Consider the following 57,671-nt stretch of genomic DNA (forward strand, 5'->3'; position numbering starts at 1 on the left):
CGGCTTCGGCGGTAACCGTGGACCAAGCCAAGGCGGCGGCGCACCGGCAGGAACGAGCAGAGCGTCTGGTCCTACACAAGGTTCGACGAACTGGGCTTCCAGAAAGAACAAGCCGGGCGGCAACAACAGCAACAGCAACAGACGTTTCGACGACGGCAAGCAGGGCGGCAATTTCAGATCGAATAACAACCGCGGCGGCAAGGGCGGCAGAAACAACCGTGGCGCATCCCAACAAGTGTATCGTGAGAAGATCGACAACACGCCGAAGAAAATTATCGTGCGCGGATCGATGACGGTAGGCGAATTGGCTAAGCTTCTGCATAAAGACGCTTCCGAAGTAATTAAGAAGCTGATTTTCATGGGTGTAATGGCGACGATTAACCAAGAGGTTGATATTGAAACGATCCAATTGATCGCAGCTGAGTTCAACGTTGAGGAAGTCGAAGTGAAGATCCGCGTCGAAGAAGACCAATTCGAAACAGTGGAAGAGGTTGACGAAGAGGCAGATCTGGAGGCGCGTCCTCCGGTTGTTACGATCATGGGTCACGTTGACCACGGTAAGACGACGCTTCTCGATGCGATTCGCCACACGAACGTAACGGGCGGCGAAGCAGGCGGCATCACGCAGCATATCGGTGCTTACCAAGTCGAAATTAACCATAAAAAAATAACGTTCCTCGATACGCCGGGCCACGAAGCGTTCACGCTCATGCGCGCGCGCGGCGCTCAAGTAACGGACATTACAATTATCGTCGTTGCAGCTGATGACGGCGTCATGCCGCAGACGGTTGAAGCAGTTAACCATGCTAAGGCAGCTGGCGTACCAATCATCGTTGCAGTGAACAAAATCGATAAACCGGAAGCCAATCCGGATAAAATCAAGCAAGAGCTCACCGAGTACGGTCTCGTACCGGAAGAGTGGGGCGGCGACACGATCTTCGTCAACGTATCGGCGAAGCAGCGTATCAACCTGGAAGGGTTGCTCGAGATGATCCTGCTCGTAGCGGAAGTGAACGACTACAAAGCGAACCCGAACAAACGGGCACGCGGTACCGTCATCGAAGCCGAGCTCGACAAAGGCAAAGGGCCAGTTGCACGCGTACTCGTACAGCATGGCACGCTGAAGGTCGGCGACGCATTCATCGCAGGCAACAGCTTCGGCCGCGTTCGTGCGATGGTGAACGACAAGGGCCGCCGTCTGAAAGAAGCTGGTCCTTCCACGCCGGTCGAAATTACCGGTCTGACTGAAGTTCCGCTTGCAGGCGATCCGTTCCTCGCTTATGAGGATGAGCGCAAAGCACGTCAAATCGCAGAAACGCGTGCGACGAAAGCCCGTCAATCGGAGCTCACGTCGAACACCCGCGTAACGCTGGACGATTTGTACCAACATATTAAAGACGGCGAGATCAAAGATCTTAACGTTATCATCAAAGGCGACGTTCAAGGTTCGGTTGAGGCGCTCAAAGGCTCGCTCGGCAAGATCGACATCGAAGGCGTTCGCGTCAAGATCATTCACAGCGGCGCTGGTGCGGTAACGGAATCCGATATCAACCTTGCATCCGCTTCGAATGCGATCGTCATCGCCTTCAACGTTCGTCCTGAACCACAGGCAAGTGCAGCAGCCGAACAAGAGAAAGTCGACGTCCGTGTACACAACATCATCTACAACGTCATCGATGAGATCGAACACGCGATGAAAGGCATGCTGGATCCTGTATTCAAGGAAGTTGTCATTGGTCACGCAGAAGTGCGCATGCTAATTAAAGTAACGAAAGTCGGCACGATTGCCGGCAGCATGGTTATTGATGGCAAAATGCAGCGTAACGCTGAAGCGCGCCTTGTACGCGGCGGCAACGTTATTTTCACGGGCAAAATCGAATCGCTCAAGCGGTACAAGGACGATGCCAAGGAAGTTGCGCAAGGTTACGAGTGCGGTATTTCCCTCGACAAGTACAATGATATTCTAGAAGGGGATATCATCGAAGCCTTCGTGATGGAAAAGGTAGACAGGTAGAGAGGTGATTGCGTAATGGCAAAAGTCCGTGTGGGACGGGTCAGCGAGCAAATTAAGAAAGAGCTGAGCCAAATAATCCAAACCGAGTTGAAAGATCCTCGCATTGGATTTATTACGGTCACCGGCGTTGAAGTAACGAACGATTTGTCGCAAGCGAAAGTATTCTTGAGCGTTCTCGGCAGCGAGGAGCAGAAGGAAGAAACGCTGAAGGCAATCGCAAGAGGAACCGGGTTTATCCGATCCGAGCTGGGCAAGAGAATGCGTCTGCGGCATACGCCGGAACTCATATTCAAGTTCGATGCCAGCATCGAGTACGGCAGCCGTATCGAAGCATTACTGGAACAAATCAACCGAGGAGAGCGTCAGCTATGATCGGTTATACCGTGTTCAAGCCTGTTAAGGAATTGCTTGAGCAAGCCATACGCTTTATCCACGAGGGAGACGACTATTTAGTCGTCTCTCACGTGCAACCGGACGGTGATGCGATTAGTTCCACCGTCGTCATTGGATGGCTGCTTGAGAAGCTTGGCAAGAAATATACGCTTATTAACGAAGGAGCATCTCCTTCGCGGCTTCATTATCTGCATCTTTCCGATACGATTCAAAATTATAGCGAATCGAAGCCGAACCGCTCTTATAAACGTATTATCGCCGTCGATTGCGCCGATTTTCGGCGCATGGGCGATGTTGAGTCGTGCTTCGAGGACGGTTATGAGTTGTTGAACATCGATCATCATCCGACGAACGATTTGTACGGATCGGTTAACCTCGTTTTTTCCTATGCTGCGGCAACGGTTGAAATTTTGTACGAGCTGATTGAACAAGCGGGCATAGCGCTAGACGAGCCGGCGGCAACCGCCATTTATACCGGTTTGTTGACCGATACTGGCGGGTTCCGTTATTCCAATACGACACCGCGTGTCATGGAGATTGCTTCTGAACTGCTAAAACTTGGCGTTAACGGCCACTGGGTCGCGGACTATCTGCTTGAGCGAATGACAATGCCTCAGTTGAAGCTGCTGCAGCTTGGACTCAGCAGACTCACATTCTCGGAAGATGCGAAGATCGGATGGCTTTATATCGAAGCGAACGATTTGTCTGCAACAGGCGCTGCACCTGAAGATTTGGAAGGGCTCGTCAATTATGCGCGCAACGTGGATGGCGTTGAGGTCGGAATATTGTTCAAAGAGATGAAGAACGGGCATGTGAAGGTGAGTCTCCGTTCGGCCGGCAGCGCCGACGTTGCCGTAATTGCGCAATCGTTCGGAGGCGGCGGTCACGTTCGTGCCGCCGGCTGCCGTTTGGAAGAGCCGCTGCAGCAGTCGATGGAGAAAGTCGTGGAAGCGGTAAGAAAGGCGTTGAACGAATAATGGAAGGCATATTGGCGGTATGGAAGCCGGCCGGATGGACAAGCCACGATGTGGTGGCCAAAGTGCGGGGAATAACGAGGGAGCGGCGTATCGGCCATGCCGGCACGCTTGATCCGCAAGTTACCGGCGTACTGCCGCTTTGTATAGGTCGCGCAACGCGGGTCGTCGAATATTTGCAGGAACGTCCGAAAGCTTACGAAGCGGTGCTGCAGCTTGGCGTCGCGACCGATACCGAAGATATGACAGGTACGGTGATCGAAGAAGCCGATTCCGTCACGGTGACGAAGGAGCAGGTTGAAGCGGTTCTTGCATCGTTCATTGGAGAGATCGAGCAGGTTCCTCCGATGTTCTCGGCTGTTAAGGTCGACGGCAAGAGGTTGTATGAGCTTGCCCGCGAAGGCGTCACCGTCGAGCGGAAGTCGCGCAAAGTAACGGTCTATAGCATTGGATTCCTCGGTTTCGAACAAGACGACCGGCGGCCAACGATTCGTTTCGACGTTCAATGCTCGAAAGGAACCTATATACGGACATTGTGCGTCGATATTGGCAAGAAGCTTGGCGTTCCGGCTGCGATGGCGGAGCTCACGCGAACGGTATCCGGCGGGTTTACACGGGAACATTGCTTGACGATCGATCAGATTGCCAGGCTGCAGCAGGAGGGCGAGTTGCAATCCCGGCTGTTGCCTGCAGATCAGGCGCTCACACATATGCCGGAAGTAACGGCATTTGACAGAGCTGCTGAGATGGCGCTGCAAGGTCGTAAAATTGCGCCTGAGAAGCTGTCAGAGATAAACTCGTTGTTACCACGCGAGCCTGTTCGGTTGTATGATAGTAACAGACGTTTTCTCGGCGTATTCGAATGGAACGAAGAGCAGCGGCTGTTGTCGCCAGTCAAAGTGTTTAATTAGCATGTTTGCATGCAGCTTTGACGCCGTGCACGCCGGCCAATGAGAGACGGAATTAAAGAATAGATTGCGGGTGTTTGAGCTATGAAACTGATTTCCATCAGTTATCCGCTGTCGGATTCGTCGTTTGCGGAGACGGGCGAGGAGCTGTCGATTGCGATCGGCCATTTCGATGGTGTTCATATTGGGCATCAGAACGTCATTCGGCGCGCGGTGGATGCGGCGAGACAGCAGCAGCGCAAATCGGCTGTTATGACTTTTCATCCTCATCCGAAAGCTGTACTCGGACAAGGCGATCAGTATGTCAACTGCTTGACGCCGCTGGACGACAAGCTGGCGCAGTTCGCAGCACTTGGAGTCGACTATGCCATTGTTATGCGGTTCGACCACAGCTTTGCGGACGTATCGCCTGACCGGTTCGTGAAGGATGTGCTGGTTCCGCTTCAAGCCCGGCATGCCGTAGTTGGATTCGATTTTCGGTTCGGCCATCGCGGAGCAGGCGATGCGGCTTCGCTTCGGGAGCTCGGCTTGGAATCAGGTATGACAACGGAAGTCGTAGAGCCTCTGCTATATAAAGAAGTAAAGGTTAGCAGTACATACGTCCGCGAGACGCTCGCCGAAGGCGATATGGCGCTTGCGTGCGAGCTGCTTGGCCGTTCTTATGAGGTGGAAGGGACCGTTGTCCATGGTCATGCCAGAGGACGCACGATCGGATTTCCGACCGCGAATGTCGGGTTGACCGAGCCGTTCGTATCGCCAAGACTTGGCGTGTACGCGGTGCAGGCTTGTCTTGACGGACAATGGTATCCCGCTGTATTAAATCACGGGATTAAGCCGACATTTAAAGATGGGGAGACGGCGCCAGTGCTGGAAGCCCATTTGATCGGCTTTTCCGGTGATCTGTATGGCAAACCGATTCGGATTCGATTCATCACATTTCTGCGGCCGGAACGGAAGTTCGGCGGAATCGATGAGCTCATCGCGCAGATCGGCCGGGACCGTGATGAAGCGGCTGAGCTGCTAGCGGAGCTTGCGACCGGAGCCGCGTCACCAGCACGTCCAATCCAGTAGAACGCTGCCATATATCCTGGCGTTGTGCGGTTTACATTGGCCATGCATCTGTGCTATACTGAATGACGTTGCTGCCGATATGGACCTTGTCCTGGCAGTACAGGAACCTCAGCTTGGTTGTTCGCTCTCACCGGCGGCGACGAGGCTGACGGCGATTATTTGATTAGGAGGTGAACATAGGATGGCAATCACGCAAGAGCGTAAGAATGAGATCATCGAAACGCACAAGAAACATGCGAGCGATACGGGCTCACCAGAAGTTCAAGTCGCTATCCTTACGGAAAACATCGTTAACTTGACGAACCACCTGCGGACGCACAAGAAAGACCACCACTCCCGCCGCGGTTTGCTCAAGATGGTCGGTCAGCGCCGTAAGCTGCTGGCATACCTGAAGAACAACGACGTTAAACGTTACAGCGCATTGATCGAAAAACTCGGCCTTCGCCGATAAGCTTGGGGAAAAGCAACCTAGCCTTCTATCCGTCCGTCTTACGGGCGGAGAGCGGCGGGTTGCTTTTTGTAATGATATAGAGTTCAGAATGTTTTGCCATGTAAGTTATATTCAAACAATTTGACAGGAGGGATACGATGTTGAAGCAAGTAGAAATGACGCTCGGCGGCAGACCGCTCATTCTTGAAACTGGCCGTTTGGCCAAGCAGGCGAATGCAGCTGTCACCGTTCGATACGGCGAGACCGTCGTACTCTGTACGGTGACCGCTTCCTCGGAACCTAAAGATCTTGATTTCTTCCCGCTTACGGTTAACTATGAAGAGAAATTGTATGCTGTCGGTAAAATTCCTGGCGGCTTTATTAAACGTGAAGGCCGTCCGAGTGAGAAGGCGATTTTGTCGAGCCGTCTGACGGACCGTCCAATTCGCCCATTGTTCCCGGAAGGCTTCCGGAACGATGTGCAAATCGTAAACCTTGTTATGAGCGTCGACCAAGACTGCTCGCCTGAAATCGCGGCGATGATCGGTACTTCGGCAGCGCTGTCGATTTCCGATGTACCATTTAATGGTCCAATCGGCGGTGTAGTTGTCGGCCGTATCGACGGACAATTCATCATTAACCCAACGGTTGAGCAAGAAGCGGCAAGCGACATCTTCGTCGTTGTAGCAGGTACTAGCGATGCGATCATGATGGTGGAAGCGGAAGCGAACGAAGTGCCGGAGAGCGTCATGCTCGAAGCGATTATGTTCGGCCATGATGAGATCCGCAACATCGTCAAGACGATCGAAGAGCTGCAATCGATCGCTGGCAAAGAGAAAATGGCTGTGAAGCTGCATGCAGTTGACGGCGCTGTCAATGAAGCGGTACGCGCGTATGCGGCAGACCGGTTGAATGAATCGATCCGCATTCCGGAGAAGCACGCCCGTCAAGATGCGATTGATGCGATCAATGCAGAGACGGTTGCTCACTTCGGTGAAGTGTACGCAGAAACGCCGGATCTGATGGACGACGTGAAAGAAGTACTGTACGACATCGTGAAGGAAGAGGTTCGCCGCCTGATTACGCACGACAAAGTTCGTCCTGACGGCCGGGCGCTCAGCGAAATCCGTCCGATCGAGTGCGATACGGCGCTGCTTCCGCGCACGCACGGTTCGGGCTTGTTCACGCGCGGCCAGACGCAAGCGCTGAGCATTTGTACACTTGGTGCACTTGGTGACGTTCAAATTCTCGACGGCATCTCGCCGGAAGAATCGAAACGTTTCATGCATCATTATAATTTCCCGCCGTTCTCCGTCGGCGAAGCACGTCCGCTTCGCGCACCGGGCCGTCGCGAAATCGGTCACGGCGCACTTGGCGAACGCGCACTTTCGAAAGTGATCCCGCCGGAATCGGAATTCCCGTATACGATTCGTCTTGTATCCGAGGTTCTCGAATCGAACGGCTCAACGTCACAAGCGAGTATTTGCGCAAGCACGCTCGCAATGATGGATGCCGGCGTACCAATCAAAGCTCCTGTTGCTGGTATTGCGATGGGTCTGATCAAGGACGGCGACCATTTCTCGATTCTGTCCGACATTCAAGGGATGGAAGACCATCTCGGCGATATGGACTTCAAAGTGGCAGGTACGGCTGCAGGCGTTACGGCGATCCAGATGGATATCAAGATCGACGGCATCGACCGCGCAATTCTGAACCAAGCGCTTGATCAAGCACGCGAAGGCCGCATGTTCATTCTGGGCAAAATGACGGAAGTCATGAGCGAGCCGCGCAAAAACTTGTCCAAGTACGCTCCGAAGATTATGACGCTGCGCATCAATCCGGACAAAATCCGCGACGTTATCGGTGCTGGCGGTAAAATCATCAACAAAATTATCGAGGAGACAGGTGTCAAAATCGACATCGAGCAGGATGGTATGGTATACATCGCTTCTTCGAACGAAGAGATGAACCAGAAAGCGCGCTCGATCATCGAAGGCATCGTCAAGGAAGTTGTCGTCGGCGAGATTTATCTCGGAACGGTTAAGCGGATCGAGAAGTTTGGCGCATTCGTCGAAATTCTCCCGAACAAAGACGGCCTCGTGCACATCTCGCAAGTATCGACCGAGCGGATCGCGAAGATTGAAGACGTGCTGAAGATCGGCGATCAAATAACGGTTAAGGTGACAGAGATCGACCAACAAGGCCGTATCAATCTGTCGCGCAAAGCTGTATTGACGCAAGAATCGGAAGTTTCCTCACAATAATTGGTCTGCGTGGGATTAGCGGCATAGCCAAGCTCACGCAGTGCCTGTTTCAAAATTGCTGCAATACGCGCCTATTAAGAGCCAGATGCTATCTGTCTCTTTTTATGTTGTCCGGACAACCGAATAATCTCGTCCGATTTCTCATACATTGTAGAAGGGAAAGGTGGGAGGACGGGATGAAATACGGTAAAGCCGCTGCCATGGCAGGGTGTATGCTGGCGGTAATTGCGCTGGCGCAGTGGAACGGGCCTTTCGGGCAATATATTGCCGCATTGAAGACAGGGGATGGACCGGCAGCAACGACAAGCGCTCTTGTTGGAGCGGCGGACGAGCATTTGATGAACAATATACGATCCGAAGCCGAGAAGCGGCGCATTCCGCCAATCGATGCGAAGGTAGACCGGGTATGGAAAGCAGTGCCGGGCTATAATGGATTGGAGGTCGATATCGACCGTACATATGAGGCGAATGCATCTAAACCGGCGGGAGAGCCTCTTCAACTTATTTATAAAGAAACGGCGCCTGCGGTCGGATTAAACGATCTTGGAGCGCAGCCGACCTATCGGGGTAATCCGAACAAGCGGATGGTCTCATTGATGATTAACGTTGCATGGGGCAACGAGTATATAGAACCGATTCTGAAGACGCTTGAGCGGGAAAAGGTGAAAGCGACCTTTTTCCTCGATGGCAGCTGGTTGAAGAAGAACGGAGAGCTTGCGAGGCAAATCCAAGCAGCCGGACATGAAATGTCGAACCATGCTTACAGCCATCCGGCTATGAGCCAACTTAGCCGCGATGCGCAGTACAGGGAAATTGCGAAGACGGAAGCACTGCTGGAATCAACGCTAGGCGTGAAGAACAACCGGTGGTTCGCGCCGCCTTCAGGCGATTTCAATCAACAGACGGTACAAATCGCGTACGGACTCGGGCTTCGCACCGTGATGTGGACGATCGATACGATCGATTGGCGTAAGCCCCTTCCGTCTACAATCGTATCGCGGGTGCGCAATAAGCTGGAGCCGGGAGCACTCATTCTGATGCACCCTACCGCTTCAACGCGCGACGCGTTGGCGGACATGATCGGCGTGATTAAGTCGAAGGGCTATCAGATTGGGACGGTTAGCGAGACGCTTTCTTCAACTAGAACCGATGCGGAAGCAGGCAGATAGGCCGGCTTCCCTTTATTTGTTACCTTGAATTTGTTATAGTGTTTACTAATCATGAACGAAACGGCGAGACAGCTGGTCCGACAGGTGATACACGTCTATGCTCCGTCCAGAAGAAGGAGGATTCCGAGTGAAAAAATATACACTTAGCAACGGCCTGCGCGTTGTGGTCGAAACGATTCCGACATGCAGATCAGTATCATTCGGCATTTGGGTCAAAACAGGCTCGCGTCACGAAACGGTGCAGGACAACGGCATTTCCCATTTTATAGAACATATGCTGTTTAAAGGGACAGAGCGCCATACAGCGAAAGATATCGCGGATTTGTTCGACGGTATCGGCGGCAATGTTAATGCGTTCACATCGAAAGAATATACATGCTATTTCGCGAAAGTACTGGATAACCATCTGCCGATTGCAGTTGATGCGCTGGCGGATATGTTCTTCAACTCCAAGCTGGATGAGGAAGAGCTGGCGAAAGAAAAGAACGTTATATTAGAAGAAATTGCGATGTACGAGGACACGCCGGACGATAAAGTCCATGACGATGCATCGCGTTCCGCATATGGCGACCATCCGCTCGCTTACTCCATTCTCGGTCTTCAGGACCGGTTGACGGCAATGACAAGCGACGACCTGCGTGAATATATGGGTAAGCAATACCGTATCGATAATGTGGTCATTAGCGTGGCTGGCAACGTGGAAGAGCAAAGTTTGATTGAGCTGCTGGAACAGCATTTTGGTGCCTTCCAGAATAAAGGTGTCGTGGAGACGCTTGATACTCCAACATTTAGCGGGGGGTACCTGTTCCATAAGAAGCAAACTGAACAGAACCATATCTGCTTAACGTTCCCGGGTTGCTCGATTGCTGATCCGAACTTATATGCGATGGTGCTGCTTAACAATGCGCTCGGCGGCGGGATGAGCTCACGCCTGTTCCAAGAGATTCGCGAGAAGCGCGGCCTTGCCTACTCGGTCTATTCCTATCATACGTCGTTTGCGGATTCGGGCTTGTTCACGGTGTATGCCGGTACGGCGCCTAAGCAGACGAAGGATGTGCTGGACATTACGATGGATATTCTGGGCGAGCTTTCGGTTTCGGGCTTGACGGAAGCGGAACTGCACCGCGGCAAGGAGCAATTGAAAGGAAGCCTAATCCTGAGTCTTGAAAGCACGAGCAGCCGAATGAACCGTAACGGTAAAAACGAGCTGATGCTCGGCAGACATTACACGCTGGATGAAATGCTTGAACGAATCGACGACGTCACGATGGCTGATATCGCCGATATGACCAAACGGATGCTTAGCGTTCCATTCTCGGCAGCCGTTGTAGGCACGAACGATAAAGCCTCGGCGAAGCTCAGGAGGGACCAGTTTGTTTCAGGTACTGTTTAAAAGGCTGCCGGGAAATAAAGACGTAAAGCTTCCGGAGCGGATGTCGGAATGGGCTGCGGGCTTCGACTTCACGCAGCCGTCTCGGAACCGGTTACTCTCGCCCCAGGCGAACGTAAGCTCATCCCGACAGGCTTCTCAATGGCGATGCCTGAGCAATTAGAAGCACAAATCCGCCCGCGGAGCGGGCTTGCTTTTAAGCACGGCGTCACGTGTCTCAATTCACCGGGCACGATTGACGCGGATTACCGCGGAGAAGTAAAAGTGCTGCTCATTAATCTCGGGCAGGAGCCGTTCGTTATTACGCGCGGCGAAAGAATTGCCCAGATGGTGTTTCAGACGGTTCCGACCGTCACGATCGCCGTCGCAGACGAACTCCCTGATACCGTGCGCGGCGCAGGGGGCTTCGGCCACACTGGCGTATAAAGTTATACTGCAAAGCACGTTCCTTTAACCGGAACGTGCTTTTTTGTTGTAGTGACATTAGTTACACAAGTAATAGTGCTGTTGCATCACTTTTAGTGTCACACCAAGGGGATCGAGCGGGAAGTTGAAGCTGTTGCATCACTATTTGTGTCACACCAAGGGGATCGAGCGGGAAGTTGAAGCTGTTGCATCATTTTTAGTGTCACACCAGGGGGATTGAGTGGGAAGTTGAAGGTGTTGCATCACTATTTGTGTCACACCAGGGAGAGTGAGCGGGAAGTTGGAGCTATTGCATCACTATTTGTGTCACACCAGTGGGTTGAGGGATTAGATTTGGGCTGTACAGCAGAATGGTCAAAGCCTTTAATAATTGGCGGAGCCTTCAAGTGGGTGACTGAGGGCGGAAGCCCTCAAAAGGAATTAAGTTACATTAGAAGGCTAGCGTAAGTGTATATACGAATTGGTTGCGGACGGGCGAGCGGGACAAGGGAAATCTGAAGGAGAGGTTGCTGCGGAGCAGCAGGACGGGGGAACGGAGGAAAGTTGAAAGGGGGGCGTCCTCCGGGTGTCCAGAGGGCTGGAGCCCTTTGGGGCCCTCCCTTGCAGGGAGGGTTTGGGTGGGTAGAAAGAGATCTACGGGCCGCAGCCCTTGAAAGCTTAGTTTGGGAGTCTGAGGGCGGAGCCCTCATTATCATCCGGGAGTCTGAGGGCTGCGCCCTCAAATTGACCACCTCATATCATTCACCCCCTAATGGGCGATCGCATAAGATGCTCTATATCTTATGAGCGCAGAAAGGAGTGAGGCCTTCATGCTCACCGGCGTTCAAGTGCTGCTGATCGGCGGCGACGCCCGGCAGCTGGAAGTGATCCGGAAGCTGACGGAGCTTGACGCCATGGTCACGGTGGTCGGCTTCGAAGGTTTGCATACGTCTCTGGATGGGGCCGTCCATGCGGAGCTGCGCGACGAACTGTTCGATACAGCGGACGCGCTGCTGTTGCCTGCTGTCGGGACAGATGACAATGGGCTGATTACGGCTGTTTTCAGCGACAAAGAGCTGAGGCTGACCGATGCACAGATCGCTCGCTTGCCGAAACATGCGGCTGTGTATGCGGGAATGGCGAAGCCTTATTTGGTCCAGCTTTGTTCGAAGCACAATATTGCACTGTTCGAGTTGTTCGAACGCGATGATGTCGCGATCTATAACTCGATTCCGACGGCTGAAGGCGCCATTATGATGGCGATTCAGAACACGGACATTACAATTCACGGTTCGACCTGCATGGTGCTCGGAATCGGCAGAACTGGCATGACATTGGCCCGGACGCTTCAAGGATTAGGGGCAAAAGTGAAGGTCGGCGTAAGGCGGGAAGAGCACTTCGCACGCGCTTGGGAAATGGGTTTTATCCCGTTCTACACCGACCGTTTAATGCATGAAGTTGGCAACATTGACTTGCTTTTTAATACAATTCCGACTATGATAGTCACAGCGCAAATTATTGCGAATTTGCCCTCCAGGGCGGTCATTATCGACCTTGCTTCGAAGCCCGGCGGAACCGATTTTCGGTTTGCCGAGAAGCGTGGCATGAAGGCGATGTTGGCTCCCGGTCTCCCGGGCATCGTCGCGCCGAAGACGGCTGGACGAATCATAGCGGATTGCTTATGTCAGCTCATTATGGACAATGCGAAGCTATGGGGGGAGAGGCCATGAACTGGTCGGGGAAAACGGTCGGATATGCTTTGACGGGGTCTCATTGCACATTTGCCGAAGTAATGCCGCATATTCAACGTTTTGTCGATCTTGGAGCAAATGTCGTTCCAATTGCATCGCATACGTTAATGACGACAGATACGAGGTTCGGCACATCGGAGCATTGGCAGTCGGAACTGAAACGGATTACGGGAAACGAAATTATTTCGACGATTGTTCAAGCTGAGCCGCTCGGGCCGTCGAAATTAATCGACGTGCTCTTGATCGCCCCATGCACAGGCAACACAACAAGCAGATTGGCGAATGCACTTACGGACAGTGCGGTGCTTATGGCGGCGAAAGCGCAGTTGCGCAACGGCCGGCCAGTCGTTCTTGCCATCTCGACGAATGACGGTCTAGGCTTGAATGCAGCCAACATTGCGAAACTGCTCGTAGCGAAGAACATCTATTTCGTCCCATTTGGTCAAGACAATCCCGAGCAGAAACCGAACTCCCTTGTCGCGCGTATGGACCTTGTCGTTGAAGCCTGCGATGCAGCGCTTCAGGGCAAGCAGCTCCAGCCGATGCTGATTGAGCGTTTTCAATATGGAGTATAAGGGTAGATAACTACCAATTCACATGTAATAATCATGATTGCTAACGTTCCGGTACAACACAAACGTTAAATTTGCCGGGCTAACCGGCTGTATCCGCTTGCAAAGGTAGAGGCAGGCTGCCGGAAGCGCCGGAGCTTGCCCGCAATCGAGCAATTATTGCGGCTCTTTATAATGGAATTACCGTTTACGGTCATCTGCTGGATGGTCAGCAAGCAACGTTTACTTCTTCAGCAGATAATAGCAACAAAGGCTCCCGTCGCCAAGTCGTCCATATTCTTTTACATCCAATGGGGGACAGACATCATGCGGATACTAGTACAGAAATTCGGGGGCACCTCGCTTGCTACGGAGCAGGCGAGGGATTTTGTCATTCGTCATATTATGCGAGAACGCGAATCAGGCTATTCAATCGTCGTAGTCGTCTCTGCTATGGGACGAAGCGGCGATCCGTATGCGACGGACACGCTTCTTCGATTAATTGGCGATAACGGAGATGCGTTGCCGGCCAGAGAGAAGGATATGCTGCTTGGTTGCGGCGAATTGATTTCGGTAGCCGTATTATGCAGCAAGCTGCGTTCATTAGGGATTCCGGCTAAGGGATTCACCGGTGGAACGGCAGGTGTTATGACCGACTCTTCATTTGGTCAAGCAAGAATATTAGACATTAGAACCGGCTCGCTGCTAGATACCCTCAGCCGTGGAGAAGTGGCTATCGTTGCCGGATTCCAAGGACATACGGAGAACGGCGAGATGACGACGCTTGGCAGAGGCGGAAGCGATACGTCTGCTACAGCTCTTGGTGCAGCACTGCATGCGGAGCGGGTCGACATATATACCGATGTGAACGGCATCCTGACAGCCGATCCCCGCATCGTAGCGGAAGCGAAGCCTTTGTCCGTTGTCGGTTATGCCGAAATATGCAATATGGCACGGCAAGGGGCGAAAGTGATTCATCCAAGAGCGGTCGAGATTGCCCAGCAAGCCCGAATTCCATTGCGTGTCCGTTCTACATTCTCCGATGATGAAGGAACGCTTGTAACAGATGAGCGTGTGAATGCGGGAGGCACGGTTCGAGATAAACACGTAACCGGGATCGCACATGTTGCCGGAGTTACCCAAATATCGGTATATGCCCGCGAAGGGCAGGCTGATGTACAACTGCAAGTGTTTCAATCGATGGCACGCCACGGCATAAGCGTCGACTTTATCAATGTAACTCCAGGCGGGGCGGTTTATACCGTATTCGATCACGATGCGCCCAAGGCGGTACAAGTACTCGAAAGTCTTGGATACGTTCCGAATGCGATCAGCGGATGCGCCAAAGTATCGGTGATCGGCGGCGGGATGAACGGCGTACCCGGCGTGATGGCAAGAATCGTAGAGGCGCTTGCCGAGTCGGGCATTCCGATTCTGCAGTCGGCGGATTCGAATACGACGATCTGGGTTCTCGTAAGACAAGAGGATATGGCTTCGGCGCTGCGCGCTCTGCACACGAAGTTTGAATTACATTTATAGCGACAATGGCGGGACTGGCAGTCTTAGCTGCAAGTCCCGATGCATACATTTATTCATTCAACCTTATATCGAATAAAATTGCGGTTTCAACGAAGCAGGAGGAATCGTCATGGATTTTGGCAGATTAATTACAGCGATGGTAACCCCATTCGATGCAGATGGCACAATTGATTGGGAAACGACAGGCCGACTCGTCGATTATTTGATTGAGGTACAGCTATCTGACAGTCTCGTTGTGTCAGGAACAACGGGAGAATCGCCTACTTTAACGGAGGCGGAGAAAGAACAATTGTTCCGATTCGTCGTGGAACGCGCAGGCGGTAGAGCGCGCGTCATCGCAGGAACAGGCAGCAATGATACGGCGCATACGATTCATATGACGAAACTGGCAGAATCTTGCGGTGCAGACGGCATTCTTCTTGTAACGCCGTACTACAATAAACCAAGCCAAGAAGGTTTGTACCAGCATTTCAAAGCAATCGCCCAGTCGACAAAGCTTCCGGTTATGTTGTATAACGTGCCTTCCCGCACTGGCATTAGCATGACCGCAGCAACTACGCTGCGTCTCGCGGAACTTTCGAATATCGTGGCGACGAAGGATTGCGCTCCGCTTGATCAATTGGCAGAGATTGCATCACAAGCTCCTGCGCATTTCCGTGTATACAGCGGCGATGACAGCGTGGCTTTGCCGGCAATTGCGGTTGGTGCATACGGCATTGTCAGCGTGTCAAGCCATGTCGTCGGAAGTAAAATGAAATCAATGATCGACGCTTTCTTGAACGGCGATGTTCGTACGGCAGCCCAGCTGCACGCGGAATGTCTGCCTGTGTTCAAAGGATTATTCAATTACCCGAGCCCAGCTCCGGTCAAATATGCTTTGGCGCTAGGCGGCCTGCCGGTCGGCGGCGTCCGGCTCCCGCTTGTCGCATTGACGGATGCGGAAGGCGAATACTTGCGCCAACTTGTTTAATCGGTAACCACTAGAACCGATCTAAAGAGGGATTGTAACCGGTGCATCGGCCGCAAGCGTTGCTTGCAGGCCAAGCATCGGTTTTTTATTAGATGGGAAGTCTAAAGCCGAAGGCATTATTCGTTCACTTGTATTCCAGCTTTTGTATCATGTATAATGTAGTACAAGTGACTCGGTGCGGCAATTAATAGTAACAACCGAATAACGTAAGAGCGGCGTTCCACCATTTTCTAACAATATTTGCTTACGAAGCTGATTACGCTTACGCAAAGCTTTAGGAGGTATAGATTCATTTGTCGAAGAAGAATAATCAAGATAAATTGCTCATCTTTGCGCTAGGTGGCGTAGGTGAGATCGGCAAGAACATGTATGCCATTCAATATGGCAATGATATCGTTATCGTTGACGCAGGTTTGAAGTTCCCGGAAGAGGACATGCTCGGCATTGACATCGTCATTCCGGACATCTCTTATTTGCTCGAGAATCGTGACAAAGTTCGCGGTATCCTCGTTACGCACGGCCATGAAGACCATATCGGCGGCTTGCCGTTCGTATTGAAAAATTTGAACGTCCCTGTTTTCGGTACGAAGCTGACACTCGGCTTGATCGAAGGCAAACTGAAGGAAGCCGGATTGCTCGGCGAGACGAAACGTATTCTGATCAATGCTGATTCGGAAGTACCACTTGGATCGATCACAGCAACGTTCTTCAAGACGAATCACAGTATTCCGGATTCGCTCGGCGTCTGCTTGGATACGCCAGAAGGACGCGTCGTACATACAGGTGACTTCAAATTCGACCATACACCGGTCAATAACGAATTCGCCGATCTTCAACGTATTGCCGAGATTGGACGTCAAGGCGTTCTTGCCCTGTTGTCTGACAGTACGAATGCTGAACGTCCGGGTTATACGCCGTCGGAGAGCGTCGTTGGCGCGAACTTGGAGGAAATCTTCAAGAAAGCGACGCAACGCGTCGTTATTGCAACTTTCGCATCGAACGTACACCGCGTACAACAAGTTATTAATGCTGCAGCTGCAACACGCCGCAAGATTGCAGTCGTTGGCCGCTCGATGGTTAATGTCGTATCGATAGCAGGCGAGCTTGGATACTTGAACATTCCGGAAGGTATGATTATCGAGCCGGAAGAAGTGAACAAGATGGCTGCGGATCGCGTCGTCATTTTGTGCACGGGCAGCCAAGGCGAGCCGATGTCGGCTCTGACGCGTATGGCGCGTTCGACTCACCGCAAGATCGACATCTTGCCAGGCGATACAGTCATTATTGCCGCAACGCCGATTCCGGGCAATGAACGCCACGTTGGCCGCACGGTAGATGAACTGTTCCGACTCGGTGCGAACGTAATTTACGGTCCAGGCTCTGTGTCTGGCGTACACGTATCGGGTCACGGCAGCCAGGAAGAATTGAAGCTGATGCTTAACTTGATCAAGCCGAAGTTCTTCATCCCGATCCACGGCGAATACCGGATGCTCCGTCTGCACGCACAGTTGGGCGAAGCAGTCGGCATCGAGCGGGAGAACATCTTTATTATCGATAACGGCGATACGATTGAATTCCAGAACGGATCCGCCCGCAAAGGTTCTAAAGTACAAGCTGGCAACGTCCTGATTGACGGTCTCGGCGTAGGCGACGTTGGTAATATCGTACTTCGCGACCGTAAATTGCTGTCGCAAGACGGCATTCTCGTTGTCGTCGTAACGCTGAGCAAGCAAGACGGAACCATTTTGTCCGGTCCAGACATTATTTCCAGAGGTTTCGTGTACGTACGTGAATCCGAAGGATTGTTGGATGAGGCGAATCGGATCGTAACGTCGACGCTGCATAAGCTGATGAACGATAATGTGAACGAATGGGCTTCGTTGAAGACGAATGTGAAGGATGCGCTCGGCCGCTTCTTGTACGAGCAGACTCGCCGTCGTCCAATGATTTTGCCGATTATTATGGAAGTATAACGATTAACGACAATATGGATTCGGTTACGTGCTGGCAACAGCACTTAGCCGAATCCTTTTTTGTGCTGCTGCGGAAAGCTAAGTATAATCGACGCCTCATTTACCATACTATGATGAGTCCCATTTGCTGTATGTAAAGGAGTTAACGCAATGTATGATGAGCTAGGCTATATGAAGTCCGAGCAGCCGGAGACGGCGCCCGCCCCGGACGATAAGAAGAGGACGGCTTCAGTCGTCGAGACGATTACTCAACTAGGCCAGACGTCCACGCCGGCAACGAACGATTCGAATATATACTGTATGACGATTATCGGACAAGTCGAAGGTCACCTCGTTCTTCCTCCGCAGAACAAGACGACGAAGTATGAGCATCTGATCCCGCAGCTTGTTGCCGCAGAGCAGAATCCGAAGATCGAAGGCATTCTGATCGTGCTCAATACGGTCGGCGGCGATGTGGAGGCTGGTCTTGCAATCGCCGAGATGATTTCGTCGTTGACGAAGCCGACGGTTACGCTAGTGCTTGGCGGCGGACATTCGATCGGTGTTCCGATCGCCGTGTCGGCCAATCGGTCTTTTATTGCCGAGACTGCAACCATGACAATCCATCCGATCCGTTTGAACGGGCTTGTCATTGGCGTGCCGCAGACGTTTGAATATTTGGATAAAATGCAGGAGCGGGTCGTCCGGTTCGTCACTTCACATTCGAACGTGTCAGAACTGCAGTTTAAAGAACTGATGTTTAAGACAGGGGAGCTGACCCGCGATATCGGCACGACCGTCATCGGTTCCGATGCCGTGAAATATGGCTTGATTGATGGAGTCGGCGGCATCGGACAAGCACTGGCTGCTTTAAATGCGCTTATGGATCAAAGACGCGCAAGCGTAATGCCAGCGGGAGCTCTGCCGTCATGACACTCTATACGAACATGCCGCTAGAGCTTGTACTCGAAGGGATGAACGAAGACAGGGAGCCGTATGTGGAAATGGAATTGGAAGGCGCGCTGCTTCAGCTCGTCCCGCTTGCGCCAGGCATCGGCAGAGTCGTACGACTGGTGCATGCGCCGCTTCAGCAATATTTGAACCCGCGATTCCAGCCTGGCTCACTGATCACCTACAGCCCGCCTTCTCCTTAGGAGAGACGGGCTTTTTATGCTGTTTGTTCAATAGGAACAATTGTCCACCTATGGTATAATGCTATATTAGAGGTGAGCAGGATGGCGAAACGTAAACGTAAACGCAGCAAATCGATCGGTGAAAGCTTAAAGTATGAGATATACGGCATTTTGCTCATTACTTTATCTGTCATTGCATTGTCTGGAGAAGCGGCGGTCGGAAGATCGCTGTCAAAGCTGTTCGGCCTCATGCTCGGCAAATTTTTCTTCGTTATAGCGCTTGTCGGCATCTATGTCGGACTTGTTGTCATGGTGAAGAGAGCATGGCCTAAGGGATGGTCGAATCGTAAAACAGGACTGCTTGTGCTCGTCCTGGCCTTAACATTGTCGAGCTCGATTGCAGAGATCGGACGTAAATTCGATCCGGTTGAAAGCGCGATCGATGTGAAATCGAGTGATATTCTTCATCAATTAGGCAGCGATCTGCAAGGCCAATTGTTGTCGCCTGATTCGCCGAACAGTCCCGTTATGTCCCGCGATATTGCCGGCGGTTATGTGGGAGCTGTTCAATATACGATTTTATATGCGTTATTCGGCAATTATGGTTCCAAGTTTATAATGATCGTCATGTACTTAATTTCACTTATGCTTATTACGGGCCGTTCTTATGTCGATATTCTTGGGGCGTTTCGTAAAAGTATCGGCCGTCTGATTACGCTCCTGCGGGCGAAATATGCCGGGCGCCGCCCGCGCACTGTTGCCGTATCATCCCGATCTAACGGCACGACAGCGCCAAGTCCGTCCCTTGCCCGAAGAGCGATCGATGATTTCGATGAGGATGAGGATGATCACGATGAGGAGACAGCGGCGTCAAACCGCCGTACCTTGTTGTTCCCATGGATGAGAGAGCAATCGCCAGAGCCGGCAGGTCAGCCTTCGGGAGACCGGGAATGGACGATGGAGCATGATGAAGAAGAAGAAGAGGAGCCTCGTCCGCCGCGCTCGAGAACACCGGTCGTACGGCTGAAGCCAAATCGGCGGGCTGAGGAAGAGGATGCTGAAGAGGTCGCAAGTCCTAAACCAGAGAACGAATCACTATTAAGCCGTATGCTTCGCCGGGCCGGCAAGCCGGGTGCTGGGAATGCGGCTGCAAGCACGCAGAACGGCGGAGAAGATGAACGTACACCGCATCGTCCAAGGGAGAATGATGAGGAAGTGTACGGCGGCGTCGATGAAGAAGAGCGTCCGCCATGGATGCAGGACAATGGAGAATTTAATGAAGATGCGGATGAAGACGAGCAGTCGACTGACGTTCGAAATGAAAGAGGGCGTATAACACCTTCTTCGTTGTCTCCGGCGTTCGAGGATGGAGATGACGGGGCTAGACCGTATGACCGGGAGTTTGATGCCGATGCAGATTCGGAGCGGGAGACACTCGAGGATCAAGATGACGCTGATCTTCATCATCATGCGAATGGCGACTCCGATAACGGAGAGAATGTCTCAGCGCTGTCCGAACTAGCAACAGAATCCGTTCCTGTGACTCCGAAGCCGAAGCCGTACAAGCTGCCGCCGCTGTCGTTGCTCGCGAAGCCTGCAGGCGGAACGAAGGGGGCTGACGGATCGGACCGGATCGAATCGCAGCGTAAGCTGGAGGCGACGCTTGAAAGTTTCGGCGTTCGGGCGAAAGTGCTCGATGTCGTGCAAGGCCCGGCCGTAACACGTTACGAGGTACAACCGGCTACAGGCGTCAAGGTTAGCCGAATTGTCGGCCTTCAAGACGATATCGCTCTTGCGCTAGCAGCCAAAGATATTCGGATGGAAGCGCCGATTCCTGGCAAGTCGGCAATCGGTATCGAGGTTCCGAACTCGGAAGTATCGGTCGTCACGATGCGGGAAGTGATGGAGTCGTCCGCTTTCCAGAACTCGAGCTCCAAGCTGTCGATCGCATTCGGCCGCGATATTTCGGGTCAGTCGATCGTCGGCAATTTGGCGAAGATGCCCCACTTGCTCGTAGCTGGTGCGACAGGCTCAGGTAAGTCGGTCTGTATCAACGGCATCATTACAAGCATTCTGTATAAGGCGAAGCCGGATGAAGTCAAATTTATGATGATCGACCCTAAGATGGTCGAGCTTAATATGTATAACGGCATCCCGCATTTGCTCGCGCCGGTTGTGACAGATCCTCGTCGGGCGTCGCTGGCGCTGAAGAAGATCGTCGTTGAGATGGAGAAGAGGTACGAATTGTTCTCCAAATCAGGCACGCGCAACATTGAAGGTTACAATACGCTCATGGAAGCGAACCCGGCGGCTGTGCTGCCGTATATCGTCGTCATTGTCGACGAGCTTGCGGACCTGATGATGGTGGCGGCGAACGATGTTGAGGATTCGATTACTCGGCTAGCACAGATGGCGCGCGCTGCAGGGATCCATCTTATTATTGCAACGCAACGTCCGTCGGTTGACGTTATTACCGGCGTCATCAAAGCGAATATCCCTTCGCGTATTGCGTTCGGCGTTTCGTCACAGGTCGATTCCAGGACCATTCTTGATATGGTCGGAGCGGAGAAGCTGCTTGGCCGGGGCGATATGCTGTTTCTGCCCGTCGGGATGTCTAAGCCTATCCGGGTGCAGGGCGCATTTTTATCCGATCCTGAAGTGGAGGCAATCGTTTCTTTCGCCCGCTCGCAAGGAGAGGCCGAATACAAACCGGAGCTTGTTCCGGAGATCGAAGAATCAAGCGGCGATAATGAAGAAATGCTGGACGAGCTGTTCGATCAAGCGGTCCAAATTGTTGTCGAAGCGAAGCAGGCATCCGTCTCGCTGCTGCAGCGCCGCATGCGGGTAGGCTATACGCGCGCTGCGCGTCTCATTGACCAGATGGAGGCACGCGGCGTAGTAGGCCCCTATGAGGGAAGCAAGCCGCGTGAGGTGCTTTGGTCGCAGGATTACCCAGGCGGCCGCGTAGGCGGTTAAGCGAAGCGGCAATACGATGAAATGCATAACAAGTTGATACTGTAATACTAAGGAACTGTTCCTTTCGAAAATGGTCGGTGTCGTACTTCCATTTTCAGAGGGCAGTTTCTTTTATTGCAGGTTAAGAATTCGAGTTTATACGGAACGAAGCAAGCCAGTGATTGTGCGTCTTCAACCTGATTAGGCCACGAAAGAGATTTTCTCACGTGAATAGAATAAACTGCCGTTTCTCATACTACCGACAGGATACGCTTGTTAAGCGAACCAACTTGCATGAGAAAGGCAGATCCGACCTATGAGAAATCGCTTGATTTGGATGACGGTAGTTATCGTACTGCTGCTGTTCGGCACCTACACACTGCGGTTCTCGGACCACGGCAAAACCGAAGAAACGTTCAGCAGCGCGACGATCAAGCTCGGCTCCTCCGGCAAGGATGTGTTAGAGCTGCAAGGAAGATTAAAATATCTAGGCTTCTACAGCGGATCGATCGACGGCCAATTCGGATCGACGACGCTCAATTCTGTGAAGTGGTTTCAATGGAAGTTCGGAATGAAGGCAGATGGAGTCGTTGGAGCGAAATCAAAGCTCAAGCTGTGGGAAGCGACGAAGAATTGGGCTCCATCCGGTAATACGGCTCCTGCCCAATCGTCCGGCAGCGGCGAGAAGGCGACTTCTGCAGGCAATGCCAGCGTTATCGGGAAGTCCAATAAGCTCGGGCTGTCAGCGAACGATATTAAAATTATGGCGAATGCCGTATACGGCGAATCTCGAGGCGAGCCTTATGAAGGACAGGTGGCGGTAGCTGCTGTCATTCTGAATCGGTTGAAATCGCCGAGCTTTCCGAATTCGATATCGGGCGTTATTTTTCAGCCAGGTGCTTTCACGGCAGTTGCTGACGGACAAATTTATTTGACGCCGAACGAGAGAGCTAAGCAGGCTGTGCAGGATGCCATTAACGGTTGGGATCCGAGCGGCGGATGCATTTATTATTTCAACCCGGCGACAGCTACTTCCAAATGGATATGGTCAAGACCGCAGGTGAAGACGATCGGCAAACATATTTTTTGCATGTAACAGCAAGAAGCGTGAGCAGAAGCAGCCCGCCGTTCAAGGTGCAGGTTGCTTCTGCCATTTCCAATCCGGTAGAATGGTATTGAATATGACGGCTTGGAATAGATTGACTATTGGACGCAATTGAACATAGCTGTTGATAGGGAAGGGGCTGGAAGAATGAGTTCCACCACATTCGAACGGGGGCAGGTTAACCGAATCCGGTTGCATGTACTGCCGACCAAACGGTTCAAAACATTCGCGATTTCGTTGTACGCCGGCATACCGCTCGAGGAAAGCCATGTTACAGCAACGGCGCTGCTGCCCTTCGTGTTGCGCAGAGGAACGAGCCAGACACCGGAGACGATTGCGCTGCGGGAGCGGTTAGACGATCTGTATGGAGCTGGATTTGGATTCGATGTATTCAAACGCGGTAACAATCAATTTATCCAGTTCCGAATGGATGTCATTAATGACGCGTTCGTGAAAACAGATGAATCTTTGCTCGCATCATCGCTTCGTTATATGGGTGAAGTAGTGACGGAGCCTGCGCTTGAGAACGGCCATTTCGTCACCAAATATGTGCAGGCTGAGAGCGATACGCTTCGCAAACGGCTGGAATCGATTATTAACGATAAAATCCGTTATGCGGCGGAGAGATGCGTCGAAGAAATGTGTGAGGGCGATCCTTACCGTCTGCATGCGCTCGGCAACCGGTCCGATCTGCCGGGCATTACGGCAGAGTCGTTATATGAGCGGTACCATCAATGGATGAACGAGGCGGTATTCGACCTGTATGTTGCAGGCGATACGACTTATGAAGAAGTCCGTGCGCTTGTCGAAGAGTCGTTCAAGCTGCCGGCGGGCGATACGGGGGCTTATAAAGCGGCGTCTGTGCGTGCGGAAGCGGGCGAACTGAAGACGGTCGTCGAGAAGATGGAAGTGAAGCAGGGCAAGCTCAATCTTGGTCTGCGTACCGGCATTGCTTATGCTGACGCCGATTATCCGGCACTGCTCGTCTATAACGGCGTGTTGGGTGCATATCCGCATTCGAAGCTGTTCATTAATGTCAGGGAGAAAGCGAGCCTTGCCTATTACGCATCCTCCCGGCTAGATGGACACAAAGGGTTAATGACGATCCAATCGGGCATCGAAATTGACAAGTATGAGAAAGCGGTTGAGATTATCCGCAAGCAGCTTCAAGATATCGCAGCCGGCAAAATTAGCGAGCTCGAGTTGGATCAGACGAAGGCGATGCTGCTGAATCACGTGCGTGAAATGCAGGATTCGGCGTACGAGATGATTGGTTACGACTTTAACGCCATATTCTCCGGCAGCACTCGGACAGGCGAAGCGCTTATCGAGCAGGTCTCGGCCGTTACAGCGGACGATATCGTCCGCGTGGCGAAAGGCATTCAGCTCGATACGATTTACTTTTTACGGGACAGGAAGGAGGCGTAAGCGATGGCGATCGAAACATTGTCTTATCCCGGCGTTCAGGAAACGTTGTACCGCGAAGTAATGCCGAACGGCCTTGAAGTGTTCGTCCTTCCGAAGGAAGGGTTCCAGAAGACGTATGCGACCTTCTCGACCAAGTATGGATCCGTCGACAACCGGTTCGGAGTGGAAGGCAATCCGCTCATTAGCGTACCGGACGGCATTGCCCATTTCTTGGAGCACAAAATGTTCGAGGAGCCGACGGGCGATATCTTCGCCACATTCTCGAAGCAGGGCGCGTCAGCAAACGCCTATACGAGCTTTGACCGGACGGTCTATCTGTTCTCAGCTACCGAGCAAATTCCGGCTAATCTCGAGACGTTGATCGATTTCGTTCAGCATCCGTATTTCACGGATGAGAATGTGGACAAAGAGAAGGGCATTATCGAGCAAGAAATTCAAATGTATGCAGATAATCCGGATTGGCGGGTATACTTCGGCTTGTTCGATGCCATGTACCATTCCCATCCGATTCATATCGACATCGCCGGAACGGTCGAGTCGATCTATAAGATCGACAAGGAAACGCTGTACCGGTGCTATGAGACATTCTATCATCCAACGAATATGATCTTGTTCGTGGTGGGCGGCGTCGATGCGAAAGAAGTATTCGAGCTCGTTCGCAATAACCAGGCTCGTAAGTCGTTCCCGCAGCAAGGACGGATTGTCCGTTCGTTCGATCAGGAGCCTTCTACAGTCAAAGAAGCGAGAAGAGTGCTTAACCTGCAGGTCTCGCTGCCGAAATGTATGTTCGGCCTGAAAGAGACGAGGGTTGGCTTTACAGGCGAGGCTTTGCAGAAGCGCGAAGCGGTTACGCGCATTATGCTTGATATCGTTTTTGGCGCAAGCTCGAAGCTTTACCAATCGCTGTATGACGAAGGCTTGATCTCGGATTCGTTCTCGCATGAGTATAACGCTTCGCCTGAATATGCGTTCTCCGTTATCGGCGGAGAGACGAAGGACCCGGATGCGCTGCTTGGCAAAGTCCGTGAAGCGGTTGATAAGCTGCTCGTGTCCGGCATCTCGGAAGAAGCGTTCGAACGTTCGCGCCGTAAGAAGATCGGCGGATATTTGCGCATGCTCAATTCCCCCGAAGCAATAGCAGGAGAATTTACCCGCTACCGGTTCCGCGGCGGAGACTTGTTCTCTCAGCTGCATCAGTATGAGCAAGTAACACTTAGCGAAGTCAATGAACGGCTTCGTGAGCATTTTGACTGGAACCAGCTTGCTGTATCCATCGTCGAATCGAAGGAGCGGCAGTCTAGTTGAGCAAGCCGCTTCATGAGATGACGGTGCTCATCACCGGGGGAAGCCGCGGCATCGGCGCTGCCATCGCGCAGCGCTTCGCCGCGGAGAGGATGAACATCGTGATCCATTATTTGCAATCCCATGAATCTGCTAACGAGACGGCGCGCCGCTGCATGAGGCTGGGCGCGAACGTGATGACTGTATCCGCAGATCTGCGGTCGAAGGAGCAGCTCGCCCGTATGAAGGACAAGCTGGCGGACCGCGGGATGATTCCGGATATTTTGGTCAATAACGCGGGAATCGCCCATTATGGCATGCTCTCCGACGTAACGGAGCAGGAATGGGACGACGTTATGTCCGTCAATTTGAAAGGAATGTTTCTGACGACCCAGTTGTTCATGGGACCGATGATTCGCCAGCGGTTCGGAAGAATTATTAACGTCTCGTCCGTATGGGGCATGTCCGGCGCATCATGCGAGGTGCTGTATTCCACGACTAAAGGCGGCATGAATGCATTCACTAAAGCGCTCGCTAAGGAGCTTGCACCTTCAGGCGTAACCGTGAATGCCGTCGCACCAGGTGCTGTCGATACAGTCATGCTGGATAAATTGGACGACGGCGAGAAGCAGGCGCTGGAGCAAGAAATTCCGCTCGGACGGTTCGCACAGCCCGATGAGATCGCATCGCTCGTCTACTTTTTGTCTTTGCCGGAATCGGCCTACATAACCGGGCAAGTCATTAGCCCGAACGGCGGTTGGATGACCTGATTTATGCGGCGACTGCAGCCGTTGGTTCAAAACTTTACGAATCGTTTAATCGTCGTATAGAAGGGCGGGCACCTACGCACAATACAATTGTTGTTCATGAACACTTAATGATTCAACAATTGAAGGAGGCGCTCTAACATGTCAACCGTCCTTTCTAACTTCGATTCGTGGAAACAGTTTCTATCCGCACGTATGGAGCAAGGGAAGAAAATGGGGCTTTCGGAGGATACGATTGCAAATCTCGCTTACGAGATCGGCTCATTCTTGGATGAGCGCGTTGATCCGAAGAACGAAGAGCAGCGAGTATTGAAAGAAATGTGGGATGCGGGCGATGAGGATGAACGCAAAACGCTTGCCCGTATTATGTGTAAGCTTGTAGACAAGTAAAACGGTTAGCCAGAGAGGCTCCCTTCGTGGGGGCTTTTCTGCGAATCGACATTTGGTTCCGCTTTCGGACGGGAAACGCTTGCACTTCCCGGTTTATTCTTTTCAATATTGCGATAGTACACTTGCAGGAAAGTAGCGAAAATTGTAGAATAACAATTTGTAGTACGAACGGCACATGGGGACGGTGGAATGATGGAGAAGCGGCAATGGTACATGGAGTACAAGATACATAAGAATCGTCCCGGTTTGCTTGGCAATATCGCTTCGCTGCTGGGGATGATGAGCGTTAACATTTTGACGATCAACGGCGTAGAAGACCGGACGCGCGGCATGCTGCTCGAGACCGATGACGACGGCAAGATCGATCTGCTCGGTCAAATGCTGGCGAAGATGGACTATATAACGGTTAATAAGCTGCGTCCGCCGACACTGCTCGACATTCTTGCGGTGAGGCACGGCCGGTTCATCGAACGGGATTCCGATGATAAGAAAACGTTCCGGTTTACACGCGACGAACTAGGCTTGCTCGTCGATTTCCTCGGCGAAATATTCAAACGTGACGGCAACCAAGTAATCGGGCTGCGCGGGATGCCCCGAGTAGGCAAGACGGAATCGATTATTGCCGGAAGCGTATGCTCGAATAAGCGCTGGACGTTCGTATCGTCGACACTTCTTAGACAGACGGTGAGAAGCCAGTTGTCCGAAGAAGAGATGAACCCGAACAGCATCTTTATTATTGATGGCATTGTAAGCACGATGCGCTCCAACGAGAAGCATTACGCTCTGATTCAAGAGTTGATGGCGATGCCGTCGACGAAGATCATCGAGCATCCGGACATTTTTATTAAAGAATCACATTTTGATTACAGCACTTTTGATACAATTATAGAGCTGCGTAATACGCCGGATGAGGAAATATCCTATGAGGCCATTACAAATGGCTTTCATGAGTTTTAATATCAGCTAATCAGGGATAAGATTGGCTCTGGCAGATGAAGAAGAGATGAACATCAGGAGGTGAAGGTATGTCTGATTTGGGTGATTTGCTTAAAAAGGCAAGGGAACAGCGCGGGCTTTCGCTCGAGGATGTACAAGAAGCAACCAAGATTCGTAAACGATATTTGGAAGCGATCGAAACGGGGGATCATAAGGTATTGCCCGGCAGCTTCTACGTTCGGGCTTTTGTGAAGACGTATGCCGAAGCGGTCGGTCTCGATGCCGACGACGTGCTGCGTCTGTATAAACATGAGATGCCTGCTGCTGCGCCTGAGTCTGTAGTAGAACCGATCGTCAGGCAGCCGCGCAAGGCGTCGCAAACATCTTCGGATCGCTGGAGCAAATTCGGCTTTACGGGCATAATGCTCTCCTTCGTTATCGTCATTGCGGTAGTCGTATGGATATATGCGATAAAAGCCAACGATGGCGATAACGCTTCGAAGGTGGACGATCAAACGAAAATTACCGATTCGACTGAACTGCCGAAAGAAACGGAACAACCGCCTGCCGATCAGAACACGAACACCGGTACACCGGATAACAACTCGACGACTGGCGGCCAGACGGTCGAGACGCCACCACCACCACCACCACCGCCGCCGCCGACGACGGTTACACTGTCGCACAAGTCCGGACGCGTGGATCATTTCGACGTTGGTCCTGCTGGTACGCATACGCTTCAAATTGCGATCAAAGGCGGCACGAACTGGCTGGAGGTTCGCGAGGACAGTAATAAAGGCAATAAGCTCTTCTATAAAAATGCACCAAACGGCACGACACAGACTTATCCGCTCGACAAGTCGCTGTATGTTAACGTAGGCCGGGCTGATCTGGTTGAAATTTCGATTGACGGCGTTGCGGTGGAAGACGGCAACCGTACGAGTTCGAAGAAGATGCAGTTCAATCCGGTTGCAGCGGATGCCGGCACGACGAACAATGCGGGCGGTACTGCTGCGGGCAATACCGGCAATGCTGGCAATGCTGGTACGGATGCTAACGCGAATACAGGTACGTCAAACGAGGGCACAGCTGCGAATACTGGCGAGGGCCAAGCAACCGAATAATGGCTGCATAGCCAGAAAGGCGTACGCCCGAGAAGGAGCGTACGCCTTTTCTTTGTCGTATGTTTCAGTTATAATACGGCACAAGAAACAATATGAGGTTGAAAGAAATGGCGGACCGATGCAAAAGCTAAGAGGAGCGATGTTGACATGAGTAACGAGAATGCATTCGATATTGTATCGAAAGTAGACATGCAGGAGTTGAATAATGCGATCCAGCAGGCGGAGAAAGAGCTTGCGACCCGATTCGATTTCAGAGGCAGCAAGAGCAGCATTACGATCGATAAGGAAGAACTCCTCGTAGCATCCGATGACGATTTCAAGCTGCAGGGACTGCTCGATATATTGCTCGCGAAGATGGTAAAGCGCGGCGTTCCGATCAAAAATCTTGATTACGGCAAAATTGAACCGGCATCCGGATCGACTGTTCGTCAGCGGATCAAGCTGCGGACTGGCATCGATCAAGATGTAGCCAAAAAGATTAACATTCTCATCCGCGATTCCAAGCTGAAAGTGAAAAGCCAAATTCAAGGCGACCAAATTCGTGTAACCGGCAAAAGCAAAGACGATCTTCAAGCAGTTATGTCGTTGCTGCGCGGAACGGAACTGCCTGTCGAGCTTCAATTTACTAACTTCCGTTAACAAAATAGCGGACTTGCGCTTTGTGGCGGTAAGGGTTCGATTTTGACACGCCATAGGGCATGTATTATACTTTATTAGATAGCTTTTCGCAGTCAGATCTGGGGGATAGCACGTTATGACAGAACGAGTATTAACGTTTCAGACGGATAGCAGCAGTCGATTTACCGGCATACTTAGCCAGTTCGGGAGGGCTTTGTCATGAACTTAGCGAACCGAATTACGCTGGCCCGCATCTTTTTAGTGCCGATCATTATGTTTTTCTTGCTGGTGAAGATGGATATCAAACCGATCCACTTCGAAGATTTCTCCATTACATACAATCAAATTGTGGCTGCTCTTATATTTATTGTCGCCGCTAGTACCGACGGATTGGACGGTTATATTGCCCGCAAGAATAAGATCGTTACCAATCTCGGGAAACTGCTTGATCCGCTCGCTGATAAGGTGCTCGTAGCTGCTGTCCTTATTTCGCTCGTTGAGATGGACAAGCTGGATGCGTGGATTGCGGTCGTCATCATTTGTCGCGAATTTGCTGTGACAGGGTTGCGCCAAATCGCTCTGCTCGAGCACAAAGTCATTGCGGCCAGCAAGTGGGGCAAGTGGAAGACAGCAGTTCAGATTACGATGATTATCGCTTTGCTGATTAACAATTTCCCGTTTACGTTCATAGACGTGCGGTTTGATCTGATTGCAAGCTGGGCTGCAGCGGTTATTACCGTGTACTCCGGCATCGATTATTTTATGAAGAACAAGAACCTAATACCGATTGCTTAAAGACGCGGACATCTTCCTGTTGGAAGATGTCCTTCCTTTACTATTCAACCTTTGCAAGTGATGCGAAAGGGGAACTGACATGAAAGCCGAATTGATCGCAGTCGGCACTGAGCTGCTGCTAGGCCAGATTGTAAATACGAATGCACAGTACCTTTCCCGCCGGCTGGCGGATCTCGGGATCGACGTCTATTATCAGAGCGTGGTCGGAGACAATCCTCATCGTATTCGCTCTGCGATCGAAACGGCGCGAAGCCGCGCCGATCTGCTCGTGTTTACAGGCGGTCTTGGTCCTACGCAGGATGATCTGACCAAAGACGTGCTGGCGGAATATTTAGGGCTTGCGCTGACTTACGACGAGCCGTCCATGGCAAAAATTGTATCGTTCTTCGAGTCGCGCGGCGTCCACATGGTCGACAGCAATAAAAGGCAAGCGTCAACGATTACCGGCGCAGCCGCTTTGTTCAACGATGCCGGACTTGCCGTAGGCAATGCGATTGAAGCTGACGGGACGCGGTATATTTTACTTCCGGGTCCTCCGCGCGAGATGAAGCCGATGTTCGAAGGGCCTGCGCTTTCTTGGCTGCTCAGTGAGCTTGGCGAATCGATGCCTCTTTATTCAAGATTGTTAAAGTTCGCAGGTATTGGTGAATCGACTTTAGAAGATAAGTTGCTTGATTTAATCGACGGTCAGACCGATCCAACGATCGCGCCGTACGCCAAGGAAGGAGAAGTCGCGATCCGTGTGGCGACGAAGGCCACGACCGCTCTTGAGGCGCAATCCAAGTTGGATATTGCTGTCGAGGCGATCCGTCATCGCGTCGGCGAGTATATGTTTGCGCAGGAAGATATACCGCTCGAAGAAGGGGTCGTGCGTCTTCTCCGTGCAACCGGACGCACGGTCTCATCTGCGGAGAGCTGCAGCGGCGGCTTGTTCGCCGAGCTGATTACGAATATTCCGGGAAGCAGCGGGGAGTACGCGGGCGGGGTCGTGACGTATACGAACGCAATGAAGCATCAGTTGCTCGGTATTCCGATGGCTCAGCTTGAAGGGCCAGGAGCGCCAGGTGCGATCAGCGAATCGACTGCAGCGCTGATGGCGGAGCGGGTTCGGGAAATTGCGGATGCCGATTACGGTGTTTCGATTACGGGAGTAGCCGGGCCGGCCGAATCGGAGGGCAAGCCGGTCGGACTCGTATATTATGCCATTGCGGAGCGGGGCAAACAGGCGGAAGTGCACACGATGCATCTGAGCGGTTCGAGAGAGATTATACGGGTACGCGCGGTGAAGTCGGTCCTGTACCGGCTATGGCAATCTCTGCGCGGGATTGAACAATCGGGACAGGCATGATATAGTAGAACTAGTTGACGGAAGAACCGCGGCGAATGACCATTTGCTGCGGTTCTTTTTGTTTTAAGGATGACCGTAAGCCGGGCATAGGATAAAAAAAGCGAATGTATGTTCGAAAAAATGCTTGGCAACCGATTCGAAATACGCTATTATAAAACTATAAAGAGTAAAGGGATGTGAGTTAGTTGTCAGATCGTCGCGCAGCGTTGGAAATGGCACTCCGTCAGATTGAGAAGCAGTTCGGTAAGGGCTCCATCATGAAACTAGGCGAATCGACGCATATGCAAGTCGAAGTCGTATCGAGCGGCGCACTTGCTTTAGATATTGCCCTCGGCATCGGGGGGTTCCCTCGTGGTCGTATTATTGAAGTGTATGGACCGGAATCGTCCGGTAAGACGACAGTTGCGCTTCACGCAATCGCAGAAGTTCAGAAGGCCGGCGGACAAGCCGCTTTCATCGATGCGGAGCATGCTCTTGATCCGCTCTATGCAAGCAAGCTGGGCGTCAACATCGACGAATTGCTCTTGTCGCAGCCGGATACGGGCGAGCAAGCGCTCGAAATCGCAGAAGCACTCGTTCGCAGCGGCGCGGTAGACGTTATCGTTATTGACTCCGTTGCAGCACTCGTGCCGAAGGCGGAGATCGAAGGCGAGATGGGCGACTCCCACGTTGGTCTGCAAGCGCGCCTCATGTCGCAGGCGCTTCGTAAGCTGTCCGGTGCGATCAGCAAGTCGAAGACGATTGCAATCTTTATCAACCAGCTTCGCGAGAAGGTCGGCGTTATGTTCGGTAACCCTGAGACGACGCCAGGCGGACGCGCGCTTAAGTTCTATTCCAGCGTACGTCTTGATGTTCGCCGCATTGAGTCCATCAAGCAAGGTAATGATGTGGTTGGTAACCGTACTCGTGTGAAAGTCATTAAGAACAAAGTAGCGCCTCCGTTTAAGCAAGCGGAGATGGATATTATGTACGGCGAAGGCATTTCGCGCGAAGGCAGCTTGATCGACATCGGCACCGAGCTGGATATCGTTCAGAAGAGCGGCGCATGGTTCTCGTACAACGGTGACCGTCTCGGCCAAGGCCGCGAGAATGCGAAGCAATACCTCAAAGACCATCCGGAAACTGCGGCTACAATCGACTCGCAAATTCGTCAAGCGACGAAGCTTACGGAATCGGTGCTTAAGGCAGCTGCTGAAGCGGCTGAGCGTGAAGAAGAGGAAGAACCAACTCTCGACGAATTGGTGTAATATCGCTTTCACGCGCTATACGCTTATGATATTGATACGGAGACGGCACCTTGCGAAAGGTGCCTTTCCTCATTTGTAAGGAGGCAGCGGTGATATACACGATTACGTCCGTCGAATCGGACAGTAAAAACCGAAGAAGGTACCACATCTATGTGAATGGCGGGGTAGAGCCGGCTTTGTCCGTCCATGAAGATTTGCTCATCCGCTACCGCTTATTCAAAGGTGTAGAGTTATCTCCTGAAGCGCTCGCGGAAATTATTAGGGATGATAACCGTTACCGAGCATACGCTCTTGCGGTATATTATTTAGGTTTGAGTCCTCGTACGGGCAAAGAAATCCAACGTTATTTGTCCCGCAAGGAGCTGGAAGAGGAGTCTATCGCCTACGCCGTCGACCGGCTGAAGCAAGAACGGCTTATCGATGATGCGGATTATGCAGAGAGGTTCGCAAAGAGCCGGTTAAGAGCGGGCGGGAAAGGCCGGTTGTTAATCAAGCAAGAGCTGAAGCAGCGCGGAGTGGACAGAGGTACGGCAGATGCAGCTGCCGCAGATTTGGATCAAGAAACCGAGCAGGCTGCTGCTGACCGGATCGCAGAGAAGCGTTGGCGCTCCATGTCAGGAGAATCGTTCGACAAATACCGCAAAATTGCGCAATTTTTGCTGCGGCGAGGATTTCCTGGCGAAGTTGCGAAGAGGGCTGTAAAGCGCGCTATGACTGAGGCTTCGGCCGAGCTCGATGACGAACAATCGGTTTGGCTTGACAATTGATTTTGTCAAAAGATAAAATGATTTTGTATTCTTTCTTTTTGAATCGATTTTCCTTCCAAAAATTGATTCGAAACAGATTATTTTCACCTGAGTTTAGTCGATTATTCGGTATGGAACCGGCTAAGAAAACAAAATATCATCCCAAGCGTTGAACTTGGTATGCAACGGGGAGGTGAACAAGATGCCCACGGCTGTATGGATCTTGATCGTTCTCGTTGTTGGTGCGATTTTCTTTGGGATTGGTTATTTCATTCGCAAATCGATCGCCGAAGCCAAAATTCAAAGCGCTGAGCAAGCCGCTACTGTCATTGTTGACAATGCTAAGAAAGAGGCGGAAGCGCTTAAGAAAGAAACTGTGCTTGAGGCGAAAGATGAAGTCCACAAGCTTCGTTCCGAAGCAGAGCGCGACATTCGTGAGCGGCGTAGTGAAACGTCGCGTCAGGAACGTCGTCTTCAGCAGAAGGAAGAGGCGTTGGATAAAAAGTTAGAAGCGCTTGAGCGCAAAGAAGAGCAAGTAGCCAACAAGGAGAAACGAATCGAGGAAACACAATCGCAGATCGATGTTCTCTACAAGCAGCAAGTGACCGAGCTCGAACGAATTTCGAACCTGACGATGGAGGATGCACGCAGTATCATCTTGTCCAACGTCGAGCAGGAAGTGCGTCATGAGACAGCACAAATGATTAAAGAAATCGAGCAGCAAGCGAAGGAAGAAGCGGATAAAAAAGCGCGCGACATCATTTCGCTGGCGATTCAACGGTGTGCGGCGGATCACGTGGCGGAAACGACCGTCTCGGTTGTTGCACTGCCGAACGAGGAAATGAAAGGCCGTATTATCGGACGAGAAGGCCGCAACATTCGCGCTTTGGAAACATTGACCGGTATCGATCTCATTATCGACGATACGCCGGAAGCGGTCATTTTATCGGGCTTCGACCCGATCCGCAGAGAAATCGCTCGGACTTCCTTGGAGAAGCTTGTAGCGGACGGACGTATTCATCCGGCACGTATCGAAGAGATGGTCGATAAATCCCGTAAAGAAGTGGACGAGCGTATCCGCGAATACGGGGAACAGGCTACATTCGAGGTTGGTGTGCACGGGCTGCATCCGGATTTGATCAAAATTTTGGGTCGTTTGAAATATCGTACAAGCTATGGTCAGAACGTGCTCAAGCATTCGATGGAGGTCGCTTACTTGACGGGTCTGATGGCAGCGGAGCTCGGCGAAGATGTAACGCTCGCCAAGCGTGCCGGCTTGCTTCATGACATCGGCAAAGCACTCGACCACGAGGTTGAAGGCTCGCACGTCGAGATCGGCGTTGAACTTGCGAAGAAGTACAAAGAGCATCCTGTCGTCATTAACAGTATTGCCTCCCATCACGGTGATTGCGAAGCGACTTCGGTCATCGCAATGCTCGTCGGAGCGGCTGACGCTTTGTCGGCAGCACGTCCGGGAGCGCGCCGCGAGACGCTGGAGACGTACATTAAACGTCTGGAGAAGCTCGAGGATATTTCCGAATCGTTCGAAGGCGTCGAGAAATCGTACGCCATCCAAGCTGGCCGCGAAGTACGCGTCATGGTTCAGCCAGAGAAGATCGACGATACGGAAGCGTTCCGCTTAGCACGCGATATAACGAAGAAGATCGAGAGCGAGCTCGACTACCCGGGCCATATTAAGGTTACGGTTATCAGAGAAACGCGCGCGGTCGAATACGCCAAATAATTGAATCGGTGCAAACGACGAAAGTGGCTGCTAACCAGCCACTTTCGTCGTTTGTACGGACAATGACTCGTACATACTAGGTTCAGAAGTCAGTCACGCGGTATTGGTAATGGTGAATGCGTTGATTACTATGCTTCATTGTATTCTGTACAACGAAATCGCTGTTGGCCGATACATATGCGCACGTTCATTGTATTACAATCTATGGAACTCCAAAGTCAGCCATAGTACGCTTTTGATCATATCGGCGTTAGATCTCGGTGTACGTAATACAACGAAGTACGCTAATTAGATCAAATGACTCATTTTCGTTGTACAAAGTACAACGAAGGAACAGGAGTTCAAGCCCAAAGCAAGCTTTACCCGAGAGTGTAAGGTAAAAAAAGCATGTACCATACGTAAGCTATACCGTAAGGTCCAATCGGTAGTAATGCGTAAGGGGCAAGCGGTAAGTAGCATGTAAGGGAGAAGCATCAGGTAGAGCATAAGGGCAAGTGGCTGGTAGTGTGTAAGGGCAAGCTGATGGTAGCACGTAAGTACAAGCAGTACGTTGAGCGTTACAGCAAGCATCTGGTAGCGCGTAAGGTCGTCAGGCGGGAATAGCCCGTATAGGCAAGCGCAGGTAGCGTGTAAGCGCAAAGCGGCAGGTAGCACATAGGGTCAGGCGGCAATAGCCCATAAGGGCAAGCAGCAGGTAGCGTGTAAAGGCTCCAGATGTGTCTCTACGGCGTGCGGAATAGTCTTCCCGGGGTTTGGGTACGGAGTCCCTGAAGTCCTCTTAGGGGAGGATTAAGGCGGGGAAACTAACATGCACCGAAGCGGGGGCATTGCCCAATAGGGCAATGTGATGAGTAGGGCGCATGAGTTGGAAGGTGCGTCTAGGTGACAAAGCAAGGCAGTTAAACCGGGTTCCATAGGACGGAGTCCATGGGGTCCTTCCTTAAAGGGAAGATTAGATGAGCAGAAAGATAGTAATATAGCTGAATTTGGGGCGCAGCCCCATTTATCATACAGAAATCGGGGTTTCAAGGGGCAGAGCCCCTGACATCCATGGAGGGTATACAAGTGAAGATCTTATTTATCGGAGATATCGTCGGAAGCGTGGGCAGAGCGGCGGTCAAAAAAGTGCTGCCGGCGCTGAAGACTAAATATAATCCGCACATCATTATTGCGAATGCGGAGAACTCGGCAGCGGGCCGGGGAATTACTGCGGCCATTGCGAAGGAACTGTTCGACGCAGGCGTGCACGGCATTACGATGGGCAACCATACATGGGATAACCGCGATCTGTTCGAATGGATCGACGATGAGCCGCGTCTCGTTCGGCCAGCCAATTTTCCGCCGGGAGCTCCGGGACAAGGTGCAGCGCTTATTAAAGCGAACGGAAAGTCGCTTGCGATCATCAATCTTCAAGGCCGCACGTTCTTGCCGCCGATCGATTGCCCGTTCCGTATGGCAGACGAGTTGATTGATGAGATGCGCTCCAAGACGAATCATATTCTCGTCGATTTCCATGCGGAGGCCACTTCGGAGAAGATTGCAATGGGATGGCATCTCGACGGCAGAGCGTCGCTGGTCGTCGGTACACATACGCATGTGCAGACGAACGACGACCGGATATTGCCTGAAGGTACAGCGTACTTAACCGACGTCGGCATGGTTGGACCGCGAGACGGCGTACTCGGCATGGAACGCACGGCTGTGCTTCGCAAGTTTCTGACGCAGCTGCCAACGCGCTTCGTCGTCGATGAAGGCGATTGGCATTTTCACGCGGTGCTCGTTGAAACGGACGAGGCGACTGGCAGAGCGACATCGATCTTGAAAATCCGTCAGACGGAAGAAACGCTGATGTTCTTTTAGTCACTCGTCCTAAATGTCTAACAATTCGGAATACTTCGTAAAGTACAAGCGATAAAAGAAGGAATCTTTCTGCCTCCCTCGAATAGTTATAACTAGTGGAATCCATCCATCATTCCCGAGGAGGTACTTTTTCATGGAAGTATTAAAAGTTTCAGCAAAGTCCAATCCAAACTCTGTTGCTGGCGCGCTGGCGGGTGTTTTGAGAGAACGTGGCGGCGCCGAACTTCAGGCTATCGGGGCTGGTGCGTTGAACCAGGCGATCAAGGCGGTGGCGATTGCAAGAGGTTTCGTCGCGCCGAGCGGGGTAGATCTCATCTGTATTCCCGCTTTCACAGACATTGTAATTGATGGAGAAGACCGGACGGCAATTAAGCTGATCGTTGAACCGAGATAACGGACATGCGATAGAAGGATCAGCTCGGATTGGAAATGAGATGGATGAACCTGTTTACATTCGCTGTAAGCAGGTTTTTTGCATGCGGCATAACGAGCAAACAGAAGGAGGAGAAGCAACCATGACGGCCCGGATCAATGCGCAGTTTCCTGTCGTCGATTTTCATTGCGACGCGCTCTGGAAGCTGCTCGAACATGAACAACTGGAGTTTGATGCGGGTGAGGACGGGCTGCTTGACGTAACGGCCGATCGTCTTATCGGGTCGGGAACGGTGTTGCAAACGTTCGCGGTCTTTGTGCCTGAGCGTCTCTCAGGCAAAGAGTCGATTTGGCGGAGCGTCGATTTATTTTACCGAAAAATAATAAAGAACCCGCATATATCACTCATTCGAACGCCGTCGGATTTAAAGGCTGCCATCTCCGGCGGCCGAATTGGCGCTCTGCTGTCGTTGGAGGGCGTTGACAGCCTGCAGGGAGATTGGACGATGCTTCGGCTGCTGTTTCACCTCGGCTTGCGTGCGCTCGGCCTGACTTGGAACCATGCGAACTGGGCGGCAGACGGCGTTATGGAGTCCCGGCAAGGCGGGTTAACATCCAAAGGGCGAAAGCTAGTAGAGGAGTGCGAGCGGCTTGGCATTATTCTGGACGTCTCCCATCTGTCGGAGAAGGGGTTCTGGGAACTGGCGGATATGGCGGAACGTTCGTTTATTGCCTCTCACAGCAACGCAAGGTCACTGTGCTCTCATCCGCGCAATTTGACCGACGATCAGATTCGAGCGCTCATTGCGGTCGACGGACGCATTGGCGTCACTTATGTACCTTTCTTCGTAAAAGAGGGCGGATCTGCCGTCATCGACGACGTCGTGCGCCACATCGATCATATCGCGTCGCTTGGAGGAGCACGGCATCTGATGCTCGGTTCTGATTTTGATGGAATCGATCAATATATAGACTCGCTCCGGAATCCGGGCGACGTGTCCAAGCTCATTGACGCCATGCTCCGCGCGTTCCAAGAGGACATGGTTCGAGACGTATTGTCCCGCAATGCGATCCGCTTCTTGGAGGATCGGTTGCCTAACGGATAGGCGGTATGATCCCGTGAAAAGATGTCGAATCCATATGAAGACGATCGAAAAGACAGATAAATTAAATGGTGTGTATAACTTGCATTTTCATGCCGCCTCTCATAAAATTTAAATGATATTGATTATTAATGAACCAATTATATAGAACTCATTGAATGCAGTAGCGTTCTTAACAAAGAGGAGATGGACGTTTTGATCAGTCAATTGTCTTGGAAGATCGGGGGACAACAAGGGGAGGGCGTAGAGAGTACGGACCGTATATTCTCGACAGCGCTTAACCGCCTTGGCTATTACCTGTACGGTTACCGCCATTTCTCTTCGCGAATTAAAGGTGGACATACAAATAACAAAATTAGAATCAGCACGCAGCCGATTCGTGCGATTTCCGATGATCTCGATATACTTGTCGCATTCGACCAAGAAAGCATCGATCTGAACGCGCATGAGCTTCGCAGCGGCGGTGTTATCGTAGCCGACGCGAAGTTTAATCCTGTCGTCCCTGAGGGCGTGGATGCGCGTCTGTTCGCCGTTCCGATTACGGCAATCGCCGAAGAGCTTGGCACGTCGCTCATGAAGAACATGGTGGCATCCGGCGCGTCATGGGCGCTGCTCGGCCTGCCGCTCGAAGTGTTCAACAAAGCGGTGGGGGAAGAGTTCGGACGCAAAGGCCAAGCGGTCGTGGAGAAGAACATCGAGGCGGTAAAACGCGGTGCCGAGTTCGTGCTCGAGCAAGCGGGCGGACCGATCGATGAGTTTAAGCTTGAGGAAGCAGACGGCAAGCAGAAACTGTTCATTATCGGCAATGAAGCGATCGGACTCGGTACGATTGCGGCAGGCTGCCGCTTGATGTCGGCGTATCCGATTACGCCAGCTTCGGAAATTATGGAATACTTGATCAAGAAACTGCCGAAGTTCGGCGGTACGGTGGTTCAGACGGAAGACGAGATCGCGGCAGTCACGATGGCGATTGGCGCGAACTACGCCGGCGTTCGTACGATGACGGCATCGGCAGGTCCGGGTCTGTCTCTTATGATGGAAGCGATCGGTCTTGCCGGTATGACGGAGCAACCGCTCGTTATTGTGGATACGCAGCGCGGCGGTCCTTCGACGGGATTACCGACGAAGCAGGAACAATCCGATTTGAATGCTATGGTGTACGGAACGCACGGTGAAATTCCGAAGGTTGTCCTCGCGCCGGCTTCGATTGAAGATTGCTTCTACGATATGATCGAAGCGTTCAACGTATCCGAGCAGTATCAAGTGCCGGTTATCGTCATGACGGACCTGCAGCTGTCGCTAGGCAAGCAGTCGTGCGAAGTATTCGATTACGATAAGATCCAAATAAACCGGGGCAAGCTCGTATCGGACGTTCCGGCGCTCGAAGACAACGCGCTGTTCAAACGTTACGAACTGACCGAGGACGGTATCTCGCCTCGCGTGCTGCCAGGCGAGAAGGGCGGTATCCACCATGTGACGGGCGTTGAGCATGACGAAGTCGGACGTCCGTCGGAGAGCTCGATTAACCGGAAGAAAATGATGGATAAGCGGCTGAACAAATTGAACGGGCTTCAGATCCGCGATGCGATTCGTGTCGATGCGCCGCATGACAATCCGGAATTGCTGATTATCGGGATGGGCTCGACGGGCGGCACTATCGACGAAGCACGCCGCAGGCTGGATGCCGACGGCATTACGTCGAATCATGTGACGATTCGCCAGATCGCACCGTTCCCGGCGGAAGAGCTGTCGGTCTACCTGAACGGGGCGAAACGAGTCGTCGTACTTGAGAATAACGCAACGGCGCAGCTTGCTTCACAAATCAAGATGCATGCCGGTTACGCAGACAAAATTCATAACGTATTAAAATATGACGGCAATCCGTTCCTGCCGTCCGAAGTGTATACAGCATGCAAGGAGTTGAACTAGATGGCTACATTCAAAGACTTTCGCAACAACGTGAAGCCGAACTGGTGCCCAGGCTGCGGCGATTTCTCGATCCAAGCTGCCATCCAGCGCGCTGCGGCTAGTGTTGGCCTCGAGCCCGAGAACCTTGCGGTCATTTCGGGCATCGGCTGCTCGGGACGGATTTCGGGTTACATTAACGCTTATGGCTTGCACGGCATCCATGGCCGCGCATTGCCGATCGCACAAGGCGTGAAGCTAGCGAACCGCGAGCTTACCGTTATCGCCTCCGGCGGAGACGGCGATGGCTTCGCCATCGGGATGGGCCATACGGTCCATGCGATCCGCCGCAACTTGGACATTACGTACATCGTCATGGACAACCAAATTTATGGCCTGACGAAGGGGCAGACGTCTCCGCGAAGCGCCGAAGGCTTCAAGACGAAATCGACGCCGGAAGGTTCGATTGAGACGACGCTGTCTCCGCTCGAAATCGCGCTGTCGGCTGGCGCTACGTTCGTGGCGCAGTCGTTCTCCAGCGACTTGAAACAGCTGACCTCTCTGATTGAGCAGGCTATGGCGCACAAAGGCTTCTCGCTCATCAACGTATTCAGCCCTTGCGTTACGTTCAACAAGGTGAATACGTACGATTGGTTCAAAGAGAATATCGTCAACCTGAACGAATTCCCGGACTACGATCCGTCGAACCGTATTGCAGCGATGACGAAGATTATGGAGACGGGCGGTATGCTGACCGGTCTCATCTATCAGAACAAGGAACGCAAGTCGTACGAGGACATGATCGTTGGCTTCAAAGAAGAGGCGCTTGCACACCAATCGCTCGACATTAGCCGCGAATCGTTCGACAAGCTGGTTGCCGAGTTCAAATAAGGTTAAGTATAATAAGACATACAGCCGTCTATAACGGTTGTATGTCTTTTTGTTACATAAGAAGCCAGTAGTACGAACAGGGTAGAAAGAAGGCGATTAAGATGAGTAAGCAGGTACCAGTCGGCGTTTCAGCAAGACATATCCACCTGTCCCAGGAACATGTCGAGCTGTTGTTCGGACAAGGCTATGAACTGACGGAGATGAAGCCGCTGTCGCAGCCGGGGCAATTCGCAGCGAATGAGACTGTAGCGGTTGTCGGACCTAAGGGCTCTTTCCCGAAGGTTCGCATTCTCGGACCAGCCCGCAAGGCGACGCAGCTGGAAGTATCCCGTACCGACGCGTTCTCGATCGGCGTGAAGGCTCCTCTGCGCGAATCCGGCGATACGAAGGGCTCAGCCGGCATCACGATTCAGGGACCGGCAGGGGAAGTGACGATCGAGGAAGGCGTTATTGTTGCTGCCCGCCATATTCATTTTCATACAAGCGATGCGGAGAAATGGGCCATTGCGGATAAACAGAAGCTTCGTGTTCGCGTCGGCGGCGAACGCGGCGTCGTGTTCGAGAACGTCATCGCGCGCGTATCGCCGGAATTTGTGTTGGACATGCACATCGACACGGATGAAGCGAATGCGGCAGGCGTAGAGAACGGGCAGACGGCCGAGATCATCGAGTAATCCGGCGTACAATAGAACAGATATACATAACAAACAAAGCCCGCTAGCATCTTGCTAGGCGGGCTTGTCGTCCAATCATAGATCCGGGCAACATGTCGACGAATCTATATTAACTTTATGGATATTCTTTTGTCGAAATGGTATAATTTCTTGATGGTGAAACCATATCCAATTCACAGATTCGTAAAGAATGATTGTATAGATGAGGAGAAGTGAATCCTGCCATGACGAAGGAGACGACGAAGGACTACTCCCAATATTTCGATTACAGCAGCGCGAAAGTTGTTAACCAAGACGATCAGTCAACGACGTACCGGATTAACGGCCGCAATATTAAGATCAATTCGGCTCCGAACTACCGCGAAGAGAAGAAGCGGGGCAAAGAGGACATCCTTGTTCACCGCGATTTCGCCATTGCGGAAGAAGTTAGTCATCTTGGCGCTGGCAAACGGTACATCATTACGACGTATGGCTGCCAGATGAACGAGCATGACACGGAAGTGATGAAGGGGATGCTGGAACGGATGGGGTTCGAGGAGACGGACGACCGTCTGGAAGCCGACCTTATTCTGTTGAATACTTGTGCGATTCGCGAGAATGCAGAGGATAAAGTGTTCGGCGAGCTCGGCCATCTGAAGTCGCTGAAGCGCGAGCGTCCGAATCTGCTGCTTGGAATATGCGGCTGTATGTCTCAAGAAGAATCAGTCGTCGGCAAAATTATGGGTAAGCATCAGCATGTCGATATCGTATTCGGCACGCACAACATACACCGGCTGCCGTATTTGCTGCAGAATGCTTATTTCAATAAAGAGATGGTCGTTGAAGTGTGGTCCAAAGAAGGCGACATCATCGAGAACTTGCCGAAGAAGCGCGAAGGCATGCGGGCATGGGTCAACATTATGTACGGCTGCGATAAGTTCTGTACGTACTGTATTGTTCCTTATACACGCGGCAAGGAGCGGAGCCGCCGTCCGGAAGACGTCATCGCCGAAGTGCGCGAGCTCGCGCGTGAAGGCTACAAAGAAGTGACGCTTCTCGGGCAGAATGTCAACGCGTATGGCAAAGATTTCGAAGATATCGAATACCGGTTCGGCGACTTGATGACGGATATGGCGAAGATCGATATTCCGCGCGTTCGTTTCACGACGAGCCATCCGCGCGACTTTGACGACCAGTTGATTGAAGTGTTGGCCGGACGAGGCAATCTGGTAGAACATATCCACCTGCCGGTTCAGTCGGGCAACACCGAGATTTTGAAGCGGATGAGCCGGAAGTATTCGCGGGAATCATACCTCGATCTTGTAGGACGAATTAAGAAAGCGATTCCGGAAGTCGTCTTGACCTCCGACATTATCGTCGGCTTCCCTGGGGAGACGGACGAGCAGTTCGAGGACACGTTGTCGCTCGTGCGGGAAGTGGGGTTCTATATGGCCTACACGTTCATTTACTCGCCTCGTGAGGGCACGCCAGCGGCCGATATGGAGGACAATGTGCCGCTCGAGGTGAAGAAAGCCCGACTCGCCCGTCTTAATAAGCTGCTTGCAGAGCTCAGCCGCCAAAGCAACGAGCTGATGCGCGGTCAAGTGCTGGAAGTGCTCGTCGAAGGCGAGAGCAAGAACAATTCAGCGGTATTGTCGGGACGGACGAGAACGAATAAGCTCGTTCACTTCGAAGGTCCGAAGGAATGGATCGGCCAGTTGATTCATGTCCGGGTGACGGAACCGCAAACATGGTATATTAGAGCAGAACCGATTATGAACAGTGAAGAAGCGGTTTCCTAATACCGCATACGACGACAGGAGCGATTACCAATGGCAGAGCAGCAAGCACATCAATGCGGAGACCACGATCACGACCACGAACACGGCGGCGGTTGCGGTATTCAAAGCTTTCATACGCGGGATTTGATCGTACGCAAAGACGTCATGGAGAAGGCGAAGGAGCTGGCGGACTTGATCTACACGTCCGAGGAAGTGACGCGCTACCGCAAGGCAGAGAAACAAATTCAAGCCCATGAACGTGTTCAGTCGGTTATGGCTCTGCTGAAGAAGAAACAGAAGGAAGTCGTTGCGTTCGAGAAAACGTTCAAGAACGAGGCGATGGCGAAGAAGATCGAGCAAGAGATGGAAGAGCTGCAGGATGAACTCGATGGCATTCCAGTCGTTGCACAGTTCCAGCAATCTCAGTCCGACATTAACTATCTGCTTCAGCTCGTTATCGGCGTCGTACGCGATACGGTTGCGGAGAAGCTTGAAGTCGAGGGCGCGAGCGAGACGGAAGAGCCTGCGGATTGCAGCAACTAATCCTATCGAATGCAGCAGATATAATGGCAAGTCCAGCGGAGATTCGGATCTCCGGCTAGGACTTGTCTTTTTTGTCGAGGGCTAAGATATTTTGGACAAGAAGTTTGGGCTTTGTAGTGATTTCGTATATAATGGAAACGGTTTGAGCTTTCAATCTGGAGAGGAGCGAACGTAGATTCATGAAACCATTTGTATTCCACAATCCGACTAGATTGTATTTCGGAGCAAATTCGCTGAGCCACTTGGCTGCAGAGGTTGAGAAATATGGCAAGAAGGTGCTGCTCGTCTATGGCGGCGGCAGCATTAAACGCAATGGGCTGTATGATGAAGTGATGGCGGTGCTGAAGCAATGCGGCTGTTCGGTAAGCGAAATTTCCGGCGTTGAGCCGAATCCGCGTCTGTCGACCGTTCACCGCGGTGCGGACATTATTCGCCGGGACGGCATCGAGTGGGTGCTGGCGGTTGGCGGCGGCAGTACGCTGGACTGCGCGAAAGCGATCGCGGCGGCTGCACATTATGAAGGAAACTTCTGGGATTGTATTACGCACAAAGCGCCGATTAAGTCGGCTCTGCCGCTCGGTACAGTATTGACGCTTGCAGCGACAGGCTCGGAGATGAACGGCAACTCCGTAATTACGAATGAAGAAACGGTCGAGAAGCTTGGCTGGTGGAGCGCACTTGTTTATCCGGCATTCTCGATTCTCGATCCGAAGAACACGGCTACAACGCCGAAGGATCATACGGTATACGGCATGGTGGACATTATGTCCCACGTGTTCGAGCAATACTTCCACCATGATCACAATACGCCGGTTCAAGACGGGCTCGCGGAAGCGATTCTGCGTGCGGTCGTCGATACGGCGCCGAAGCTCGTGAATGATCTGACGAATGTGGAGCATCGCGAAACGATATTGTACTGTGGCACAATGGCGCTGATGGGCATTCTGTCGATGGGCACGGTTGGCGATTGGGCCAACCATGATATGGAGCATGCCGTATCGGCTGTGTATGACATTCCTCACGGCGGCGGTCTAGCCATTCTGTTCCCGAACTGGATGAACTATGTGCTGGATGACAACGTTGCTCGCTTCCGCCAATTTGCGGTGAATGTGTTCGGCATTCGCGAAGACGGCCGTACTGACCGCGAAATTGCGGAGGAAGGCATCAAGGCGCTTCGCAGCTTCTGGAATTCGATCGGTGCGCCATCCCGTCTGGCTGACTACGGGATCGATGACAGCCGTCTAGATGAGATGGCGTTCAAAGCGGTCGGAGACGGCACTCGCGGCAACTTCCGCAAGCTGACGAAAGAAGATGTCGTGAACATCTACCGGATGTCGCTATAAGGAATGCGGTAAAGAAAACAGGGAGAGCCGATTAATGGCTCATCCCTGTTTGTTTTTGATACGAATGCGATTGATGTTGCTTGCGCGGGCGCGTCATCTTCACAACGGGCAGCAGCGACATAGTGATTGCCGTCGCCATAACCGACTTGACCGCATCGCCAGGCAAGAACGTGAAGCATCCTTTGACCATCGCTTTGTTGAACGTGTAGGTTTCGACCGTGTGCATGAGCCATGGAATAGCGGGCACATAGCAGAGCAGAGATCCGAATATTTCGAAGATGAGGAACAGGCCGACCATCATGGCAATACGGTTGTTGCTGAACCGGCTGTCGAGCAGCTTGCCGACGAGCCAGCCAATCGTAATCGTGCTAAGCAGGAAGCCGACGAGATAACCGCCTGTTGCACCAGTCAGATACGATATTCCGCCTTCGCCGTGCAGCAAATGAAGTCCGGTTGCAGTCAACAGCAGGACGATGAAGATGCTGGCGAAGCCGAGCCGCGGGCCTAGGAACGCGCCAGCGAGCATAACAGCTAGCATCTGGAGGGTAATAGGTACCGTGCTGAAGCTTAGCTTGAATGCGACGGAGCTTAGTGCAATGAACAAGGCCGCGAATAAAGCGGTGTATACGATATTACGAATCGATCCGTTTCTCATGATGCACCTTCCTATGTATAAGGATATATGTTAACCTGTTAGTAACATTTTCGGTTAACGAAATGAATCATAGCATACGTTCGTTCAGATAGGAAGAGGCTGGGTGAATTTTTTTGTACGATTACCGTTGGCAATTGGAGGATGTCGATCTTTATGTGCATGCGCCATTACCGCTAGACCGCTCGACTTCGAATGTTCGAGAGGAACAAGCGGGAGGGGACCGCGCAGAAGAGCGACAGCTTCTGCATCACATTCATATCACGATTAAACCGGGCGAGTGGGTGTTTCTTGTCGGAGCGAACGGAAGCGGCAAGAGCACGTTGACTCGCCTGCTCGCTGGATATGGCAGCTGGCGGACGACAGGTACGGTTCGGATCATGGAGCGAGCCGACAAGGGAATCGCAGCAGAAGAGCATAGTGCCGCCGCACCTTTCACTCCGCTCGTCATGCAGAACCCAGAGGCGTCGCTGGTCGGGATGACACCTCGAGAGGATGCGATGCTGCTGTTGGAGCAATTGGGAATTCCGGCAGCAGACATCTTCCCGCGCGTGGAAGAAGCGCTTCGCAGGACAGGGCTGACAGAGCATCAAGCTTCGCAAATCGCGACATTGTCGGGCGGACAGAAGCAGTTGACGGCAATTGCAGGCTGTATCGCAAGCGGAGCGGATGCGCTGCTGCTCGATGAGCCGACCTCGATGCTCGACCCCGATGCATCTATGCTGGTCATGGATGCTGTACGCTCGTTGCATGACGCTGGGACGACGGTCATATGGGCAACACAGCGGCTGGAGGAAATCCGGCAAGGCGATCGGGTCGTCGCGCTAAAGGATGGACGGATTACGTTCGATGGATCGGCGGAATCGTTCTTCGTTAGGCCAAGCGCGGATGCGCTTAGTCCTTGCGAGCAGGCGGAGCTGGAAGCGCCTTATATTGTAGAGACGGTATGGGCGCTTCAGAACGAGGGGATCATGCTTGATCCGCGAATGCCGCTATCGCCGTCCGAACTAGCAAAGGCGGTGAGCCGCTATGGGAAGTAGTTGGCGGCTAGACGGCGTTACGGTTCGTTCCGGCAGCAAGGATATTTTGCGAGGTATCGATGCTTCATTCGAGCAAGGAACCATTACGCTGCTGATCGGCCCGAATGGTGCAGGCAAGACGACGCTCCTTGAAACGGTTGCCGGTCTGCGTCCGGCGGAAGAAGGCACAGTATCGCTCGGAGAATTACTGGTTAAGAATGGACGCCGAATGAACCGTGAGGTGCTGCTGCGGACAGGCATTTCATTCCAGCAGTCGTCATCACAATGGTTTCTGCCGACGGTTGCGGAAGAATTCCGTTATTCGCTCCGTCCTTACCGGTTGGAGGAGAAGAAGGCGGCCGTTCATGAACGAATGTTGGCTGCGCTTGAGGCGGCCGGGTTGGATCATCCGCAGACGCTCCTCAGCCGAGATCCGAAATCGTTAAGCGGCGGTCAGCAGAAGCGGTTGGCGCTGGCGATGCTCCTTGCTACGGAGCCGGACTGGCTGCTGCTGGACGAGCCGACAGCAGGGCTTGATCTAGCAGGCGTCAACCAGCTTGCGTCTATATTACTGGCTCATCGTGAACGCGGAGGCGGGGCCTTAATCGTCACCCACGATATTGAGGCGCTGCTTCCTCTAGCGGATAGCGTCGTCATTATCGAAGCGGGACGCATACGCGCAGTAAGAACAGCTGCTGAGCATGCAGCCGTCATTCGCGCAATGGAGGCGCCGTCCATGCCGCAGCCGCTCGCGCTCGCCCGGCAGCTGCATGAGGCAGGCTTCGAGCCGAGCGGCACAAGCTCGCCGTGGGCAACGCCGCGCGAGCTTGCAGCTGCGCTGGCCACGAAGCTTCGTGGCGCAGAAACGTCGGCGGATGCATCATCCGTAATGAAGCTGCATGGTATTGCGAGTGAACCGCCGCAAGCGGAGCAAGAAGCCGCAGGACAGGCATTGCCGTCAGTCCGTCAGCAGCCGTACCCATCTCAATCCGAGCTCGTTCGCAGACCCGGTAAACTGCGCTCTTGGCTGTGGCCTTCCGCAGCTGTGCGTGATGACCGTTTCGATCCGAGAGCTATCATCGTTTGCTATTATTTATTCGGAACCGGTGCGCTGCTTCAGCAAAGCTGGTACGGCTTGCTCGCGGTCTCCATCCTTGCTTATGCATTCGTATGGAGACCGCTCGGGTCTGCGATTGCACCATGGCGGGGAGCCGTCCTTATGTACATGCGGATGATTCTCGTATTTGTTCTGTTTGCAGGCATTCAGGTTTCGCCGTTCGGATTTGATGTAGAAGCGGCTCTCATTACCGGTTTCAGGCTAAGCAAACTGCTCGTTGTCATGGTAACGGGCTTGCCGATAACCGCTATGGTGACGCCGCTAAGGCTGCAGCGGGCGCTGGAGCAGACGTTCGGGTGGATGGAGCGGGTTCGCGTTCCGGTAAGGCAAGCAGCGTTGACGGTCGCACTCATATTCCGGTTTGTGCCGATGCTGATGCAGGAATGGGAACGGTTCGTACGAATCGCATTGGCAAGGGGCAAATCGGCTGCCAAGCCTGGGAAGCTGCCGGCGCGAATGCTTTATGCCGTCCTTGCCCCATTCCTGCATGGCATGCTGCGCAGTGCGGATGAATTGACGAATGCGCTGGAGGCTAGAGGGTTCGGCAGAGTGGAGAGCAAGCCGACAAGAGCTCTCGTTCTAAAGTGGTCGAGAGAAGACTATTTTATAGTGGCGTTGTTTATCGTATGGTTTGGTTTCATGTATTTGCTGCCGAAGCTGCTTCTATAGAACAAACAGAAGGATCCGCAATAGCCAGTTGGCGATCGCGGATCCTTCTTGTTACGGGGAACATTATGCAATGTGCACCATGCATGCAGAACACGTACAGAGCAGCATCTGGTACGGTTAACGGTGGAGCTGCTGTTGTTTGTTCCTTGAGGTACGACCCCATACAACGGCTAGAATTGCGGCTGCGGCACCGGAGCAGCCTCCGAGCCAGAATCCGCTATCGATGCCCCATTCGTCATTCATCCAACCGGCAATGAACGGACCGGCGAACATCCCGATCGAGTATACGGCTTGATAGAAGCCCATTGCCGTAGCTCGTTCGCGAATCTGTGCGTCCCTGATCGCGAGGCTGAGCAGCATCGGCAATATTAAGCCTTGCATAAAGCCGTTAACCGCTTGCGTAGCGGCCAGCCATCCAAGCGACGGACTGAACGAAATCATAACTGTCGCTGCAGCGCCGAACAAGAAGGCAATCTGCAGCAGCCGCCATTCGCCAAACTTGGCGGATATTTTTCTCATAATAAGCGAAGCGAGCGCATGCGGAATCATAAACGCGAATACGATAGCGGTCAACAGCCAGCCGTCAGCCCCAAGCTCCTTCGCCTTGAGCGGCGTAAATCCGAACATGGAGATGAACAGCATCGAGTGCACAAGAATCGACAACACCGAGGCGCGGACCAGCGTCGGTTGTTGCATGACTCCGCCTAACAAGGCAAGCGACATTGGCGGACGTTGGTCAGCGGATACCGGTTGTTCGCGGATATACCATACGAACGGAAGCGCAAGCAGTGCCGCGCATGTTCCGGTAATAAACGGCGCGGACCAGCCAAGACTGTCGGCAAGCGGTGCGCTTAACGCCATGCCGGTCAACTGGCCTGTGACGGTCATGGCGCTGATCTGTCCCATCGCGGCGGACGATTCACCGGGCTCGAACATGGAGGCGTACATAATCGTGAACGCGACCCAAGTCGATGCGCATACACCGGCAACTATTCGCCCGGCAAGCGGCCAACCGAAGCCGCCCGGGATGATGAACAACAGACAACTGACGGCCCCAGCCGCGAGGCCGAGCACAATAAACGGCTTGCGCCTTCCAAGGGTGTCGGACCATAGTCCGATCGGGAACCGGACGAGCATTTGAACGAAGCCGTAGCTTCCGAGTACGATTCCGGTTATGCCAAGCGACAAGCCAAGCGACGATAAATACGGAGATAAGATCGGGACATACATATACATCGAGGTCCAATATAAGACGGTCATGACGCCGAACAAGGCGCGCTGTCTGGGTGTACTGCGAATTCCGGTTGCCATTAGATATGTAGCCTCCTGCTCGTGATGTCATCTACCCTATACTTTACAACGGAATCGGTGGATTGTCAGGACGGTATGAAGCTTTTTACCGGATCCTCTCGTATAAGGGTTAGATTGGAGCCGAAAGAACGGACGGATAACCTTTTTTCGGTACGAGACGAACAGGAGCGTGTTCCTATGCCATTTACGTTGTCCCATCCCGCGTTCGCAGTCCCATTCCGCCGGTTGCTGCCGGGAAAGCTTGCTCTGTCTGGCATTGTCCTCGGAAGTATGGCGCCGGATCTGGAATACTTTGCACGAATGGAAGCGGCCGGGACGATCGGACACCGGTTGACCGGATTTGTGCTCATCGATTTGCCGCTATGTACCGCACTATGCTGTGCGTATCTTTTTATTGTACGTCCTGCACTTGCGGGCTTTGTGCCATCGATCGGAGGGCTGCGCGATTATGTGTATGACAGTATCCGCGATCTTGGTTCAATTACGGTGTTGGACTGGCTTCTTTTCCTGCTTGCTGCGTTTGCCGGGTTCGGTACGCATCTGTTTATGGATGCTTGGACTCATTCGTCGGGATGGTTCGTTCAGCGTATAGCGGCACTTAGAGAGCCTATGATGGGGGATTACGTCTATCAATGGCTTCAATATTTGACATCCCTAGTTGGAGCTTTGGGTTGTGCTGCGTGGCTGGCATTTGATTGGTTCCGTTGGTACAGAGGCTATAATCATGCGCAGCGGAGGGAATCTCGTGCCAAGCAAGCACACGGCATCAATTATGCATTCATTGTCCATTGGACGGCAGCATGCATGGTGGGGGTTCTTGTTCTGCTCGTTAAGCTGGACAGCGTATGGTCGCCTTTCCTGCTCTATGTGTGGACCGTTGCGCCTTTCTCGGCGGCAGCTGTAGGCATTTATGCGGCATCCATTCTTGCATTGACGAACCAAGCCCGGCAATGGAGCCACGGCTTGTCGATTATCGTTTTGCTGCTGGCCACGATGTGGGCGTTGAAGCTTGGGATCGTCTCGTTCGCCGCGATACGCTTAAACCTTTATCTGTCTCCAATCGAACGATGGGTTGGGACGATTTGGATATTTTCTGCCGCGATAATGTTATTATCCGTTCATATAAATCGATTAGTTAAGGAATTTGTAAGAATTGGTTTGAAAACCGTTAATAATCGGACGTTATCATAGCAGAAGCTACAATTATTACATGAGTAAGGCGTGATGTCGTGTCGATTCGTGCAAAGCTGCATGTGGCGTTATGGGCGATGGTCATCGTCCCGAACGTCATCATGGTTGGCCTGATCGTAGCTCTTATTTATTTGTTGAACGATCAGTCTCTCTCGGAGCTCATGAATGACGAGAAAAACATGGAGTACAGGCAGGCGGCCGTATTCGGCGAGCTATCGTACGTATTGCAGCATGAGCCGGATAGGCTGGATGACGCGCAATATCGGAATGATGTGCAGCACAGGCTGGAGGAATTGTCAGCCGGTTTCGTTCTGGCGAAGGAAGGATCTGCTCCGATTGTTGCGCCGATGCTGACGGATATGAGGAACGTGACGGATTGGGGACGGTGGATAGACGAAGCGCCGGACAAAATGACGATCGACGGTTATTTGTACCAGCTGCACCGGCTTGACGTGAAGTATGAGGACAGAACGGCTGCTAAAGCCATCTTGCTTCGACAGAAAGGTCCGCTGCCGATTTATTGGCGGGTGCTTGCGCCGCTTATCGGCATTGCCGTACTCATCGCGACAAGTATCATTCTTACTTATTTCGTCTCTCGCAGCATTATTAAGCCGTTATATAAGCTGAAGACGGCTGCCGAACAAATAAGCGAAGGGCGGCTCGACGGACAGGTGAGGCCGACGACCAAAGATGAAATCGGCCAACTGAGCGAGACATTCGAGACGATGCGCATGAGGCTGAAGTCTTCAATTGAAGACCGACTGCAGGACGAAGAGAACCGGAAATTGCTGCTGTCGCATATTTCGCATGACTTGAAGACGCCGATTACAGCGATCAAAGGTTATGTCGAAGGCATTCTGGACGGCGTCGCCAATACGCAGGAGAAACAGGATAAATATTTGCGTACCGTATACCGGAAGGCGACCGATATGGACAAGCTCATCGACGAGCTGTTTCTGTTCTCGAAGCTGGATTTGCACCATGTCGCGTACGATTTCAAACCGGTCGATATCCGCAAGTTCATGGCGCATTATGCGGAGGAGCAGCAGTTCGATCTTGAGAAAGCAGGTGTCCGTCTAAGCTTATCGGGCCTTGAAGGCGAACCGCTGAACGTCGCAGCCGATCTGGAGAAGCTGAGCCGCGTATTCCAAAATATTATCGGCAACAGCGTCAAGTATATGGGAGATGAGACGGAAGGCCAGACCCGCGAAATCGCCATATCGCTGCATGCAGTCGATCAGGAGCAGCGCGTGCGGATTGAGATGCGTGATAATGGTCCGGGCGTCGCACCGGAGGCGCTTCCGAAGCTGTTCGATCAGTTCTACCGCACGGAACAATCTAGAAGTATTGAAACCGGCGGCAGCGGTTTAGGCCTTGCCATCGTGAAGCAGATTGTCGAAGGACATGGCGGCTCCGTATCGGCGCATCTGCCGCCGGGAGGCGGTCTTGCGATTACGGTAGAGCTGCAGCGGCTAGCGGACAGCACGGATATTGGGAAAGATCGGCAGGTGAACACGAACAGATGAAATCGATCTTAATAATCGAGGACGAGCGGTCAATCGCAGAACTGCAGCGGGATTACTTGGAGAGCAACGGCTACCAGGCGGATATCGAGGGCAGGGGAGACATCGGATTGGCCAAAGCGCTTGAGGGCGGCTACGATCTGGTCATTCTGGATTTGATGCTGCCGAATACGGACGGTTACGAAATATGCCGGCGAATTCGGCAGTCGCACAACACACCAATCATTATGGTCTCCGCCAAGAAAGAAGACGTGGACAAAATACGCGGACTCGGTCTCGGCGCCGACGACTACATGACGAAGCCGTTCAGCCCGAGCGAACTCGTCGCAAGAGTGAAAGCGCATCTTGCCCGGTACGAGCGGCTGACAGGGGACAGCAAGGAAGCGCAGGAATCGATCGCTATCCGAGGCTTGACCATTAACAAGGCAACTAGACAGGTAAGCATCCGCGATCAAGACATGCTGCTAACGGGCAAAGAGTTCGACTTGCTGCTGCTGCTGGCTATGCATCCGAACCGCGTATTTACGAAAGACGAGTTGTTCGAGCGGGTATGGGGACTGGAATCGGTCGGCGATAATTCGACCGTAACGGTACATATTCGCAGACTGCGGGAGAAGATCGAGCTTGATCCGTCCAATCCGCAGTATATCGATACGGTATGGGGTGTCGGATACCGGTTGAAGGTTTAGCGAAGGTTTTGAATGAGATAAAAAGAAGGAGTGGGAGTCTTTGTCAAGCATTATTCGCTTTTCTCTGAACAATAAGTTCGCACTATGGATTATGACAATTATCGTGCTGTTCGCCGGTATTTACTCCGGTACGCAGATGAAGATGGAGACGCTGCCGGACATTACGATTCCGATCGTCAGCGTAACGACGGTATATCCAGGCGCTGCGCCGGAAGAAGTCATGAACGAAGTAACGAAGCAGATCGAGCAGCATACACGCAATCTCGATGGCGTAGACAACGTTACGTCTACCTCGATGGAGAATGCGTCGTCGGTCGTCATTCAATATGACTTCAGCAAAGATATGGAAAAGGCGAAGGCGGAAGTAACCGAAGCGCTGAGCGGTCTGAAGTTTCCGGAAGGCGTAGAGCAGCCGGATGTTACCCGTCTTAGCTTCAACGCTTTCCCTGTCTTGTCGTTGTCCGTCTCGAACAAGGACCTGACGCTCGAACAACTGACGAAGCTGGTGCAGTCGGAAGTGCTGCCGAAGATCGAAGGGGCGGAGGGCGTCGCAACGGTTCAAATTTCGGGCCAGCATATGAAATCGGCCGAGCTTACGTTCAAGCCTGAGAAGCTGGCGCAGTACGGTTTGACGAAAGACACCGTGCAAGGTGTTATCCAAGGCTCTGCGATGGCGGCTCCACTCGGCCTGTTCACCTTCGGCACCGAAGAGAACACGGTCGTTGTCGACGGCAATGTATGGACGGAAGATGCGCTGAACAATCTGGAAATTCCGGTTGCTCCAGGCGGAGCGGGTGCAGGACAAGCTGCGAACACGGCGCCGGGCCTTCCGACAGTGAAGCTCTCCGAGGTTGCCGACTTGGCAATCGTAGGCAAGGCAGAGTCGATTTCCCGCACGAACGGTCAAGATGCGATCGGCATCTCGATTGTTAAAGGGGCGGATGCGAATACGGTTGATGTCGTCAATAAGGTCAAAGACGTTGCCAAACAATTGATGGATGAGAACGCAGGACTCAACATCGTTACGGCGTTCGACCAAGGCAAGCCGATTGAAGATTCGGTCAACACGATGCTGAGCAAAGCGTTCATCGGCGCTGCGTTCGCCATCGTCATCATTCTGTTGTTCCTGCGGGATATCCGTTCGACGATCATCGCGGTTATCTCGATTCCGTTGTCCATCTTCATCGCCCTGCTATTCTTGAACTCAATGGACATTACGTTGAACATCATGACGCTTGGCGCTATGACCGTCGCAATAGGACGGGTTATCGACGACTCAATTGTCGTAATCGAGAACGTGTACCGGAGGATGTCGCTAAGCGGCGAGAAGCTGACAGGCAAAGAGCTCATCCTGTCCTCGACGAAAGAGATGTTCATCCCGATTCTGTCGTCGACGATCGTTACGATCGCAGTATTCTTGCCAATGGGCTTCGTCACGGGAGCAATCGGCCAAATCTTCATGCCGTTCGCCCTGACGATCGTCTTCGCGCTGTTGGCGTCGCTGCTTGTCGCGATTACAGTCGTACCGATGATGGCGCACCTGATGTTCCGCAAAGGTCTCAAAAACGTGAAGCATCACGAAGACAAGCCGGGCCGTCTTGCAGGCAGCTACCGCAACTTGCTTCGTTGGACGCTTAATCATAAGCTGATCACTTCGCTGCTTGCCATCGTGCTTCTCGTGGGCAGCTTGATGCTCACACCGCTTATCGGCTTCAGCTTCTTGCCGTCCGAAGGCGAGAAGACGATGATCGTGACGTACAACCCGGCACCGGGCGAAACGCTTGATCAAGTCAAAGATATGACTTCGAAGGCGGAGACAGAGCTGCTTAACCGCGGCCATGTCGATCTGGTTCAATATACGATCGGCGGCAACAACCCGATGAATCCAGGCGCATCGAAACAGGCACTCGTATTCCTGACGTACGATGAGGATACGCCGAAATTCGAAGACGAGAAAGAAGCTGTTATCGATATGCTGTCGGGACTCGGCGGCAAGGGCGAATGGAAACAACAGGACTTCGGCGGCGGCGGTTCGATCGGCGGCAGCGGCATGTCGCTTACTGTCTACGGACCGGACATGGATACGCTCCAAACGGTCGTTGGCTCTATTCAAGAAAAATGGAAAAACAACCCGGATCTGACGAACGTCGATACGAGCTTGGCGAAGACGTATAAGCAATATAAGCTTGTCGCGGATCAAGCGAAGCTCAGCAAGTACGGCTTGACAGCCGGCCAAGTCGCAATGGCGCTTGCTCCGGTACGTCAGCAGCAGCAATTGACGACAATCGAGAAAGACGGAGAGAAGCTGAACGTCTACGTTCACGTAGAGCCGAAGACGTACGGCAGCATCGAAGACCTTAAGAACGAAACGCTGCAATCGCCGCTCGGCATGCCGGTCGCGCTTAAGGATGTCGTGAAAGTAGAAGAAGGCCAATCGCCGAACACGATTACCCGCAAAGACGACAAAGTCTATGCGGAAGTGACGGCAGATGCGGTGAAAGCCGATCTGAACAAAGTATCGAAGACGCTGCAGGATGAAGTGGACGCGATGGATCTTCCGGCGGGCGTTACGACCGAGATGGGCGGCGCTACGCAGGACATGAACGAGGCGTTCACGCAGCTTGGCCTTGCGATGCTGGCAGCTGTAGCGATCGTATATCTCGTGCTTGTCATTACGTTCGGCGGAGCGGCTACGCCGTTCACGATTCTATTCTCGCTGCCGTTCACGGTTATAGGCGCACTCGTCGGCTTGTATATCGCAGGCGAGACGATCAGCGTAACTGCCATGATCGGTATGCTCATGCTGATCGGTATCGTTGTCACGAACGCAATCGTCTTGATCGACCGCGTTATTCAGAAACAGAAGGAAGGTCTGGACGTTCGCGAAGCGCTGCTCGAAGCAGCAGGCACGCGTCTTCGTCCGATTCTGATGACAGCCATTGCGACAATCGGGGCACTGCTGCCGCTTGCGCTCGGCTTCGAATCTGGCGGACTCATCTCCAAAGGGCTTGGTATTACCGTTATCGGCGGTTTGACGAGTTCGACGTTGCTTACGCTCATCTTCGTACCAATGGTATACGAGCTGATCAACCGGAAACGGAAGTTCAAGGATAGAACGGCAGAGTAATCCATGGTTGAGTTGAAAAAGAGCCCTTCGGGGCTCTTATTTCGTGGGCAGAAGGGTAGGCGGGTAGGTTGATATTTAGTAGGCTGTTCTTATTAGGTTGTTAATGCGGAGGAGATGTTGCGAGACGTGGATAAGAGATCCTTTAGGACTCTTATTCGTTATGCAGAGGCGGTAATGTGTGATTAGGTGTCTTGAAAGGTATCTTAAATGAGGCGGCAGGTGCGAAACGGATGGTTGTGTCGTATTTAATATACGTTTGGGGACGCTTAAATTGGGGAGAAACATGTTTGAGACTCGGATAAGAGCTCTGGGAGGGCTCTTATTTGTTGCACCGGAATAAAGAACCGCATGCGGCCGTACTCTAATCAGTGGGAGAGGCCTGGAGGTACTACCATGCGAATGAAGAACATGACGAACCTTTTGATAGCGATGGCCGTCTTCTTGGTTCTGTCATCCACTGCGGCAAGTACAGCTGTTGCTGTGACTCCTATTCATGCGGTGAGGCAGCCTGATTATGCGAAGTC

The 57,671-nt window shown here is 52.5% G+C and carries 48 protein-coding genes and 1 pseudogene (1 of these 49 running past the window's edge); 47 read left to right on the forward strand and 2 right to left on the reverse strand.

Going from position 1 to position 57,671, the window contains the following annotated elements; translation table 11 throughout:
- From infB to PKO01S_RS12670, 40 genes and pseudogenes are all read left to right on the forward strand, one after another.
- Positions 1 to 2,014, forward strand: a 2,014-nt coding sequence (gene infB, locus PKO01S_RS12475) for a translation initiation factor IF-2 (protein WP_127531681.1), incomplete at its 5' end; no start/stop codon positions are given.
- Between the two features lie 15 nt (positions 2,015 to 2,029).
- A complete protein-coding gene (gene rbfA / locus PKO01S_RS12480; RefSeq protein ID WP_127531682.1) occupies positions 2,030 to 2,386 on the forward strand; it encodes a 30S ribosome-binding factor RbfA in 357 nt (118 codons plus the stop codon).
- Positions 2,383 to 3,384 carry a DHH family phosphoesterase gene (locus PKO01S_RS12485; protein ID WP_127531683.1) on the forward strand — a complete coding sequence of 334 codons (1,002 nt, stop codon included), beginning with the start codon at positions 2,383 to 2,385 and terminating at the stop codon, positions 3,382 to 3,384. Before rbfA ends, PKO01S_RS12485 begins: the two co-directional genes overlap by 4 nt.
- Positions 3,384 to 4,292, forward strand: coding sequence for a tRNA pseudouridine(55) synthase TruB (gene truB / locus PKO01S_RS12490; RefSeq protein ID WP_127531684.1), 909 nt, complete (start codon positions 3,384 to 3,386; stop codon positions 4,290 to 4,292). The genes PKO01S_RS12485 and truB overlap by 1 nt, the downstream gene beginning before the upstream one ends.
- Before the next feature lie 81 nt (positions 4,293 to 4,373).
- A complete protein-coding gene (locus PKO01S_RS12495; RefSeq protein ID WP_127531685.1) occupies positions 4,374 to 5,360 on the forward strand; it encodes a bifunctional riboflavin kinase/FAD synthetase in 987 nt (328 codons plus the stop codon).
- 181 nt (positions 5,361 to 5,541) lie between these two features.
- Positions 5,542 to 5,811, forward strand: coding sequence for a 30S ribosomal protein S15 (gene rpsO, locus PKO01S_RS12500; protein ID WP_110043122.1), 270 nt, complete (start codon positions 5,542 to 5,544; stop codon positions 5,809 to 5,811).
- A 137-nt stretch (positions 5,812 to 5,948) separates the two neighbouring features.
- The gene (gene pnp, locus PKO01S_RS12505; RefSeq protein ID WP_127531686.1) at positions 5,949 to 8,054 is read left to right on the forward strand and encodes a polyribonucleotide nucleotidyltransferase; all 2,106 of its coding nucleotides are present in this window, start codon (positions 5,949 to 5,951) and stop codon (positions 8,052 to 8,054) included.
- Between the two features lie 176 nt (positions 8,055 to 8,230).
- Positions 8,231 to 9,223, forward strand: coding sequence for a polysaccharide deacetylase family protein (locus PKO01S_RS12510; protein WP_127531687.1), 993 nt, complete (start codon positions 8,231 to 8,233; stop codon positions 9,221 to 9,223).
- A 127-nt stretch (positions 9,224 to 9,350) separates the two neighbouring features.
- A complete protein-coding gene (locus tag PKO01S_RS12515) occupies positions 9,351 to 10,616 on the forward strand; it encodes a M16 family metallopeptidase (protein WP_127531688.1) in 1,266 nt (421 codons plus the stop codon).
- Positions 10,617 to 10,656: 40 nt separating this feature from the next.
- A pseudogene (gene dut / locus PKO01S_RS12520) lies at positions 10,657 to 11,039 on the forward strand (dUTP diphosphatase).
- A gap of 809 nt (positions 11,040 to 11,848) precedes the next feature.
- Complete coding sequence (gene dpsA / locus PKO01S_RS12525) at positions 11,849 to 12,748, forward strand: dipicolinate synthase subunit DpsA (protein WP_127531689.1); 900 nt, start codon at positions 11,849 to 11,851, stop codon at positions 12,746 to 12,748.
- The gene (locus tag PKO01S_RS12530) at positions 12,745 to 13,344 is read left to right on the forward strand and encodes a dipicolinate synthase subunit B (protein WP_127531690.1); all 600 of its coding nucleotides are present in this window, start codon (positions 12,745 to 12,747) and stop codon (positions 13,342 to 13,344) included. Before dpsA ends, PKO01S_RS12530 begins: the two co-directional genes overlap by 4 nt.
- 303 nt (positions 13,345 to 13,647) lie before the next feature.
- Positions 13,648 to 14,859: an aspartate kinase gene (dapG, locus tag PKO01S_RS12535; protein ID WP_127531691.1), complete on the forward strand. Its 1,212-nt coding sequence runs from the start codon at positions 13,648 to 13,650 to the stop codon at positions 14,857 to 14,859.
- A gap of 109 nt (positions 14,860 to 14,968) precedes the next feature.
- Entirely contained in the window at positions 14,969 to 15,829 is an 861-nt protein-coding gene (gene dapA / locus PKO01S_RS12540) for a 4-hydroxy-tetrahydrodipicolinate synthase (RefSeq protein WP_127531692.1), read from the forward strand.
- Positions 15,830 to 16,122: 293 nt separating this feature from the next.
- Positions 16,123 to 17,802: a ribonuclease J gene (locus PKO01S_RS12545; RefSeq protein ID WP_127531693.1), complete on the forward strand. Its 1,680-nt coding sequence runs from the start codon at positions 16,123 to 16,125 to the stop codon at positions 17,800 to 17,802.
- Between the two features lie 150 nt (positions 17,803 to 17,952).
- Positions 17,953 to 18,714 (forward strand): ClpP family protease, encoded by a 762-nt coding sequence (locus tag PKO01S_RS12550; RefSeq protein ID WP_281278850.1) that lies wholly within the window; start codon positions 17,953 to 17,955, stop codon positions 18,712 to 18,714.
- The gene (locus tag PKO01S_RS12555) at positions 18,711 to 18,935 is read left to right on the forward strand and encodes a YlzJ-like family protein (protein ID WP_127531694.1); all 225 of its coding nucleotides are present in this window, start codon (positions 18,711 to 18,713) and stop codon (positions 18,933 to 18,935) included. The genes PKO01S_RS12550 and PKO01S_RS12555 overlap by 4 nt, the downstream gene beginning before the upstream one ends.
- 81 nt (positions 18,936 to 19,016) lie before the next feature.
- Positions 19,017 to 21,890, forward strand: coding sequence for an FtsK/SpoIIIE family DNA translocase (locus PKO01S_RS12560; protein ID WP_127531695.1), 2,874 nt, complete (start codon positions 19,017 to 19,019; stop codon positions 21,888 to 21,890).
- A gap of 295 nt (positions 21,891 to 22,185) precedes the next feature.
- Positions 22,186 to 22,965 carry a spore cortex-lytic enzyme gene (gene sleB, locus PKO01S_RS12565; RefSeq protein ID WP_127531696.1) on the forward strand — a complete coding sequence of 260 codons (780 nt, stop codon included), beginning with the start codon at positions 22,186 to 22,188 and terminating at the stop codon, positions 22,963 to 22,965.
- A gap of 156 nt (positions 22,966 to 23,121) precedes the next feature.
- A complete protein-coding gene (gene yfmF, locus PKO01S_RS12570; RefSeq protein WP_127531697.1) occupies positions 23,122 to 24,402 on the forward strand; it encodes an EF-P 5-aminopentanol modification-associated protein YfmF in 1,281 nt (426 codons plus the stop codon).
- Between the two features lie 9 nt (positions 24,403 to 24,411).
- Positions 24,412 to 25,707, forward strand: a complete 1,296-nt coding sequence (gene yfmH, locus PKO01S_RS12575) for an EF-P 5-aminopentanol modification-associated protein YfmH (protein ID WP_127531753.1) — start codon at positions 24,412 to 24,414, stop codon at positions 25,705 to 25,707.
- A gap of 17 nt (positions 25,708 to 25,724) precedes the next feature.
- The gene (gene ymfI / locus PKO01S_RS12580; protein ID WP_127531754.1) at positions 25,725 to 26,453 is read left to right on the forward strand and encodes an elongation factor P 5-aminopentanone reductase; all 729 of its coding nucleotides are present in this window, start codon (positions 25,725 to 25,727) and stop codon (positions 26,451 to 26,453) included.
- A 138-nt stretch (positions 26,454 to 26,591) separates the two neighbouring features.
- Entirely contained in the window at positions 26,592 to 26,840 is a 249-nt protein-coding gene (locus PKO01S_RS12585) for a DUF3243 domain-containing protein (RefSeq protein WP_127531698.1), read from the forward strand.
- A gap of 192 nt (positions 26,841 to 27,032) precedes the next feature.
- A complete protein-coding gene (locus tag PKO01S_RS12590) occupies positions 27,033 to 27,797 on the forward strand; it encodes a DUF3388 domain-containing protein (RefSeq protein ID WP_127531755.1) in 765 nt (254 codons plus the stop codon).
- Positions 27,798 to 27,865: 68 nt separating this feature from the next.
- Positions 27,866 to 28,900: a helix-turn-helix domain-containing protein gene (locus PKO01S_RS12595; RefSeq protein WP_127531699.1), complete on the forward strand. Its 1,035-nt coding sequence runs from the start codon at positions 27,866 to 27,868 to the stop codon at positions 28,898 to 28,900.
- A gap of 147 nt (positions 28,901 to 29,047) precedes the next feature.
- Positions 29,048 to 29,539: a YajQ family cyclic di-GMP-binding protein gene (locus PKO01S_RS12600; protein WP_127531700.1), complete on the forward strand. Its 492-nt coding sequence runs from the start codon at positions 29,048 to 29,050 to the stop codon at positions 29,537 to 29,539.
- A gap of 198 nt (positions 29,540 to 29,737) precedes the next feature.
- Positions 29,738 to 30,313: a CDP-diacylglycerol--glycerol-3-phosphate 3-phosphatidyltransferase gene (pgsA, locus tag PKO01S_RS12605; RefSeq protein ID WP_127531701.1), complete on the forward strand. Its 576-nt coding sequence runs from the start codon at positions 29,738 to 29,740 to the stop codon at positions 30,311 to 30,313.
- Between the two features lie 79 nt (positions 30,314 to 30,392).
- Complete coding sequence (locus tag PKO01S_RS12610; RefSeq protein WP_127531702.1) at positions 30,393 to 31,661, forward strand: competence/damage-inducible protein A; 1,269 nt, start codon at positions 30,393 to 30,395, stop codon at positions 31,659 to 31,661.
- 185 nt (positions 31,662 to 31,846) lie between these two features.
- Positions 31,847 to 32,908 carry a recombinase RecA gene (recA, locus tag PKO01S_RS12615; protein WP_127531703.1) on the forward strand — a complete coding sequence of 354 codons (1,062 nt, stop codon included), beginning with the start codon at positions 31,847 to 31,849 and terminating at the stop codon, positions 32,906 to 32,908.
- A gap of 89 nt (positions 32,909 to 32,997) precedes the next feature.
- On the forward strand, positions 32,998 to 33,675 hold the full coding sequence (locus PKO01S_RS12620; RefSeq protein ID WP_127531704.1) for a RecX family transcriptional regulator: 678 nt from the start codon (positions 32,998 to 33,000) through the stop codon (positions 33,673 to 33,675).
- Positions 33,676 to 33,856: 181 nt separating this feature from the next.
- A complete protein-coding gene (rny, locus tag PKO01S_RS12625) occupies positions 33,857 to 35,398 on the forward strand; it encodes a ribonuclease Y (RefSeq protein ID WP_127531705.1) in 1,542 nt (513 codons plus the stop codon).
- Between the two features lie 1,065 nt (positions 35,399 to 36,463).
- Positions 36,464 to 37,258, forward strand: a complete 795-nt coding sequence (locus tag PKO01S_RS12630) for a TIGR00282 family metallophosphoesterase (RefSeq protein ID WP_127531706.1) — start codon at positions 36,464 to 36,466, stop codon at positions 37,256 to 37,258.
- Between the two features lie 133 nt (positions 37,259 to 37,391).
- Entirely contained in the window at positions 37,392 to 37,652 is a 261-nt protein-coding gene (locus PKO01S_RS12635; protein WP_006211249.1) for a stage V sporulation protein S, read from the forward strand.
- A gap of 121 nt (positions 37,653 to 37,773) precedes the next feature.
- Positions 37,774 to 38,736, forward strand: coding sequence for a dipeptidase (locus PKO01S_RS12640; RefSeq protein WP_127531707.1), 963 nt, complete (start codon positions 37,774 to 37,776; stop codon positions 38,734 to 38,736).
- Between the two features lie 192 nt (positions 38,737 to 38,928).
- Positions 38,929 to 40,662 carry a 2-oxoacid:acceptor oxidoreductase subunit alpha gene (locus tag PKO01S_RS12645; protein WP_127531708.1) on the forward strand — a complete coding sequence of 578 codons (1,734 nt, stop codon included), beginning with the start codon at positions 38,929 to 38,931 and terminating at the stop codon, positions 40,660 to 40,662.
- Positions 40,663 to 41,529 carry a 2-oxoacid:ferredoxin oxidoreductase subunit beta gene (locus tag PKO01S_RS12650; RefSeq protein WP_127531709.1) on the forward strand — a complete coding sequence of 289 codons (867 nt, stop codon included), beginning with the start codon at positions 40,663 to 40,665 and terminating at the stop codon, positions 41,527 to 41,529.
- A gap of 101 nt (positions 41,530 to 41,630) precedes the next feature.
- A complete protein-coding gene (gene pduL, locus PKO01S_RS12655; protein WP_127531710.1) occupies positions 41,631 to 42,203 on the forward strand; it encodes a phosphate propanoyltransferase in 573 nt (190 codons plus the stop codon).
- Positions 42,204 to 42,427: 224 nt separating this feature from the next.
- A complete protein-coding gene (miaB, locus tag PKO01S_RS12660; RefSeq protein WP_127531711.1) occupies positions 42,428 to 43,984 on the forward strand; it encodes a tRNA (N6-isopentenyl adenosine(37)-C2)-methylthiotransferase MiaB in 1,557 nt (518 codons plus the stop codon).
- Between the two features lie 30 nt (positions 43,985 to 44,014).
- Positions 44,015 to 44,506, forward strand: coding sequence for a RicAFT regulatory complex protein RicA family protein (locus PKO01S_RS12665; RefSeq protein ID WP_127531712.1), 492 nt, complete (start codon positions 44,015 to 44,017; stop codon positions 44,504 to 44,506).
- Between the two features lie 179 nt (positions 44,507 to 44,685).
- Positions 44,686 to 45,849: an iron-containing alcohol dehydrogenase gene (locus PKO01S_RS12670; protein WP_127531713.1), complete on the forward strand. Its 1,164-nt coding sequence runs from the start codon at positions 44,686 to 44,688 to the stop codon at positions 45,847 to 45,849.
- Between the two features lie 31 nt (positions 45,850 to 45,880).
- Here the strand turns inward: PKO01S_RS12670 and PKO01S_RS12675 are convergent, their stop codons facing one another.
- The gene (locus PKO01S_RS12675) at positions 45,881 to 46,504 is read right to left on the reverse strand and encodes a biotin transporter BioY (RefSeq protein WP_246070552.1); all 624 of its coding nucleotides are present in this window, start codon (positions 46,502 to 46,504) and stop codon (positions 45,881 to 45,883) included.
- Positions 46,505 to 46,617: 113 nt separating this feature from the next.
- Here PKO01S_RS12675 and PKO01S_RS12680 point away from each other — a divergent pair, with 113 nt between their 5' ends.
- On the forward strand, positions 46,618 to 47,541 hold the full coding sequence (locus PKO01S_RS12680; RefSeq protein ID WP_164779586.1) for an energy-coupling factor ABC transporter ATP-binding protein: 924 nt from the start codon (positions 46,618 to 46,620) through the stop codon (positions 47,539 to 47,541).
- Entirely contained in the window at positions 47,531 to 49,306 is a 1,776-nt protein-coding gene (locus tag PKO01S_RS12685) for an ATP-binding cassette domain-containing protein (protein WP_127531716.1), read from the forward strand. Before PKO01S_RS12680 ends, PKO01S_RS12685 begins: the two co-directional genes overlap by 11 nt.
- A gap of 117 nt (positions 49,307 to 49,423) precedes the next feature.
- On the opposite strand, the gene PKO01S_RS12690 is transcribed toward PKO01S_RS12685, so the two are convergent.
- On the reverse strand, positions 49,424 to 50,617 hold the full coding sequence (locus PKO01S_RS12690) for an MFS transporter (protein WP_127531717.1): 1,194 nt from the start codon (positions 50,615 to 50,617) through the stop codon (positions 49,424 to 49,426).
- 177 nt (positions 50,618 to 50,794) lie between these two features.
- Between PKO01S_RS12690 and PKO01S_RS12695 the strand changes: the two genes are divergently transcribed.
- From PKO01S_RS12695 to PKO01S_RS12715, 5 genes are all read left to right on the forward strand, one after another.
- The gene (locus PKO01S_RS12695) at positions 50,795 to 51,808 is read left to right on the forward strand and encodes a DUF4184 family protein (RefSeq protein WP_164779587.1); all 1,014 of its coding nucleotides are present in this window, start codon (positions 50,795 to 50,797) and stop codon (positions 51,806 to 51,808) included.
- A gap of 38 nt (positions 51,809 to 51,846) precedes the next feature.
- A complete protein-coding gene (locus PKO01S_RS12700) occupies positions 51,847 to 53,334 on the forward strand; it encodes a sensor histidine kinase (protein ID WP_127531719.1) in 1,488 nt (495 codons plus the stop codon).
- Positions 53,331 to 54,020: a response regulator transcription factor gene (locus PKO01S_RS12705; RefSeq protein ID WP_127531720.1), complete on the forward strand. Its 690-nt coding sequence runs from the start codon at positions 53,331 to 53,333 to the stop codon at positions 54,018 to 54,020. Before PKO01S_RS12700 ends, PKO01S_RS12705 begins: the two co-directional genes overlap by 4 nt.
- A gap of 40 nt (positions 54,021 to 54,060) precedes the next feature.
- The gene (locus PKO01S_RS12710; protein ID WP_127531721.1) at positions 54,061 to 57,147 is read left to right on the forward strand and encodes an efflux RND transporter permease subunit; all 3,087 of its coding nucleotides are present in this window, start codon (positions 54,061 to 54,063) and stop codon (positions 57,145 to 57,147) included.
- 393 nt (positions 57,148 to 57,540) lie between these two features.
- Positions 57,541 to 57,671 carry the beginning of a DUF3889 domain-containing protein gene (locus PKO01S_RS12715; protein ID WP_164779588.1) on the forward strand. The gene runs 220 nt beyond the window's last position, so the window shows 131 of its 351 coding nt (coding positions 1-131); it begins with the start codon at positions 57,541 to 57,543; the stop codon falls past the right edge of the window.

It is taken from the genome of Paenibacillus kobensis NBRC 15729 (assembly GCF_004000825.1).
In the GTDB taxonomy this organism is placed as follows: Bacteria; Bacillota; Bacilli; order Paenibacillales; family Paenibacillaceae; genus Paenibacillus_T; species Paenibacillus_T kobensis.

What these genes read in the sequence shown, in the direction of transcription:
- sleB (WP_127531696.1), top strand. Translation starts at nt 22,186, where the DNA reads ATGAGAAATCGCTTGATTTGGATGACGGTAGTTATCGTACTGCTGCTG.
- rbfA (WP_127531682.1), top strand. Translation starts at nt 2,030, where the DNA reads ATGGCAAAAGTCCGTGTGGGACGGGTCAGCGAGCAAATTAAGAAAGAG.
- miaB (WP_127531711.1), top strand. Translation starts at nt 42,428, where the DNA reads ATGACGAAGGAGACGACGAAGGACTACTCCCAATATTTCGATTACAGC.
- truB (WP_127531684.1), top strand. Translation starts at nt 3,384, where the DNA reads ATGGAAGGCATATTGGCGGTATGGAAGCCGGCCGGATGGACAAGCCAC.
- PKO01S_RS12485 (WP_127531683.1), top strand. Translation starts at nt 2,383, where the DNA reads ATGATCGGTTATACCGTGTTCAAGCCTGTTAAGGAATTGCTTGAGCAA.
- PKO01S_RS12650 (WP_127531709.1), top strand. Translation starts at nt 40,663, where the DNA reads ATGGCTACATTCAAAGACTTTCGCAACAACGTGAAGCCGAACTGGTGC.
- PKO01S_RS12705 (WP_127531720.1), top strand. Translation starts at nt 53,331, where the DNA reads ATGAAATCGATCTTAATAATCGAGGACGAGCGGTCAATCGCAGAACTG.
- dpsA (WP_127531689.1), top strand. Translation starts at nt 11,849, where the DNA reads ATGCTCACCGGCGTTCAAGTGCTGCTGATCGGCGGCGACGCCCGGCAG.
- yfmF (WP_127531697.1), top strand. Translation starts at nt 23,122, where the DNA reads ATGAGTTCCACCACATTCGAACGGGGGCAGGTTAACCGAATCCGGTTG.
- dapG (WP_127531691.1), top strand. Translation starts at nt 13,648, where the DNA reads ATGCGGATACTAGTACAGAAATTCGGGGGCACCTCGCTTGCTACGGAG.
- PKO01S_RS12610 (WP_127531702.1), top strand. Translation starts at nt 30,393, where the DNA reads ATGAAAGCCGAATTGATCGCAGTCGGCACTGAGCTGCTGCTAGGCCAG.
- PKO01S_RS12665 (WP_127531712.1), top strand. Translation starts at nt 44,015, where the DNA reads ATGGCAGAGCAGCAAGCACATCAATGCGGAGACCACGATCACGACCAC.
- pduL (WP_127531710.1), top strand. Translation starts at nt 41,631, where the DNA reads ATGAGTAAGCAGGTACCAGTCGGCGTTTCAGCAAGACATATCCACCTG.
- PKO01S_RS12690 (WP_127531717.1), bottom strand. Translation starts at nt 50,617, where the DNA reads ATGGCAACCGGAATTCGCAGTACACCCAGACAGCGCGCCTTGTTCGGC.
- PKO01S_RS12495 (WP_127531685.1), top strand. Translation starts at nt 4,374, where the DNA reads ATGAAACTGATTTCCATCAGTTATCCGCTGTCGGATTCGTCGTTTGCG.
- pnp (WP_127531686.1), top strand. Translation starts at nt 5,949, where the DNA reads ATGTTGAAGCAAGTAGAAATGACGCTCGGCGGCAGACCGCTCATTCTT.
- PKO01S_RS12560 (WP_127531695.1), top strand. Translation starts at nt 19,017, where the DNA reads ATGGCGAAACGTAAACGTAAACGCAGCAAATCGATCGGTGAAAGCTTA.
- ymfI (WP_127531754.1), top strand. Translation starts at nt 25,725, where the DNA reads ATGACGGTGCTCATCACCGGGGGAAGCCGCGGCATCGGCGCTGCCATC.
- PKO01S_RS12675 (WP_246070552.1), bottom strand. Translation starts at nt 46,504, where the DNA reads ATGAGAAACGGATCGATTCGTAATATCGTATACACCGCTTTATTCGCG.
- PKO01S_RS12595 (WP_127531699.1), top strand. Translation starts at nt 27,866, where the DNA reads ATGTCTGATTTGGGTGATTTGCTTAAAAAGGCAAGGGAACAGCGCGGG.
- PKO01S_RS12695 (WP_164779587.1), top strand. Translation starts at nt 50,795, where the DNA reads ATGCCATTTACGTTGTCCCATCCCGCGTTCGCAGTCCCATTCCGCCGG.
- PKO01S_RS12600 (WP_127531700.1), top strand. Translation starts at nt 29,048, where the DNA reads ATGAGTAACGAGAATGCATTCGATATTGTATCGAAAGTAGACATGCAG.
- PKO01S_RS12530 (WP_127531690.1), top strand. Translation starts at nt 12,745, where the DNA reads ATGAACTGGTCGGGGAAAACGGTCGGATATGCTTTGACGGGGTCTCAT.
- rny (WP_127531705.1), top strand. Translation starts at nt 33,857, where the DNA reads ATGCCCACGGCTGTATGGATCTTGATCGTTCTCGTTGTTGGTGCGATT.
- PKO01S_RS12670 (WP_127531713.1), top strand. Translation starts at nt 44,686, where the DNA reads ATGAAACCATTTGTATTCCACAATCCGACTAGATTGTATTTCGGAGCA.
- PKO01S_RS12550 (WP_281278850.1), top strand. Translation starts at nt 17,953, where the DNA reads ATGTATGATGAGCTAGGCTATATGAAGTCCGAGCAGCCGGAGACGGCG.
- PKO01S_RS12555 (WP_127531694.1), top strand. Translation starts at nt 18,711, where the DNA reads ATGACACTCTATACGAACATGCCGCTAGAGCTTGTACTCGAAGGGATG.
- PKO01S_RS12635 (WP_006211249.1), top strand. Translation starts at nt 37,392, where the DNA reads ATGGAAGTATTAAAAGTTTCAGCAAAGTCCAATCCAAACTCTGTTGCT.
- PKO01S_RS12590 (WP_127531755.1), top strand. Translation starts at nt 27,033, where the DNA reads ATGGAGAAGCGGCAATGGTACATGGAGTACAAGATACATAAGAATCGT.
- dapA (WP_127531692.1), top strand. Translation starts at nt 14,969, where the DNA reads ATGGATTTTGGCAGATTAATTACAGCGATGGTAACCCCATTCGATGCA.
- pgsA (WP_127531701.1), top strand. Translation starts at nt 29,738, where the DNA reads ATGAACTTAGCGAACCGAATTACGCTGGCCCGCATCTTTTTAGTGCCG.
- PKO01S_RS12640 (WP_127531707.1), top strand. Translation starts at nt 37,774, where the DNA reads ATGACGGCCCGGATCAATGCGCAGTTTCCTGTCGTCGATTTTCATTGC.
- rpsO (WP_110043122.1), top strand. Translation starts at nt 5,542, where the DNA reads ATGGCAATCACGCAAGAGCGTAAGAATGAGATCATCGAAACGCACAAG.
- PKO01S_RS12510 (WP_127531687.1), top strand. Translation starts at nt 8,231, where the DNA reads ATGAAATACGGTAAAGCCGCTGCCATGGCAGGGTGTATGCTGGCGGTA.
- PKO01S_RS12585 (WP_127531698.1), top strand. Translation starts at nt 26,592, where the DNA reads ATGTCAACCGTCCTTTCTAACTTCGATTCGTGGAAACAGTTTCTATCC.
- PKO01S_RS12685 (WP_127531716.1), top strand. Translation starts at nt 47,531, where the DNA reads ATGGGAAGTAGTTGGCGGCTAGACGGCGTTACGGTTCGTTCCGGCAGC.